Annotated in this window: 58 protein-coding genes (2 of these 58 running past the window's edge); 36 read left to right on the plus strand and 22 right to left on the minus strand. The window is 72.5% G+C overall.

The features are described from left to right. From ACH34Q_RS07310 to ACH34Q_RS07330, 5 genes are all read left to right on the plus strand, one after another. On the plus strand, positions 1–1,252 hold the 3' portion of the coding sequence (locus ACH34Q_RS07310) for an aldehyde dehydrogenase family protein (RefSeq protein WP_395981992.1). Its footprint begins 242 nt before the window's first position; 1,252 of the gene's 1,494 nt are visible here — the last part of the coding sequence; its start codon lies beyond the left edge, outside the window; its stop codon occupies positions 1,250–1,252. Beyond that, positions 1,249–2,394, plus strand: a complete 1,146-nt coding sequence (locus ACH34Q_RS07315) for an FAD-dependent oxidoreductase (RefSeq protein ID WP_395981993.1) — start codon at positions 1,249–1,251, stop codon at positions 2,392–2,394. Before ACH34Q_RS07310 ends, ACH34Q_RS07315 begins: the two co-directional genes overlap by 4 nt. Next, positions 2,394–3,818, plus strand: a complete 1,425-nt coding sequence (locus ACH34Q_RS07320) for an aldehyde dehydrogenase family protein (protein ID WP_395981994.1) — start codon at positions 2,394–2,396, stop codon at positions 3,816–3,818. Before ACH34Q_RS07315 ends, ACH34Q_RS07320 begins: the two co-directional genes overlap by 1 nt. Positions 3,819–3,949: 131 nt before the next feature. After that, complete coding sequence (locus tag ACH34Q_RS07325) at positions 3,950–4,930, plus strand: hypothetical protein (RefSeq protein WP_395981995.1); 981 nt, start codon at positions 3,950–3,952, stop codon at positions 4,928–4,930. A gap of 64 nt (positions 4,931–4,994) precedes the next feature. Next, positions 4,995–6,440, plus strand: a complete 1,446-nt coding sequence (locus ACH34Q_RS07330; protein ID WP_395981996.1) for an MFS transporter — start codon at positions 4,995–4,997, stop codon at positions 6,438–6,440. Positions 6,441–6,492: 52 nt separating this feature from the next. Here the strand turns inward: ACH34Q_RS07330 and ACH34Q_RS07335 are convergent, their stop codons facing one another. Next, a complete protein-coding gene (locus ACH34Q_RS07335) occupies positions 6,493–6,774 on the minus strand; it encodes a Dabb family protein (protein ID WP_395981997.1) in 282 nt (93 codons plus the stop codon). A 128-nt stretch (positions 6,775–6,902) separates the two neighbouring features. Here ACH34Q_RS07335 and ACH34Q_RS07340 point away from each other — a divergent pair, with 128 nt between their 5' ends. The 9 genes from ACH34Q_RS07340 to ACH34Q_RS07380 are packed head-to-tail and all read left to right on the plus strand — an operon-like array spanning position 6,903 to position 15,405. Then, on the plus strand, positions 6,903–8,576 hold the full coding sequence (locus ACH34Q_RS07340) for a carbon-nitrogen hydrolase family protein (RefSeq protein ID WP_395981998.1): 1,674 nt from the start codon (positions 6,903–6,905) through the stop codon (positions 8,574–8,576). 12 nt (positions 8,577–8,588) lie between these two features. After that, positions 8,589–9,392: an oxidoreductase gene (locus ACH34Q_RS07345; RefSeq protein WP_395981999.1), complete on the plus strand. Its 804-nt coding sequence runs from the start codon at positions 8,589–8,591 to the stop codon at positions 9,390–9,392. Beyond that, positions 9,389–10,318, plus strand: coding sequence for an alpha/beta hydrolase family protein (locus ACH34Q_RS07350; RefSeq protein WP_395982000.1), 930 nt, complete (start codon positions 9,389–9,391; stop codon positions 10,316–10,318). The genes ACH34Q_RS07345 and ACH34Q_RS07350 overlap by 4 nt, the downstream gene beginning before the upstream one ends. A gap of 8 nt (positions 10,319–10,326) precedes the next feature. Continuing rightward, positions 10,327–11,526: a Rieske 2Fe-2S domain-containing protein gene (locus ACH34Q_RS07355; protein ID WP_395982001.1), complete on the plus strand. Its 1,200-nt coding sequence runs from the start codon at positions 10,327–10,329 to the stop codon at positions 11,524–11,526. Further along, entirely contained in the window at positions 11,523–12,266 is a 744-nt protein-coding gene (locus ACH34Q_RS07360) for a hypothetical protein (RefSeq protein ID WP_395982002.1), read from the plus strand. The genes ACH34Q_RS07355 and ACH34Q_RS07360 overlap by 4 nt, the downstream gene beginning before the upstream one ends. Then, positions 12,259–13,206, plus strand: a complete 948-nt coding sequence (locus tag ACH34Q_RS07365) for a hypothetical protein (protein ID WP_395982003.1) — start codon at positions 12,259–12,261, stop codon at positions 13,204–13,206. Before ACH34Q_RS07360 ends, ACH34Q_RS07365 begins: the two co-directional genes overlap by 8 nt. Continuing rightward, on the plus strand, positions 13,203–14,030 hold the full coding sequence (locus ACH34Q_RS07370) for an SDR family oxidoreductase (protein ID WP_395982004.1): 828 nt from the start codon (positions 13,203–13,205) through the stop codon (positions 14,028–14,030). Before ACH34Q_RS07365 ends, ACH34Q_RS07370 begins: the two co-directional genes overlap by 4 nt. Continuing rightward, the gene (locus ACH34Q_RS07375; protein ID WP_395982005.1) at positions 14,027–14,665 is read left to right on the plus strand and encodes a hypothetical protein; all 639 of its coding nucleotides are present in this window, start codon (positions 14,027–14,029) and stop codon (positions 14,663–14,665) included. The genes ACH34Q_RS07370 and ACH34Q_RS07375 overlap by 4 nt, the downstream gene beginning before the upstream one ends. Then, on the plus strand, positions 14,662–15,405 hold the full coding sequence (locus ACH34Q_RS07380; protein WP_395982006.1) for an arylmalonate decarboxylase: 744 nt from the start codon (positions 14,662–14,664) through the stop codon (positions 15,403–15,405). Before ACH34Q_RS07375 ends, ACH34Q_RS07380 begins: the two co-directional genes overlap by 4 nt. A 26-nt stretch (positions 15,406–15,431) precedes the next feature. Here the strand turns inward: ACH34Q_RS07380 and ACH34Q_RS07385 are convergent, their stop codons facing one another. Continuing rightward, a complete protein-coding gene (locus tag ACH34Q_RS07385; protein ID WP_395982007.1) occupies positions 15,432–16,049 on the minus strand; it encodes a TetR/AcrR family transcriptional regulator in 618 nt (205 codons plus the stop codon). 79 nt (positions 16,050–16,128) lie between these two features. Here ACH34Q_RS07385 and ACH34Q_RS07390 point away from each other — a divergent pair, with 79 nt between their 5' ends. Next, entirely contained in the window at positions 16,129–16,536 is a 408-nt protein-coding gene (locus tag ACH34Q_RS07390) for a RidA family protein (protein WP_395982008.1), read from the plus strand. Positions 16,537–16,560: 24 nt separating this feature from the next. On the opposite strand, the gene ACH34Q_RS07395 is transcribed toward ACH34Q_RS07390, so the two are convergent. Continuing rightward, positions 16,561–17,085: a pyridoxamine 5'-phosphate oxidase family protein gene (locus ACH34Q_RS07395; protein ID WP_395982009.1), complete on the minus strand. Its 525-nt coding sequence runs from the start codon at positions 17,083–17,085 to the stop codon at positions 16,561–16,563. Positions 17,086–17,257: 172 nt separating this feature from the next. Between ACH34Q_RS07395 and ACH34Q_RS07400 the strand changes: the two genes are divergently transcribed. Continuing rightward, the gene (locus tag ACH34Q_RS07400) at positions 17,258–17,734 is read left to right on the plus strand and encodes a hypothetical protein (RefSeq protein WP_395982010.1); all 477 of its coding nucleotides are present in this window, start codon (positions 17,258–17,260) and stop codon (positions 17,732–17,734) included. Between the two features lie 17 nt (positions 17,735–17,751). Then, entirely contained in the window at positions 17,752–18,192 is a 441-nt protein-coding gene (locus ACH34Q_RS07405) for a hypothetical protein (RefSeq protein ID WP_395982011.1), read from the plus strand. Between the two features lie 18 nt (positions 18,193–18,210). Here ACH34Q_RS07405 and ACH34Q_RS07410 read toward each other — a convergent pair whose 3' ends face one another. Next, positions 18,211–18,507, minus strand: coding sequence for a MoaD/ThiS family protein (locus tag ACH34Q_RS07410; protein ID WP_395982012.1), 297 nt, complete (start codon positions 18,505–18,507; stop codon positions 18,211–18,213). After that, on the minus strand, positions 18,504–19,619 hold the full coding sequence (locus ACH34Q_RS07415) for a WD40/YVTN/BNR-like repeat-containing protein (protein WP_395982013.1): 1,116 nt from the start codon (positions 19,617–19,619) through the stop codon (positions 18,504–18,506). The genes ACH34Q_RS07410 and ACH34Q_RS07415 overlap by 4 nt, the downstream gene beginning before the upstream one ends. A 109-nt stretch (positions 19,620–19,728) precedes the next feature. Here ACH34Q_RS07415 and mftR point away from each other — a divergent pair, with 109 nt between their 5' ends. Further along, positions 19,729–20,373 (plus strand): mycofactocin system transcriptional regulator, encoded by a 645-nt coding sequence (mftR, locus tag ACH34Q_RS07420; protein WP_395982014.1) that lies wholly within the window; start codon positions 19,729–19,731, stop codon positions 20,371–20,373. Between the two features lie 12 nt (positions 20,374–20,385). Here the strand turns inward: mftR and mftG are convergent, their stop codons facing one another. Next, positions 20,386–21,945 (minus strand): mycofactocin system GMC family oxidoreductase MftG, encoded by a 1,560-nt coding sequence (mftG, locus tag ACH34Q_RS07425; protein ID WP_395982015.1) that lies wholly within the window; start codon positions 21,943–21,945, stop codon positions 20,386–20,388. Positions 21,946–22,055: 110 nt separating this feature from the next. On the opposite strand from mftG, the gene mftA reads away from it, so the two are divergent. The 8 genes from mftA to ACH34Q_RS07465 all read left to right on the plus strand — a co-directional run bounded on the left by mftA (position 22,056) and on the right by ACH34Q_RS07465 (position 28,731). Beyond that, entirely contained in the window at positions 22,056–22,178 is a 123-nt protein-coding gene (gene mftA, locus ACH34Q_RS07430) for a mycofactocin precursor MftA (protein ID WP_395982016.1), read from the plus strand. Between the two features lie 6 nt (positions 22,179–22,184). Then, positions 22,185–22,460 (plus strand): mycofactocin biosynthesis chaperone MftB, encoded by a 276-nt coding sequence (gene mftB / locus ACH34Q_RS07435; RefSeq protein WP_395982017.1) that lies wholly within the window; start codon positions 22,185–22,187, stop codon positions 22,458–22,460. Continuing rightward, positions 22,457–23,698, plus strand: coding sequence for a mycofactocin radical SAM maturase (gene mftC, locus ACH34Q_RS07440; RefSeq protein WP_395982018.1), 1,242 nt, complete (start codon positions 22,457–22,459; stop codon positions 23,696–23,698). The genes mftB and mftC overlap by 4 nt, the downstream gene beginning before the upstream one ends. Continuing rightward, a complete protein-coding gene (mftD, locus tag ACH34Q_RS07445; protein WP_395982019.1) occupies positions 23,698–24,900 on the plus strand; it encodes a pre-mycofactocin synthase MftD in 1,203 nt (400 codons plus the stop codon). The genes mftC and mftD overlap by 1 nt, the downstream gene beginning before the upstream one ends. A gap of 1 nt (position 24,901) precedes the next feature. After that, positions 24,902–25,663, plus strand: coding sequence for a mycofactocin biosynthesis peptidyl-dipeptidase MftE (mftE, locus tag ACH34Q_RS07450; protein ID WP_395982020.1), 762 nt, complete (start codon positions 24,902–24,904; stop codon positions 25,661–25,663). Then, a complete protein-coding gene (gene mftF, locus ACH34Q_RS07455) occupies positions 25,660–27,144 on the plus strand; it encodes a mycofactocin biosynthesis glycosyltransferase MftF (RefSeq protein ID WP_395982021.1) in 1,485 nt (494 codons plus the stop codon). Before mftE ends, mftF begins: the two co-directional genes overlap by 4 nt. Positions 27,145–27,262: 118 nt before the next feature. Then, positions 27,263–28,408 (plus strand): NDMA-dependent alcohol dehydrogenase, encoded by a 1,146-nt coding sequence (locus ACH34Q_RS07460; protein ID WP_395982022.1) that lies wholly within the window; start codon positions 27,263–27,265, stop codon positions 28,406–28,408. Positions 28,409–28,518: 110 nt separating this feature from the next. Beyond that, a complete protein-coding gene (locus ACH34Q_RS07465; RefSeq protein WP_395982023.1) occupies positions 28,519–28,731 on the plus strand; it encodes an EF-hand domain-containing protein in 213 nt (70 codons plus the stop codon). Between the two features lie 458 nt (positions 28,732–29,189). On the opposite strand, the gene ACH34Q_RS07470 is transcribed toward ACH34Q_RS07465, so the two are convergent. After that, complete coding sequence (locus ACH34Q_RS07470) at positions 29,190–29,672, minus strand: DUF1579 family protein (protein WP_395982024.1); 483 nt, start codon at positions 29,670–29,672, stop codon at positions 29,190–29,192. A gap of 200 nt (positions 29,673–29,872) precedes the next feature. Here ACH34Q_RS07470 and ACH34Q_RS07475 point away from each other — a divergent pair, with 200 nt between their 5' ends. Both ACH34Q_RS07475 and ACH34Q_RS07480 read left to right on the plus strand, forming a co-directional pair. After that, positions 29,873–30,502: a TetR family transcriptional regulator gene (locus ACH34Q_RS07475; protein ID WP_395982025.1), complete on the plus strand. Its 630-nt coding sequence runs from the start codon at positions 29,873–29,875 to the stop codon at positions 30,500–30,502. 75 nt (positions 30,503–30,577) lie between these two features. Continuing rightward, entirely contained in the window at positions 30,578–32,881 is a 2,304-nt protein-coding gene (locus ACH34Q_RS07480) for an arylsulfatase (RefSeq protein WP_395982026.1), read from the plus strand. A gap of 21 nt (positions 32,882–32,902) precedes the next feature. On the opposite strand, the gene ACH34Q_RS07485 is transcribed toward ACH34Q_RS07480, so the two are convergent. Beyond that, the gene (locus ACH34Q_RS07485) at positions 32,903–33,949 is read right to left on the minus strand and encodes an enoyl-CoA hydratase/isomerase family protein (protein WP_395982027.1); all 1,047 of its coding nucleotides are present in this window, start codon (positions 33,947–33,949) and stop codon (positions 32,903–32,905) included. Positions 33,950–34,001: 52 nt separating this feature from the next. Here ACH34Q_RS07485 and ACH34Q_RS07490 point away from each other — a divergent pair, with 52 nt between their 5' ends. Together ACH34Q_RS07490 and ACH34Q_RS07495 are read left to right on the plus strand one after the other, a co-directional pair. After that, positions 34,002–35,240, plus strand: coding sequence for a CoA transferase (locus ACH34Q_RS07490; RefSeq protein ID WP_395982028.1), 1,239 nt, complete (start codon positions 34,002–34,004; stop codon positions 35,238–35,240). Further along, the gene (locus ACH34Q_RS07495; RefSeq protein ID WP_395982029.1) at positions 35,237–36,649 is read left to right on the plus strand and encodes an amidohydrolase family protein; all 1,413 of its coding nucleotides are present in this window, start codon (positions 35,237–35,239) and stop codon (positions 36,647–36,649) included. Before ACH34Q_RS07490 ends, ACH34Q_RS07495 begins: the two co-directional genes overlap by 4 nt. Here ACH34Q_RS07495 and ACH34Q_RS07500 read toward each other — a convergent pair. From ACH34Q_RS07500 to ACH34Q_RS07515, 4 genes are all read right to left on the minus strand, one after another. Beyond that, on the minus strand, positions 36,636–37,280 hold the full coding sequence (locus ACH34Q_RS07500; RefSeq protein WP_395982030.1) for a TetR/AcrR family transcriptional regulator: 645 nt from the start codon (positions 37,278–37,280) through the stop codon (positions 36,636–36,638). The two genes, ACH34Q_RS07495 and ACH34Q_RS07500, sit on opposite strands and share 14 nt — an antisense overlap. A 173-nt stretch (positions 37,281–37,453) precedes the next feature. Next, complete coding sequence (locus tag ACH34Q_RS07505; protein ID WP_395982031.1) at positions 37,454–37,930, minus strand: hypothetical protein; 477 nt, start codon at positions 37,928–37,930, stop codon at positions 37,454–37,456. A gap of 11 nt (positions 37,931–37,941) precedes the next feature. Further along, the gene (locus tag ACH34Q_RS07510; RefSeq protein ID WP_395982032.1) at positions 37,942–38,550 is read right to left on the minus strand and encodes a TetR/AcrR family transcriptional regulator; all 609 of its coding nucleotides are present in this window, start codon (positions 38,548–38,550) and stop codon (positions 37,942–37,944) included. Positions 38,551–38,796: 246 nt separating this feature from the next. Then, complete coding sequence (locus tag ACH34Q_RS07515; protein ID WP_395982033.1) at positions 38,797–39,117, minus strand: hypothetical protein; 321 nt, start codon at positions 39,115–39,117, stop codon at positions 38,797–38,799. A 235-nt stretch (positions 39,118–39,352) separates the two neighbouring features. Between ACH34Q_RS07515 and ACH34Q_RS07520 the strand changes: the two genes are divergently transcribed. From ACH34Q_RS07520 to ACH34Q_RS07540, 5 genes are all read left to right on the plus strand, one after another. After that, entirely contained in the window at positions 39,353–40,633 is a 1,281-nt protein-coding gene (locus tag ACH34Q_RS07520; RefSeq protein ID WP_395982034.1) for an aromatic ring-hydroxylating dioxygenase subunit alpha, read from the plus strand. Next, a complete protein-coding gene (locus ACH34Q_RS07525) occupies positions 40,617–40,940 on the plus strand; it encodes a hypothetical protein (RefSeq protein ID WP_395982035.1) in 324 nt (107 codons plus the stop codon). Before ACH34Q_RS07520 ends, ACH34Q_RS07525 begins: the two co-directional genes overlap by 17 nt. Before the next feature lies 1 nt (position 40,941). Then, positions 40,942–42,150, plus strand: coding sequence for an amidohydrolase family protein (locus ACH34Q_RS07530; RefSeq protein WP_395982036.1), 1,209 nt, complete (start codon positions 40,942–40,944; stop codon positions 42,148–42,150). A 146-nt stretch (positions 42,151–42,296) separates the two neighbouring features. After that, the gene (locus ACH34Q_RS07535; protein ID WP_395982037.1) at positions 42,297–42,950 is read left to right on the plus strand and encodes a TetR/AcrR family transcriptional regulator; all 654 of its coding nucleotides are present in this window, start codon (positions 42,297–42,299) and stop codon (positions 42,948–42,950) included. Between the two features lie 50 nt (positions 42,951–43,000). Further along, positions 43,001–43,804 (plus strand): acyl-CoA thioesterase, encoded by an 804-nt coding sequence (locus ACH34Q_RS07540; RefSeq protein WP_395982038.1) that lies wholly within the window; start codon positions 43,001–43,003, stop codon positions 43,802–43,804. A gap of 3 nt (positions 43,805–43,807) precedes the next feature. Here ACH34Q_RS07540 and ACH34Q_RS07545 read toward each other — a convergent pair whose 3' ends face one another. Genes ACH34Q_RS07545 through ACH34Q_RS07555 form a run of 3 tightly spaced genes read right to left on the minus strand, consistent with a single transcriptional unit; the run spans position 43,808 to position 47,304 of the window. Then, positions 43,808–44,704, minus strand: coding sequence for an ArgK/MeaB family GTPase (locus tag ACH34Q_RS07545; RefSeq protein WP_395982039.1), 897 nt, complete (start codon positions 44,702–44,704; stop codon positions 43,808–43,810). A 16-nt stretch (positions 44,705–44,720) separates the two neighbouring features. Continuing rightward, entirely contained in the window at positions 44,721–45,863 is a 1,143-nt protein-coding gene (locus tag ACH34Q_RS07550; protein WP_395982040.1) for a thiolase family protein, read from the minus strand. Beyond that, positions 45,856–47,304: a class I adenylate-forming enzyme family protein gene (locus ACH34Q_RS07555; RefSeq protein ID WP_395982041.1), complete on the minus strand. Its 1,449-nt coding sequence runs from the start codon at positions 47,302–47,304 to the stop codon at positions 45,856–45,858. Before ACH34Q_RS07555 ends, ACH34Q_RS07550 begins: the two co-directional genes overlap by 8 nt. A 54-nt stretch (positions 47,305–47,358) precedes the next feature. On the opposite strand from ACH34Q_RS07555, the gene ACH34Q_RS07560 reads away from it, so the two are divergent. Continuing rightward, positions 47,359–48,123: an SDR family NAD(P)-dependent oxidoreductase gene (locus ACH34Q_RS07560; protein ID WP_395982042.1), complete on the plus strand. Its 765-nt coding sequence runs from the start codon at positions 47,359–47,361 to the stop codon at positions 48,121–48,123. A gap of 78 nt (positions 48,124–48,201) precedes the next feature. On the opposite strand, the gene ACH34Q_RS07565 is transcribed toward ACH34Q_RS07560, so the two are convergent. From ACH34Q_RS07565 to ACH34Q_RS07595, 7 genes are all read right to left on the minus strand, one after another. Then, a complete protein-coding gene (locus ACH34Q_RS07565) occupies positions 48,202–49,344 on the minus strand; it encodes a class I adenylate-forming enzyme family protein (RefSeq protein ID WP_395982043.1) in 1,143 nt (380 codons plus the stop codon). After that, positions 49,331–50,413 (minus strand): CaiB/BaiF CoA transferase family protein, encoded by a 1,083-nt coding sequence (locus ACH34Q_RS07570; protein WP_395982044.1) that lies wholly within the window; start codon positions 50,411–50,413, stop codon positions 49,331–49,333. The genes ACH34Q_RS07565 and ACH34Q_RS07570 overlap by 14 nt, the downstream gene beginning before the upstream one ends. Continuing rightward, complete coding sequence (locus ACH34Q_RS07575; RefSeq protein WP_395982045.1) at positions 50,410–51,366, minus strand: TIGR03564 family F420-dependent LLM class oxidoreductase; 957 nt, start codon at positions 51,364–51,366, stop codon at positions 50,410–50,412. Before ACH34Q_RS07575 ends, ACH34Q_RS07570 begins: the two co-directional genes overlap by 4 nt. A 60-nt stretch (positions 51,367–51,426) precedes the next feature. After that, the gene (locus tag ACH34Q_RS07580) at positions 51,427–51,885 is read right to left on the minus strand and encodes a cobalamin B12-binding domain-containing protein (protein WP_395982046.1); all 459 of its coding nucleotides are present in this window, start codon (positions 51,883–51,885) and stop codon (positions 51,427–51,429) included. A 1-nt stretch (position 51,886) separates the two neighbouring features. Further along, positions 51,887–53,464, minus strand: a complete 1,578-nt coding sequence (locus tag ACH34Q_RS07585) for a methylmalonyl-CoA mutase family protein (protein WP_395982047.1) — start codon at positions 53,462–53,464, stop codon at positions 51,887–51,889. Positions 53,465–53,622: 158 nt separating this feature from the next. Next, on the minus strand, positions 53,623–54,801 hold the full coding sequence (locus tag ACH34Q_RS07590; RefSeq protein ID WP_395982048.1) for an amidohydrolase family protein: 1,179 nt from the start codon (positions 54,799–54,801) through the stop codon (positions 53,623–53,625). Between the two features lie 36 nt (positions 54,802–54,837). Beyond that, positions 54,838–55,005, minus strand: partial view of an AMP-binding protein gene (locus ACH34Q_RS07595; protein ID WP_395982049.1) — the 3' portion only. It continues 1,371 nt past the right edge of the window; only the last 168 of its 1,539 coding nucleotides appear in the window; its start codon lies beyond the right edge, outside the window; it ends in the stop codon at positions 54,838–54,840.

Genomic DNA, 55,005 nt, shown 5'->3' on the forward strand with positions numbered 1-55,005 from the left:
CGCCGAGATCACCGCCCTGGAGGCCGCGGCCACCGGCGTCCCGATCCGGCAGGCGGCCCCCCTCGGCGTGATCGTGACCGGTGCGTTCCGGCTGGCCGCCGAGCAGTTGCGCGGCGGCGGCCTGGACGCGGCGTTCACCCGCGAGGACGGCCGGGCGGTCGAGGTGCGGCGGCTGCCGTGGGGTCCCGCCCTGTGCCTGGTCCCGTGGAACGCCCCGGCGCCGATGGCCGCGCACAAGGTCGCCAACGCGCTGGCGGCCGGGTGCCCGGCGATCCTCAAGCCCAGCGAGTACGCCCCGTACGGGAGCCAGCGGTTCGCCGAGGCCGTCGCGGGCGCGCTCGCGGAACGCGGCGTCCCCGACGGTGTCTTCCAGTTCGTCCACGGCGACGGGAGCACCGGCGCGCGGCTGACCGGCGATCCCCGGATCCGGGCCGTGTCGTTCACCGGCGGGGCCGCCGGCGGCGGGTCGGTGGCCGCCGCCTGCGCCGCCGGGATCAAGCCCGTCCAGCTGGAACTGGGCGGCAACAACCCGCTGGTCGTCATGCCGGACGCCGGCATCGGGCGCGCCGCACGCGCCGCCGTGGACCTGCTCACCACCCTGAACGGCCAGTGGTGCCGGGCCCTCGGCCGCCTGATCGTGCCGGCGGAGGCCCAGGACGCACTGCTGGAGGCGATCGGCGAGCGGCTCGCGGCCCTGCGCGCGGGCCCGCCCCTGGATCCGGAGACCGACCTCGGACCGCTGGTCCACTCCCGGCACCGCGCTCACGTCGCCGATCGCCGCGACGCGCTCGGCGGCCGGATCCTGGCCACCACCAAGGTCCCCGACCAGGGCAACTACCTGGCGCCCGCGCTGGTCACGGGGGTGGACCCGGCGGCCGCCATGGAGGAGATCTTCGGGCCGGTCGCGACCGTCCACCCGTACCGCACGCTCACCGAGGCCGTCGCGCTGGCCAACGGCACGGCGTACGGGCTGGAGGCGTACGTGACCGGTACCGACGAGGACGCGGCGCTGGCCGTCGCCCGCCGGATCCGCGCCGGCGAGGTCAAGGTCAACGGCTCCAGCGTGCTGAGCCTGCACCTGTTCGCGCCGCGCCCCGCGTGGGGGGCGTCCGGGCTGGGCGAGGAGGGCACCGCCGAGACGCTTCACTTCTTCACCAACCCGCGCGTCGTCGGCGTCGAGGACGGCTTCGCACTGCACTCCAGGGACAGGCTGCACTCCAGGGAAACGCCGCACTCCAGGGAAACGCCGTGACGCGGGTGCTGGTCGCCGGGGCGGGGCCGGTCGGGCTGACCGCCGCGCTGGCCCTGGCCCGGCGCGGCGTACCGGTCACGGTCCTGGAGGCGGGCCCGGACCTGGCGGCGGAGTCGCGCGCCTCCACGTTCCATCCGCCGTCCCTGGAGATGCTGGCCGATCTCGGCGTGCTCGACGCGCTGCTGGAGCGCGGCCTGGTCTCGCGGACCTTCCAGTACCGGGAGCGGCGCGGCGGGATCATCGCCGAGCTGGACCTGTCGGTGCTGGCGGGCGACACCCCGTACCCGTTCCGCGTGCAGTGCGAGCAGAGCAAGCTCACCCCGATCCTGCGGGACCGGCTGCTCGCGGCGGGCGGCGAGGTGCGCTTCGGCGCCGACGTCCGGTCGGTGCTGCCGCACGCGGGCGGGGTGGAGATCAGCACGGCGGACGGCGAACGGTTCCGCGGCGGCTGGCTGATCGGCGCGGACGGCGCGGGCTCGGCGGTACGACACGCCCTGGGAGTGCCGTTCGAGGGCATGACGTACCCGGAACGGTTCCTGGTCGCCTCGACCCGTACCGACGTCGCGGAGCTGCTGCCCGGCATCGCCGCTGTGAACTACGTCTTCGACCCGGACGAGTGGCTGGTGATGCTGCGCACGCCCGACCACTGGCGGGTGCTGTTCCCGACGCCGGAGGGCACCGGCGACGGCGACGAGCTCAAGCGGCTTCCGGACCGGCTCCGCGGCGTCGCCGACACCTCGTGGGACGTCGCGCACGCCACCCTCTACCGGGTGCACCAGCGGATCGCCGGAACGTTCCGGCACGGCCGGGTGCTGCTGGCCGGGGACGCTGCGCACGTCAACAACCCGCTCGGCGGAATGGGCATGAACAGCGGCATTCACGACGCCGTGCTGATGGCGGACGCGCTCGCCGCCGTCATCGAGGGCGGCCCCGACGAAGCGCTCGACGCCGTGGCGGAGGCGCGCCGCGAAACGGCGCGGACCTTCGTGCAGCGCGCGACGCACGCCAACTGGGAGCGGCTCCGTTCCGGCGATCCGGCCGAGTACCACGGCGAGCTGCGGAAGCTGGCCGGCGACCCGGTGGAGGCGCGGCGGTACCTGCTGCGCAGCTCCATGATCGCCTCACTGCGCGACGTGGCCTGATGCCGGCCGAGATCGTCCGGGAGAACCCGGCCCGGTCGGCGGAGATCGTGGGCCGCGTCCCCGTGGCGGACGCGGCCGAGGTGGACCGGGCCGTCCGCGCCGCCACCGAGCGGCAGCGCTCCTGGCGCGACGTGCCCGCCGAGGAGCGGGCCATGGTCCTGCGCCGGGCCGCCGACGCGATCGAGGCCATGCCGGGCACGGCGGTCCTGCTGGCCCGCGAGACCGGCAAGCCGCTGGCCGACTGTGCGGGCGAACTGCGGTTCTCCGTCGCGTACCTGCGCTGGGCCGCCGCGCACGCGCCCGCCGCGTACGCCGACCGCGAGACCGACGACGCGGCCGGACGGCTGGTACTGCGGCGCCGCCCGTACGGGGTTGTCGCGGCCATCACGCCGTGGAACGCGCCGATCGTCCTCGCCCTGCTCAAGGTCGGCCCGGCGCTCGCGGCGGGCAACACCGCCGTGGTCAAGCCGTCTCCGCTGGCACCGCTGACGATCACGAAGGTGCTGGCCGCGTTCCCGGCAGGGCTGGTGCACGTCGTACACGGTGGCGCCGAGGCGGGCCGCGCGCTGGTGGGACATTCGGCGGTCCACCGGGTCGCCTTCACCGGCGGTGCCGAGGCCGGCCGCGCCATCGGGGCGGCCGCCGCCAGGGCGCTCACACCGGCGGTGCTCGAGCTGGGCGGCAACGACCCGGTCGTGCTGCTGGACGACGCGGACCTGTCCGACGCGGCGATGGACCGGCTGGTGATGGCCTCCTTCGCCACCGCCGGGCAGGTCTGCATGGCGGCCAAGCGGCTGTACGCGCCACGCGCGCGGCTGGCCGAGATCCGCGAGGCGTACCTGGCTGCGGCGGAACGGGTGCTGGTGCTCGGCGACCCGCTCGCCGAGGGGACGACGGTCGGCCCGGTCGTCTCGGCGCCGGCCGCGGACCGGGTCCGGGCGCTGATCGCCGGCTCGGCGGAACGGGGCGGCACCGTCACCGAACTGGGCGCGGTACGTGTCGAGCTGGAACGGGGCCACTTCGTCCGGCCGGTACTGGTCATGGACGTGGCCGACGACGCCCCGGTGGTGGCCGAGGAGCAGTTCGGCCCCGTCGTGCCGCTGCTGGCCTATGACACCGAGGACGAGGCGGTGGCCCGTGCCAACGCGGGCGATCTCGGCCTCGGCGCCTCGGTCTGGTCGGCCGACGAGGAGCGCGCGTTCGCGTTCGCCCGCCGCTTCGAGGCGGGCTTCACCTTCGTCAACACCCACAACCGCACCGGAATGGCGCTGCACGCCCCGTTCGGCGGGGTGAAGCGCAGCGGCCACGGCCGCGAGTACGGCGTCGAGGGGCTGCTGGAGTACGTGCAGACGTGCGCCGTCCACGCCCCCGCCGCGTTCCGCGCGGGCGGCCGCGGAATGGCCGCGGGCGCCTACCCCGCGTGACGGCCCGCCCCAGCGTTACCGAATCGCGTTCCACACCTCTTGCCTTCCGTCCCCTGCCACCGCTTAATGGAGGCACCATTGGAAACGCCGTTTCCCTATAGGAAACAGCGTCGGTTGCCTTCGGAGGCAGCATGCGCGCCGTCCATGCCATCCGCACCCTCGCCACGGCCAGCGCCGCCGCACTCGCGGTCACCGCACTCGGCCCCATCGCCCCCGCCCAGGCCGCGGTCACCCGCGTCCAGACCACCGTCGAGATCCGCTGCGCGTTCACGATGCTGAACCAGAGCGCCGACTGGTACCTCCCGGCGGGCCAGCCGAAGGGGCTCGTCTGGCTCCAGCACGGCTTCGTCCGCGCCAACGACCACGTCGCGGACCTCGCCGGGAAGTACGCCTCGGCCGGCTACCTGGTCTTCGCGCCCACGCTGCCCTCGGCCCACTGGCTGGGCTGCACGCTGCAGAACATCGGCAACAACACCGAATTCCTCGGCAATGTCGCCGACCTGTTCGGGAAGATGGCCGACCCATCCGACAAGCTCGGGCGCAGCTTCGCCAGGGCTAAGGCGGACGCGGGCCGGCCGGAGCTCACCCTGCCCGACAAGCTCGTCTTCTCCGGGCACTCGGCCGGCGGCGAGGCCGTCACCTACGTCGCGGGCCGGATCCGCGCCGACCACCCGGCCGCGTGGTCGCGCGTGCGCGGCCTGGTCCTGCTGGACCCGGTGAAGTCGTTCATCGGCAGCAATCTCAACACCGGCCTGGACGCGATGCGCGGGACCGGGCGCACGGTCCGTACGATCTCCGCGCCCGACGGCACCTGCAACAACAGCGGCAGCGGGACCGACGCCGTCCAGGCCAAGGTGAGCGGGCCGTTCGTCGGCGTCCGCCTCACCGGCGGCGCGCACACCGACGCCGAGGGCGCCAGCACCGACACCGTGGGCACCGTCGCCTGCGGTACGCCCAAGGCCGCCAACATCGCGATCCTGCAGACGTTCGCGGGCGCCTGGGCCAAGGACGCCTTCGACGGCACCCAGACGCCCGCGTACCTGCCCGGCGGCTCCTACTACCAGGGCCTGCTGAACGGCGGCCAGATCGAGACGCTCGCCGGCGCCTCCTGACCGCGCCCCCCGACCGGGGGATTCCGCACCACTCGCAGCTGTTCCACTGAGAGAACGGGGCACGATGAGCGCCACGACCGAACCCTCACCGGCCCCGCTCCCCAGGATCACGGCGTACGCCGGGCGGCCGCCGGTCCCCGTCGATCCGGGGCGCGCCGCCCCGTTCGGCTGGTGGCCGGCGGCCTGCATCGCCCTGGTGGCGCTGATCGACCGGGTCGAGGCCAACCTGATGGCGGGGGCACTCCCCCGCATCCAGGAGGAGTTCGGCTTCTCCGACACCGCCGGCGGCGCCATCGCCACCGCCGCCGCCCTGGCCGGGGTGATCCTCCTCATCCCGGCCGGGCGGCTCGCGGACCGCACCCGGCGGACCTGGACCATCGCCGCCGTCGTGGCGATCTGGTCGGTCCTGACGCTGGGCAGCGGTCTGGTCCAGTCGTACGCGATGCTGTTCACGGTCCGGGTCTTCCTCGGCGGCGCCGGACTGCTCTACAACCCCTCGGGCTCCAGCCTCATCGCCGACTACTACCCGGGCCCAGGCCGGGCCCGCGCGTACGGGCTGGAGCGCTTCGCCTACTACTCCGGCCTGCCGCTGGGCATCATGGCGGGCGGCGCCCTGGCCCAGGCGTTCGGCTGGCGCATGATGTTCTTCCTGGTGGCCATACCAGGCGCCGTCATCGCGCTGCTCTGCCTGACCATCCGGGAGCCTGTACGCGGCCTGGGCGACCGCATCGAAGCCATGCGCGCCGACGCCGCGGGTGCCACGCCCGACGCTTCCCCGGACGCCGCACCAGCACCCGCACCGGCAACGGCACCGGCACCGGCAACGGCGGAAACCGCGGGACCTGCGGTAGCGGCGCCCAAGGAGCCGATGGCCGCGCAGCTGCGCACACTGCTGGCGATCCCCACGCTGCGTTCGGTGGTCCTGGGTCTGACGATGCTGTTCTTCGGGCTCGGCGGTCTCTTCTACTGGATGCCCAGCTACTACCAGCGCGCCTACGACCTGGCCGAAGGCCCGGCGGCGGCCATCGCCGGAGGCGTGGGACTGGCCGGGATGGTCCTCGGCACCCTGCTGGGCAGCCGGTACGGGGATCGGCGGCACGGACTGTCCCCCGGCTGGCGGGTCCACATCGGCGCGATCGGCCTGGCGGTCGGCACCGCGGGCCTGGCGGGGGCGGTGCTGATCCCGGCGCTGCCCGGGCAGATCGCGTTCTACTTCCTGGCCAACACCGGCTTCTCCATCGCGATCCCCAACCTCACGGCGGCCACCGCCGACGTCGTCAGCGCCGGCCGCCGGGGGATGGGGTTCGCGGTGCTCCAGTTCCTGATCACGCTGGGCGGCGCGGCGGGACCGCTCATGGTGGGCGCGGCCTCCGACCTGACCGGCTCGCTGCGCGGCGCGTTCACCGTCCTGCTGCTGCCGCTGCTGGCGGGCACCCTGGTCACCTTCGGCGGGCGGCGGCACTACGACGCCGACGCCGCCCACGCCCTCCCGCCCGCCACCCCCCGTTGACTCGTGGCGTGTTCGCCTCCACGGGCGGCGCCATGGGCGAACACGCCACGAGTCAACGTTCGTAGTCGACCACGGAACGTGCGGACAGGCGCGGGCGGAGCCAGCCGGCGACCTCCAGGTGAGCGGGATGCCCCTGGTAGCCGCGCAGCGCGTCCGCCGAGTCGTGGGTGGTGGTCATGCACAGGTCGAAGGACACCTCGGTGCGCAGGACGTCCAGCCCGACGGTGATGGAGCGGATCTCGGCGACCGTTCCGGCGAGGCCTTCCAGCAGTTCCTTGGCCTTGGGCGCGTCGGCGGGGTCGGTGAACTTCATCAGGACGACATGGGTGAGCATCCGCGGCCTCCGGGCTGGTCGGCGTGAAGTTTCCGCCCCGGGGATCTGGCGGGCGGGTGGACCGCGATTGTAGAGTTTGGAAACAGCGTTTCGCTAGTGGAACCACTCTTCGAGAGCCGGGAGGCCGCATGGGTCCGGTCCGGGTCGCCGCCGTCCAGTTCGCCGCCGGCCTGGACGTCGCCGGCAACCTCGCCACCTGCCTGCGGATGGCCGACCGGGCGGCGGCGGAGGGGGCACGGCTGATCGTGTTCCCGGAATTCTGCAACCGGCTGTCCTGGTACGAGGACCGCGGCGCCGCCCGCCGCGCCGCCTGCACCCTGGACGGCCCGTTCCTGACCGCGATCGCCGCCAAGGCCGCCGAGCACCGCGTCCATCTCAAGATCAACGTGACGCTGGCCCGCGGCGGCCGGGTCACCGTCGCCGGGCTCCTGTACGGCCCGGACGGCGCGCTGCTCGGCCGGTCCGACAAGCTCACCCTGATGGGCGCCGAGGGCGACCACCTCGATCCCGGCACCACGGCGGGTCCCGTCATCGCCACCCCGCACGGCCGCCTCGGCCTGTACTCCTGCATGGAGGGCGTCACCAGCGACGTCCCCCGGGACCTGGCGGTACGCGGTGCGCAGGTACTGCTCAACAGCCTCAACTCCTTCGCCACCGACGAGGCGAGCCTGCACGTCCCGGTCCGGGCCGCCGAGAACAGGGTGTGGGTGGTGGCGGCCAACAAGGTCGGCCCGCTGCTGCCCACCGCCCTGCTGCCCGCGATCGCCGAGCGGCTCGGCGTCCCGCCCGGCCTGCTGGACGGCGCGGGCGAGAGCCAGATCGTGGCGCCCGACGGGACGGTGGTGGCCAAGGGTCCGCGCACCGGCGAGGCGGTCGTCGTCGCCGACATCGATCCCGCGCTCGCCGACGGCAAGGCCCGCCCGGACGGCACCGACCTGTTCGCCGCCCGCAGGCCGGGGCTGTACGCCCCGATCGTGCGGCCGCCGCTTCCCCGTACCGCCGCGCCCGGTGCGGGGAAGCTGGCGGTCGCCGCCGTTCGCTCCCCCGAACTGGTCGGCGAGGCCGCGAGGGCGGGCGCCGAGCTGATCGTCCTGCCGGAGCTGGCGTTCGGCGCGGATGCCGACCCGGCGGCCGTCGTCGAGACCCTGGCCCGCGCGGTCGAAGGCACCTCCGCGCACGTGGTGACGAGCGTTCGGACGGGTGCCGCGCACACCGCGTACCTGGTGAACGCGGACGGCCTCGCGGGCGCCCAGCCCCAGCTGCACGCCAGCGCCCGGCACGCCTCCTGGGCCACCGAGTACGGCGAGCACCTGGAGATCTTCACGCTCGAATGGGGACGCCTCGCGCTGGTCGTCGGCGACGACGCGCTCTACCCCGAGACGTTCCGGCTCGCCGCGATCGCCGAGGCCGACGTCGTGGCGGTGCCGTTCACGCCGCGAGAGGAGTGGGAGACCGCGCTCGGCCTGCCCGAGCGCGCCGCCGAGAACCGGCTGAACGTCATCGCCTCCGGTCCGGACGACGGCCTCATCCTGGACCTGCCCGCCGACTTCACCCTCTGGACGTCCTGGGACGGGCCGTTCGAGGGCCGCATCAGCCACCCCCTGGTCACCCGCGCATCCCGTCCCGTCACGGTGGCGGCCGTCCACCCTGCCCAGGCCGTCAACCGGCTCGTCTCCAAGAACACCGACCTGGTCGGCGGGCGTCCCGCGCACGCGCTCGCCGCGCTGGCCCACGACGCGCCTGACGACGAAGCACCCGACGACGAAGCACCGGCCGACGGAACACCGGCCGTCACGCACTGAGCGGAGCCCCCTTTGAAGGAAACCCTGCAGCACGTCGAGCAGATGCTGGACGAGTCACCCGTCATCGACGTGACCGAGACCTTCCAGCGCTTCGCGTCCATCCTGACCGGGCTGAAGGCGAGGATCGACGCGCGGTTCGAGCTGTCCCGCGACCCGTCCACCGAGGCCCTGGAGTCGTACGGGAACCCGCCCGAGAGCCCCGGCGGGCGGCTGGCGGCCTACAGCGGGCCCGAGGTCGACTGGATGGTGCACTCCTGGCTCGGCAATCCGACGGCGGGGTTCGCCAACCTGCACCTGACCGTGTGGCTCGGCCCGCACATCCGGGTCCCGCACCTCGGCATCGCGCTCCTGGTGTGGCCGGAGGGCTGGTTCTACGTCGACTCCGTCCCGCGCGCCAACCTGCTCGCCGACGGCGCGTACTACGACGCCTACTACGAGCCCCTCAACGAGGGGTGGCTGACCGTACGGGAGGAGAACCCGGAGCTGGAGTGGTTCACCAGCCGGGCCGGCTTCATCCGGGCGAGCCTGTCGCCCACCGCGCACTGCCACTCCTTCCCCCGTTCGGACAAGAACATCGACCTGGTCGAGCGGCTGCTGAACGAGCACGTGGACCGCTGGCTCGGCTGGGTCGACGAGGCCGCGCCCGTCCCCGAGGAGGAACGGGCCGGACTGGCCGCCGCCGACCTCGCCACCCGGCGCAACATCGCCGAGCGCGACCCCGCGAACGTGATGGGCGTCCGCTACTTCGGCCAGGAGACCACCGACCGCCTCGTCCGCGCCCTGTGGGGCGGCGACCGAGAGCTGCCGCGCCCATGAGCGTCCGCTCCCTGTGGTGGTCGGCCGCCACCGGTGACTCGCCGCCGTTCGGTATCGCCCACCTGAAGGTCTACTATCCGGCCCGCGCCGAGGGCACCGACGCCGAGCGGCTGACCGGGGTGTTCCCGCCCGATCCGGCGGGTGCCCCGTACCCGGTGGTGCTGTTCTGCTCCGGCGTGAACGTCGAGCAGGCCGCCTACCGGCCACTGGCCGCCGACATCGCCGCCGCCGGTTTCGTCGTGGTGACGTTCGACCGGGTGGCCGAGCTGTTCGGCGGGCAGTACGGCCTCACACCCGGCGTGGACCTGGACGCGGCCCGGCCCGATGCGTACGGGACCCGCCCCACCTGCCCGGCCATCCCCGCCGTACTGGACGCGCTGGACGGGATCGACCTGCTCAAGGGCATGCTCGACCTGGACCGGGTCGCGCTCGGCGGGCACTCGGCCGGCGGCACCGTGGTACTCCAGTCGGCCCGGTTCGTCCCGGGCGTGCGGGCCTGCTTCGCCTACGGCACCCACACCATGGTCGCCACCATGCTGGGCTGGCCCGCCGGTACCGTCCTGCCCGCCCAGGTCGACTGCCCGGTACTGCTGGGCGTCGGTACCCGGGACGGCGTGATCGCGGGCAGCTCGGACCGGTACGGCGAGCCGAGCCCGTCCGACCCGGTCAGCCGTACGTTCACCGAGGCGCTGGACGGACCGGGCGACCTGCTCGCCGTGGTGAAGGGCGCCAACCACTTCGCCGTCGCCGACCCGGTCGACCCGACCGCCGCCCGCGCCTTCCTCGATCTGGACCCCGAGACCGACCCCGCCGCGGGCCGCCGTGCCTTCACGGACCTGGTCGTGACGTTCCTGCGCGCCCACGTGCGCGGCGAGGACGTGACCCCGAGCGCCGACCCGGCGCTCATCGACCTGCGGCGCCGATAGGAGCCCCCATGCTCAAGAACTTCTGGTACGCGGTCGAGTTCGCGCACGCGGTCACCCGTGCCCCGAAAAGGGTGACGTGCCTCGGCCAGGACTTCGTCCTCTACCGCAAGCGCGACGGGACCGTGGTCTGCCTCTCCGACCTGTGCGTGCACCGGGGCGCCGCACTGTCGGCGGGCTCGCTGCACGGCGACCGGATCGCCTGCCCGTACCACGGCTGGCAGTACGAGCCGGACGGCGCCTGCGCGAAGATCCCGGCCAATCCGGAGGGGCGCGGCATCCCGAAGAAGGCCCGCGTCGACTCCTATCCGGTCCGCGAGCAGGCGGGGATGATCTGGGCGTTCCTCGGCGACCTGCCGGAGGACGAGCGGCCGCCGATCCCGGAGTTCCCCGAGCACGAGGACCCCGCGTTCGCCACCGTGTACGTCGAGATGGTCATCGAGGCCAACTACGAGCGGACGTTCGAGAACGTGGTGGACGCCGCGCACACGCCGTTCGTGCACGGCACCCGGTTCGGGAACCCGGACAAGCCACAGATCCCCGACTACGACATCACCGAGGACGACTGGTCGGCGGTGGCCGACATCCGGCTCAGCCCGCCGCCCGCCCGGGGCCTGTGGAAGCGGCTCTACAAGGAGCGGCCCGCGGAGGTCGTGGTCACCAACGGCTGGTACCTGCCGAACATCGTCAAGCTGCACGTCCGGCTGCCGTTCGGCGACATGATCCTCTACGACCACAACATCCCGCTGAGCCGGGACCGCACCCTCGTCAAGATCGTCGGGTACCGCAACTTCTTCACCGGCAAGTGGGCCGACCGCGACGCCCGCAAGCGGATCCGCAGCATCCTGCTGCAGGACAAGCCCGTGGTGGAGAGCCAGCGCCCCGAACTGCTGCCCTACGACCTGCCCGACGAGCTGCACCTGCGCAGCGACGCCCTCCAGGTCGCCTACCGGCGGCGCCGCCAGAAGCTCATGGCCGACGGCTGGTGGGTCGGCGACGACGACGCGGCGGTCGCCGGCGGGCGGGCCGGGAACGCCGCCGTCATCCCCTCCCCGGCCCGCCGGGAGCACCCCGAACTGGCACGGGCCTGGCAGCACCGCGCCCGCGGCGCCGCCCCTGATCTCGGGCCCGCGTCCGAACCCGTCCCGGACCCCGATCCCGGCCCCGCCCCCGCACCCCACGAACGGATCACCGAAGGAGAGAGCGCGTGAGCGTGTCGCGGCCCAAGGCCCTGTGCGATCGGACACTCGCGGCGCTGGCCGGCATCGAGGAGCTGACCGCCGTCCGCACGAAGGACCTGATCGGCGCCATGTCCCCCGGAAGGTCCCCGGTCGGCACGCTGGAGGTCCTGCGCGGCGACCGGATCGCCAAGGTCGTCCGCATCGGCCTCACCGTCGAGGCGATCGGCATGGACAGCCACATGGTCTTCGCCTTCACCGGCGCGGACTCGGCCGTCCCGCACTTCACCCTCGACTCGGTCATGACCGGCGGGTACCTGGCGTACCACATCGACCTCGTGCCGCGCGCCGACCTCGGCGCGCACCTGGAGTACGTCAACGCGGTGTTCCAGCCGCTGACCCCGGCCTTCGAGGAGGTGCGGGAGCGGTTCGGGCCGTCCACGGCCGCGATCGGGCCCCGCCAGTACGCGATGATGTCGCCCTGGATGCTCGTGAACCGGGCGACCGAGGAGCAGTTCGACCAGATCGGCGCGTACCTCGACCGCTACTTCGAGCACTGGCGCGAAGTGCTGGTGAAGGGCGTGCCCGACGACGTCCTCGGGACGCTGTCCGACACCGACCTCGCCGCGCGCGACGCCCGCAACCGCGCCGCCCTTTTCAGCCCGGAGGTCGACCCCGTCTGGGCGAACGTCGCCCGCCTGCTCGGCGACGAGCAGGCCGAGGAACTCCGCGCCGAACTGCTCACCAACGAGACGGAGACCTCCCATGGCTGAGCCGAGCGAGTGGCAGACCCGGATCGCCGGCGAGTGGCACGGCCGCCCGTCGCTGTTCGACGCCACCGGCACTTGGCAGGGGTACGAGGACATCCGCCGCTCCTCGGTGTTCGATGACGGCACCACCACGTACTACATGGACGGCGGCCTGGAGGGCGGCGGCCCGATGGCCGGGCGGTTCCGGCTGGGGGCGCCGTTCGCGTTCGGCGTGGTCGACTCCGACAGCGACCGGCTCTACACCGGGCCCGACTTCCACGGTTCGGGGCAGCCGTACGGCGGGTTCGTGGACGCGAACTACTACGGGCCGGGCTGGCAGGTGGACCTCAACACCTGGAACCACGTGCTGCCCGACGGCGAGACCCAGGTGTACTCGTCCACCCTCTACCAGGGGTGGGCCCTGGTGGGCTGCTTCAACGGCGTCTACAAGCGCAGCACCGACTACGACACCAACGCCGGGACCAAGGCCGAGATCGAGCGGTTCCTGGACGGCGAGACCCGGAACGGGCCGGTCCCGTACATCCTCCCGACCAAGCGTCGCGGCGCGTACAGCGGAACGTGCGAGCTGTGGGGCGCCGACCAGAAACCGGCCGGCGAGGTCGCCGTGTCGATCGAGCTGGAGCCCATCGACCTGCTGCGCACCCGCCGGCACGTCACCTGGTCCGGCGCGATCGACCGGAGCCACACGGTGGACGCCCGGCGGGACGGGTTCCGCTCCTTCTACGAGGGGCCGGACGCCTGGGGCAACTCCCAGGCGTTCGGGCGCGCCGACTACCCCGTCCTGCACTTCGGCGACGCGTGGAAGTCCAAGGGCCGCGAATTCATGATCGACGCGACGCCGGGGATGTCCGCGGGCGAAACGCTCGCGGTCGTGTACGAGCTGTTCAAGGGCAACGTCCTGACCGGCGTCCTGCACGGCGTACTGACCTGGCAGGCGGCATGACCGGCGCCGGCGCGACGGGCAGCGGGCCCGCCGTCGTCATCACCGGCGGCACCCGGGGCATCGGGCTCGGGCTGGCCAGGGAGTTCCTGGCCAGAGGTGCCCGGGTGGCGATCTGCGGCCGGTCGCAGGAGTCGGTCGGCAAGGCGCTGGCCGAGCTGGGCGACGGCGTGGTCGGGGCCGTCTGCGACGTGGCCGACCGCGACCAGGTGCAGGCGCTCTGGGACGAGGCGGCCGGGGCGTTCGGCCGGATCGACCACTGGATCAACAACGCCGGGGTCTCCACCGCCCGGCGCCCGCTCACCGAACTGCCGCCGGACCAGTTGGAGACGGTCGTGTCGGCCAACCTCCTCGGCGTCCTGCACGGCAGCGCCGTCGCGGTACGGGGCATGGCGGCCCAGGGCGGCGGCACCGTGTGGAACATGGCCGGGCTCGGCAGCGACGGGCGGACCGTACCGGGGCTCATCGCGTACGGGGCCACCAAGCGCGGCACCGACTACCTCACCACCGGCCTGGCCAAGGAGGTCAAGGGCGGACCGGTGAAGGTGGCGCACCTGTCCCCCGGCATGGTCGTCACCGACCTGCTGATCCAGGACTACTCCCCCGAGGAGCTGGCGAAGGCCAGGAAGGTCTTCAACATCCTCGCCGACCGGGTGGAGACCGTGACGCCCTGGCTGGCGGCCAGGGTCCTGGCCGGTACCCGCAACGGCGGCACCGTCGCCTGGCTCACCACGCCCAAGATCATGGGACGGTTCGCGCTGGCCAGGTTCCGCAAGCGCGACCTGTTCGGGGACCGCGAGCCGGTCGGGAACACGGAGGCCTCATGACGGACTACCCGATCGCGCTGGCCGTCGAGGACTTCGTTCCGGTGGCGCTGACCGCCACCGGCGTACTGCTGCTCCGGCGCCGGCACCCCCTGGTGCCCGTCGCGGCCGGCCTGCTGCTGGCGGGCGGGTTCGCGAAGGCCGGCTGGAAACTGATCGTCGCGCTCGACGGCCCCGACCTGCCCTGGCTGTACCACGCGCTGTTCCCGCTGCTGGCCCTCGGTTTCTCGGTGCTCGCGTACGCGCTGTCCCGGGACCTGCGCCGCCCTCCGCACGCCGCCGTTCTCGCCGTACCGCTGCTGGCGGCGCTCGCGGCCACGGCCGCCGTGCGCGACACCTGGCCCGCCATGGTGTGGACGATCATCGCCGTGACCTTCGTGGCCGTACTGCTCGTACGGGCCGCCCGCAAGGAGGGCGACACGCTCGCGGCGGTCCTGTTCGGGCTCTGGCTGACGGGCCAGTACCTGCTCGGCCCGATGGCGGCCAAGGCGGAGCAGTCCATCGCCCTGCAGTGGGTGGAGCAGTCCTGCAACACCATCGCGCAGGGAGCGTTTGCGTTCGCCGCCTGGCGGCTCGCCAGGACGGGCCGCGCCAGCGAACCCGAGAAGACCAAGGAGACCGGGGAGAAGGTCACATGACGGACGCTCTCGGCTGGCGGCGCAAGTTCGGGGTGATCGCGCCGTCCACCAACACGATCGTGGAGCCGGACTTCTCCCGGATGGGCGTCGCGGGCGTGACGTCCCACTTCTCGCGGATCCACATCCGCGACCAGAACATGGCCGGCGACGCGGGCATGCAGCGGCTGCTGGAGCAGATCCGCGACGAGATCGGCGCGGCCTGCGAGCGGGTGCTGACCTGCGAGCCGGACTACATGGTGATGGGCATGTCCGCCGAGACGTTCTGGGGCGGCGTGGCCGGCAACAAGGAGTTCGTCAAGCAGATCCACGACATCACCGGGCTGCGGGTCGCGACCGGCGCGGAGGCGTGCGAGCGCGCGCTGCGCCTGTACGGCGCGCGCCGCGTCGGGATCGTCACCCCGTACCAGCCGGTCGGCGACGAGAACGTCCGGCGGTTCTTCACCGAGCTGGGCTTCGACGTCGACCGGATCATCGGCCTCCGCTGCCCGACCGCGGTGTCGATCGCGCACGTACCCGAGGAGGAGCTGCGGGAGGCGCTGCGCGAGCTGGCCCGGGGCGATGTGGACGCGCTCATCCAGTGCGGTACGAACCTGTCGATGGTGCGGCTGGCCGACGAGGCCGAGCGCTGGATGGGCCTGCCGGTCATCGCGATCAACGCCGCCACCTGGTGGATGGCCCTGCGCGACAACGGCATCCGCGACCACGTGTACGGCGCGGGCGCGCTCCTGCGCGAGCACTGATCCGGAAGGTGCGCCCGGCGGCCGCGCTATCCGCCGGACAGGAGCTTCCAGCCGTGCTCGACCGACCTGCCGCACCGGTCGGGATCGTCCCCCTTGCTGACGAACAGCGCCGTCAGCAGGGGGACGCCGTGGTCCAGTGCCTGCTTCGGCAAGGGACCGGTGGCGACCAGCGAGGCCAGTCCGTGGCCGATGGTCCAGCTCTGGGTCGCCAGTTCCAGCGGGTCGGCGCCGGAGTGGAAGCGGCCGGCGTCCCTGGCTCGTTCGGCGGCGCGGACCAGGTAGCGCAGGGTCTCGTCCGCGGCCTCTGAATCCTCGAGGTCGAAGGTCGCGTCGAACATGACCCGGTACAGGTCGGGATTGTCCAGGGCGTTGCGCAGGTAGGCGGCGCCCAGCGCGGCCAGGTCCCGGACCGGGTCCGCGGACGGTGCCACCGTCGCGAGTCCGGCCGCCAAACGGGTGAAGCCTTCCTGCCGCAGGGCCTTCCACACGCCGTCCATGCCGCCGAAGTAGGTGTAGACGGCCATCGTCGACACGCCCGTCCCGGCGACCAGCGAGCGGAGGGTGATGGGCGCGCGGGTGCGGAGCATCTGCCCGGCGCGCTCGATCAGGAGGGTACGCACCGCGGGATCCTTCGTCCTCGCCATGGCGCCACAATACATAGCATTGCTATGGTTTCATAGAACGCGAGCCACCAGGCTCCGACGACGACGAGGAGGCGGCGGCATGGCCATCACCCTGGTGAACCCCGACGGACTGCCCAAGCCCGAGGTGTACCGGCAACTGTCGATCGCCACCGGGTCGAAGCTGGTGTTCCTCGCCGGCCAGGTCGCCCGCGACGCCGACGGGAACAAGGTCGGCGAGGGCGACTTCGCCGCCCAGGTCGAGCAGAGCTACCTCAACATCGGCACCGCCCTGGCCGGGATCGGCGGCTCCTTCGACGACGTGGCGAAGCTGACCGTCTACGTCGTCGACTGGACCCCCGACAAGATGCCCCTGCTGGGCGAGGGGGTCGCCCGCGCGGCCGCGAAGCTGGGCGTCGACCCGGTCAAGCCGATCACGCTGCTCGGCGTCGCCGCGCTGGGCGAGCCCGATCTCATGGTCGAGGTCGAGGCCACCGCGGTCATCGACTGAACGCGAAGCGACCCCCGGCCCGGCTCAGCGGGCGAAGCTCCAGCGCGTGGCGCCGTGCGGTTCCGCGGTGCCCACCCCGATGGCGGTATGGAAGGTGAACCGGTAGAGGTGCCAGGGCGGGGGTCCCGCGCTCGGCGCGCTGAACGGGGCGGTGAGCGCGTCGCCGTCCACCTCCACGGGCCACCCGCCGTCCCGGTAGCCGGCCGCGACACGGGCCAGTACGTCCGGTTCGACGGTCCGGGCGGCCTCGCCCTCCAGGACGAGGTCGACGCCGGTCAGGCGGAGGGAGATCGTGCACGCCGGGTTCGCCGCCAGGTTGCGGGCCTTGCGGGTGCCGGGACCGCTGGTGAAGTAGAGGTCGCCGTCGTACCAGTAGGCGCCGACGCCGGCCGAGTGCGGGCGCCCGTCCGGCCGGACCGTCCCCAGGAACAACGGCGTCTCGACCTGGACCAGCTCCGCCACCAGCCGGTCGTGGGCCCTGCTCCACGGCAGCGGCCCGGAGTCGTAGATGTCGAGGTCGACGGCCTCGACGGGATCGCGATCGGTCATGGCTCCACCCTTCCCTCGGATGCGCTGTCGATAGCGGTGTGTCGATGGGTGGACCGGCGAGGAGTCACCGAATCACCGCTCGCGGGTCCGCGATCTCCGGCCTGGGGCGGGAGCAAGGAGGCTTTGGGAGAAAATCACGGCAATACAGACGGTAAGCGCGTACAGTCCTGCTGTGACCGCTCCCCGCAGGTACGCCTTCGTCGCAGCAGGCGCGCTGGCCGCCTCGCTCACCGCGGCCGGTTGTTCAGGGTCAGGCTCCACCACCGCTTCGGCGTCGCCCTCGACAACGCGGTCCGCCGCCGCGCCCACGCCGTCCCCTTCCAGCACGTCGGCGTTCTGCCTCGACCTCTCGACATTCCAGGTCGGGGTGCTCTCCTACCGAGGCGACGCGGGCAGGGCGATCCAGGGCCGGCCCTTGGACTTCACCGAAATGCGCAGGAAGGCCGCCCTCATCGCTTCCTGGGGCAAGCGGATGCGGGCCGACGCGCCGCCGGACATCGCCGAGGACTTCCAGACCGTCCTCGACGCGGTCGCCACCTCGGCGCGCAAGCTCAAGCCGGGCGGCAGCGCACGCGCCGTGGTCGATCCCCTGTACGGGAAATCCAACCGCGGCGCCTTCGACGCCGTGAGCAAGTACGAGTGCCGCTGATGCAGAGAACGGAAACCATGGCCCGCATCCCTTTCCACGTTGCCGCGCTCCTTCCCGTCTTCCTGCTCATGGCGTGCAGGGGTGCCGAATCGGCCGCACCCGAGCCCGCGACGACGACGCCCGCGAGAACGCCCGCCACCAGTGCGGCCCCCGTTCCCTCCCCGTCGCCCAGCCAGGCCCCGCCGGCCGTCGGCACCGCCGCGGACAAGCGGGATCTGGACGCCTGCCGGGACGCCGAGTGCGAAGTCGTCGTCAAGAAGGGCGACCGGCTGCGCTTCGACGGCGAGCGCGAGCCGCTGAGGATCCTCAGTGCCGGCGAGACCTTCACGGCCACCTCCCCGTCCGGCTTCACCGCCTCCGTCACCGGCGGCGGAACCGTCCAGTCCGGCTCCGTCCACATCGAGGTCGGCGACTCCGAAGGGGGCCGTACGGCCATCAGGATCTCCCCGCTCGACTGAACGAAGACCGCCGGGGCCTCAGCCGCCGGCCATGGCTCCCACCACGATGAACGGTTCCTTGCCCGCGGCGACCGGCTCGGGGAGCGCGGTGCCGGGGGGCTCGTGGGAGAGGTCCTCCTCGCAGGCGTAGTAGCGCACGAACGCGCGGCGCCGTCCGGTGGCGTGGTCGCGGATCGTCCCGCGCAGCACCGGATGGCGGGTCTCCAGCGCGTCCAGGACCGAGCACAGCGTGACCGGCTCGGGGACGTCCAGTTCCACCTCGCCATGGACGCGGGCCAGCACGCGCAGGTGCGCGGGCAGTACGACGCGGATCATGGCAGGGTCTGGACTTCGACCGACAGGACGGCCGGCAGGTCACGGACGATGGGCACCCAGTTGTCCCCGGCGTCGGCCGACACGTACACCTGGCCGCCCGTCGTGCCGAAGTAGACGCCGCACGAGTCGAGCGAGTCGACGGCCATGGCGTCCCGGAGCACGTTGACGTAGCAGTCGCGCTGGGGCAGGCCCTTGGTCAGCGGCTCCCACTCGTTTCCGCCACCGCGGCTGCGGTACACGCGCAGCCGCCCCTCCGGCGGGTAGTGCTCGGAGTCGCTCTTGATCGGGACGACGTAGACGGTGTCCGGCTCGTGCGTGTGGACCGTGATCGGGAACCCGAAGTCGCTCGGCAGGTCGCCGCTGATCTCGTACCAGGTCGCGCCGGCGTCGTCGCTGCGCATCACGTCCCAGTGCTTCTGCATGAACAGCACCTCGGGCCGCGCCGGGTGCATCGCGATGCGGTGCACGCAGTGGCCGACCTCGGCGTCGGCGTCGGGGATGCCCTCCGACCGCAGGCCGCGGTTGATCGCCTGCCAGGTCTTGCCCGCGTCGTCGGTACGGAACACGCCCGCCGCGGAGATCGCCGCGTACATCCGGCCCGCGTCGACGGGGTCCCGCACGATCGTGTGCAGGCACATCCCGCCGGCGCCCGGCTGCCAGGACGGTCCCGAGCCGTGCTCGCGCAGGCCGGGCAGTTCCTGCCAGGACGCCCCGCCGTCGACCGAGCGGAACAGGGCGGCATCCTCGACGCCGGCGTGGACGGTGTCCGGATCCGACCGCGACGGTTCCAGGTGCCAGACCCGCTTGAACTCCCACGGCCGCTGCGTCCCGTCGTACCACTGGTGAGTACCGGGCACGCCCTCGTACGCGAACTCGTTGCCCATCGGCCGCCACGTCGCGCCGCCGTCGTCGGAGCGCTGGATCAGCTGCCCGAACCAGCCCGTCGACTGCGACGCGTACAGCCGGGACGGATCGGCGGGCGAACCCGCGAGGTGGTAGATCTCCCAGCCGCCGAAGTGCGGCCCGCTGACCTCCCAGTGCTCGCGCCCGCCGTCCGAGGTCAGAATGAACGCGCCCTTGCGTGTACCGACCAGGACCCGTACTCCGGTCATGGCTGCTCCCATCGATGGCTGCTCGGCATGGACTCACCATTGATACCGACCGCCACCGGCGTGGAAACTCATCGCTTCCGCGTCGCGGGCGCATGGCAGGCTGGTGCCCGTGACCACCGACAGCGGACGGCGGGGCGGCGCCCCGGCCATGGGGAGGCCGCGCGTGACGTCGCGGGCCGCCCTGGAACGGCTGGCCTTCGCGCTGTTCGCCCGGCAGGGGTTCGACGCGACCACCGTCGACGACATCGCCGCGGCGGCGGGGATCGGCCGGCGGACGTTCTTCCGCTACTTCGCCTCCAAGAACGATCTGGTCTGGGGCGACTTCGAGGACCACCTGCAGATGCTGCGCAGGCTGCTGAACGAGACCGATCCGGCCGTACCTCCGGTGGAGGCCATCCGCCGGGCGGTCGTGGAGTTCAACCGGTTCGATCCGGAGGAGGTGCCCTGGCACCGGCAGCGCATGCGGCTCATCCTGGAGGTCCCGACCCTGCAGGCGGACGCGACCCTGCGCTACGCGTCCTGGCGTGCGATCGTCACCGAGTTCGTGGCCGCGCGCCTGGGCCTGCCGGTCTCGGCGATGGTCCCCCGGCTGGCCGGCAACGTCGTCCTGGCCGCCGCGGTCAGCGCCTATGAGCACTGGCTGTCCTGCGCGGACGGGACGCCGCTGGGCGAGTTGCTGGACGAGGCGTTCCGCCAGGTGGCGGCCGGGCTGACGGCGGCGCTGGACCCTGCGGGAGCCGCCTCCCCGCCGTGACCTCCGGCTTGCTCAGCCGGTTTCCCGCCGGATGGCGTGGGCGAGGAGTTCGCCGATGAGGACGGCCGTGGCGGCGGGGCCGCGCATCGGCGCGGTGGGAAGGAGGGACGTGTCGGCGACGCGGAGCCCGCTGAGGCCGTGCACCCTGCCGTGGGGGTCGACGGCGGCGGAGGGGTCGGCGGCCGGGCCCATCGGCACGGTGCCGCAGGTGTGCTGGGACGTGCCGAGACCGGCGCGGATCCACTGGTCGAGCAGGTGGTCGTCGTCCAGCGTCCTGGCATCCGGCCCGACCAGGCCGGCGGACACCTCACCGAAGGCCGCCGCCGCCACCACGGCCGCGGTGGCCCGGACCGCCGCACGCATCCTGTGCCTGTCCGCCTCGGTCCGCAGGTATCCGTAGTCGATCTCCGGCGGCACGTCGGGGTCGGCCGACACGGTCCGCAGCCCACCGGCCCGGACGGGAGTCTGTACCGACGCCAGGAAGGCCAGGGGCGCGCCGGGGGCCGCCGTCGTGCCGGTGATCAGCCCGGCCATCGGCACGAGGGACTGGAGGATCTCCAGGTCACCCGCCTCGCCGCCTGGCGAGGGCAGGTGCAGTGCCCCGCCGAGCCAGGAACCGGACGGCTCGTCCATCGGCCGCCGGAGCGTCCACTCCAGGACGACCTGGGGGTGGTCGCTGAGCGCGGCCCCGACGGCGGGAAGGTCGAGTACGACGGGAATGCCCAGCCCGTCGAGGGCGGTCGCCGGTCCGATGCCCGACAGGTGGAGCAGGTGCGGTGTGGAGAGGGCGCCGGCGCACAGGACGATCTCGCCCGCTTCGAGAACCGTTCGGTGCCCGTCGCGCTCGACCACGACTCCCGTCGCGCGACCGCGCCTGACGGTCACCGACCGCACCTGGCAGCCGCCGAGCAGGGTGAGGTTGGGACGGTCGAGCGCGCCGAGCAGGTAGGCGAGCCCGGTGTTGGCCCGCCGCCCTTCCGCCACGTTCGAGGGCACCGGGCCGAACCCTGGCGGGTCCTGGGCGTTCTTGTCCGGCTCCTCCTGGTGACCGAGTTCGCGGGCGGCCGCTTGGAACGCGGCGGCGGCCGGATGCCGGAGATCGGTGCGGCGAACCGGGAGCGGGCCGCGGGCGCCGTGCAGTGGGGTGGCCCCGTGGTCGAGGTCGGTCTCCATGGCGCGCAGGAAGGGCAGCACCCGCTCGTACGACCAGAGATCGTCGCCCGCCCCGGCCGCCCAGCGGTCGAAGTCCTCGCGCCGGGCCCGGACGAAGTAGCCGCCGTTCACGGTGGTGGAGCCGCCGAGGACGCGCCCTCGGGCGGCCATGTACGGCATGCCGGGCATGAGGCGGGTGGGGAACGTCCGTACGGCGGAGTGTCCCGTCTGCGCACCCGGGACGAGGCGCGCGTCGAGCAGGTCCTCGGGGAACTCCGCGCGGGTACGCGGCACCGCCCCGGCCTCCAGGACGAGGACCTCGCGGCCGGGATCCTCGCTGAGCCGGGCCGCCAGGACGGCCCCGCTGCCACCGGCCCCCACCACGAGGACGTCGGGACGCCGCACGCGGTACGCACTCACCCCGGACGCCGACAAATCACCCTCCCGCGCCTTCCTTTTTGACACTCGATGCACTTAGTATCGCGGCAAATGGTGATTCGGGCCACACCGGCCCCGGCCAAGGAGGATCCATGGACACCGGTACCCCCCAGGACCAGGCGCAGGACCAGACCGACGACCGGGCCGCGGAGCTCGCCGACGCCGAGTCACTGATCGAGGAAGTCTCGATCGACGGCATGTGCGGCGTCTACTAGACCGCCGTGTCCGGACTCGAATTGGACCGTGCCTGGGACCTGCACCCGCAGGTCTCGGTACGGCCGGAACCCTTCGGCGCGCTGCTCTACCACTTCGGGACCCGCAAGCTGTCGTTCCTCAAGGACCGCCGGCTGCTGGCGGTCGTCCAGGGCCTCAAGGACGCGCCCACCGCCCGTGCCGCGTGCACGACGGCCGGGGTCCCCGCCCCTGACCTGGACCGGTACGGCGCGGCGCTCGCCGCCCTCGTCAGGTCGTCCATGCTCGTCGAAAGGACCCCATGAGCATCACCGCACCGCCGGCGGCCGGGACGCGGCTGGTCGATCTGTTCGAGTCCGGGCTCGACGCGCCGATCTGCCTGACCTGGGAGCTCACCTACGCCTGCAACCTGGCCTGCGCGCACTGCCTGTCCAGCTCGGGACGGCGCGACCCGCGCGAGCTGAGCACCGCCGAGGCCAAGGCCGTCATCGACGAGCTGGAGGCCATGCAGGTCTTCTACGTCAACATCGGCGGCGGCGAGCCCACCGTGCGCCCGGACTTCTGGGAGCTGCTCGACTACGCCACCGCGCACAGCGTGGGCGTGAAGTTCTCCACCAACGGCGTCCGGATCACCCCGGAGGCCGCGCGGCGGCTGGCCGCCAACGACTACGTCGACGTGCAGATCTCGCTGGACGGCGCGACCGCCGAGGTCAACGACGCGCTGCGCGGGCCCGGCTCGTACGACACCGCGGTACGCGCCATGAAGAACCTCTCCGACGCCGGAATGAAGAACTTCAAGCTGTCGGTGGTGTGCACCCGGCACAACATCCCGCAGCTGGACGACTTCAAGGCGCTCGCCGACACCTACGGCGCCCAGCTGCGGCTGACGCGGCTGCGCCCGTCGGGCCGGGGCGCCGACGTGTGGGACGAGCTGCACCCCACGAACGGCCAGCAGCGCGAGCTGTACGACTGGCTGGTCGCGCACGGCGACTCCGTGCTGACCGGGGACTCGTTCTTTCACCTGTCGGCCTACGGGCAGGCGCTGCCGGGCCTGAACCTGTGCGGCGCCGGGCGGGTGGTGTGCCTGATCGATCCGGTCGGTGACGTGTACGCCTGCCCGTTCGCGATCCATGACGAGTTCCTGGCGGGCAACATCCGGGAGCCGGGCGGGTTCGCCGGCGTGTGGCGCGAGTCGGAGCTGTTCCGCAGCCTGCGCGAGCCGCAGAACGGCGGGGCGTGCACGTCCTGCTCGTTCTACGACACCTGCAAGGGCGGCTGCATGGCCGCCAAGTTCTTCACCGGCCTGCCGCTGGACGGCCCCGACCCCGAGTGCGTCCAGGGGTACGGCGAGACGCTGCTGGCCCAGCGGCCCGAGGACCGGGCGGGCATTCCCACGCCGGCGGCCGACCATTCCCGCCGTACCGTCCCGGCACGCAAGGCACCGGTCCTGCTGCAGCTCTCGCGCCGCCGGGACCTGGACCGGCCTCCGGTGAGCGCGTGCGCCGAGGACCCGCTGGCGGGCTTTTCCAAGGAGACATCCTGATGCCGAGAAATCCCTGGTTCGAGACCGTCGCAGAGGCGCAGCGCAGAGCCAAGCGGCGGCTGCCGGGCATGGTGTACGGGGCGCTGGTCGCCGGCTCCGAGCGCGGCCGGACGATCGAGAGCAACACCGGCGCGTTCGGCGAGCTCGGCTTCGCCCCCCGCGTCGCCGGTCACCACGCCCAGCGGGACCTGTCGACCACGGTGATGGGCGTGGAGACGTCGCTGCCGGTGCTCATCTCCCCCACCGGCGTGCAGGCCGTGGACCCCGAGGGCGAGGTGGCCGTGGCGCGCGCCGCCGCCAACCGCGGCGTCATCATGGGGCTGAGCTCGTTCGCGAGCAAGCCGGTGGAGGAGGTCGCGGAGGCCAACCCCAACACGTTCTTCCAGATGTACTGGAGCGGCGACCGCGACGCGATGGTCCAGCGCATGGACCGCGCCCGCAAGGCGGGTGCCAAGGCGCTCATCGCCACGCTCGACTGGTCGTTCTCCAACGGCCGCGACTGGGGCAGCCCGATGATCCCCGAGCGGATCGACCTCAAGACCGCGGTGAAGCTGGCGCCCGGCGTCCTGCCGAACCCCGGCTGGCTGTGGCGCTTCGCCAAGACCCGCCGCATCCCCGACCTGACCGCCCCCAACCTCACGTCCCCGGGCGGGACGGCGCCCACGTTCTTCGGTGCCTATGGCGAGTGGATGCAGACGCCGCCTCCGAGCTGGGACGACGTGGAGTGGCTGCGCAAGGAGTGGGACGGCCCGTTCATGCTCAAGGGCGTCACGCGGGTCGACGACGCCAGGAAGGCCGTCGATGCGGGAGTCACCGCACTGTCGGTCTCCAACCACGGCGGCAACAACCTCGACACCACGCCCGCGACCATCCGCGTGCTCCCGTCCATCGCCGAGGCCGTCGGCGACCAGATCGAGGTCCTCCTGGACGGCGGCGTACGGCGCGGCGGGGACGTGGCCAAGGCCCTCGCTCTCGGCGCGCGCGCCGTCCTCATCGGCCGCGCGTACCTGTGGGGCCTGGCGGCCAACGGGCAGGCCGGTGTGGAGAACGTCCTGGACATCATGCGCGGCGGCCTCGACTCCGCCGTCCTGGGCCTCGGCCACACCAGCGTCCACGACCTGTCTCCGGAAGACCTCGTCATCCCGCCCGGCTTCCGGCTGACCCTGGGCGGCGGCGCGGTGCCCGACGTACCGGCGAGCTGACGTGCACGTGGAGGGGGGCGGCGACCTGGCGGGAGCGGTCTGGCCGGACGTCCAGGCGGCTCCGCTGGTGCTGGTACCGGTCGGCTCGACCGAGCAGCACGGGCCGCACCTTCCCCTCTCCACCGACACCGTGATCGCCCAGGCCGTCACCGAACGCGCCGCCGCCCTGCTGACCGAGGTGCCGCTGCTGAACGGGGCGCCGCTGGTGGCACCGGCGATCGCGTACGGGGCCAGCGGCGAGCACGCGGGCTTCCCCGGCACGATCTCGATCGGCCACGAGGCGCTGCAGGTGGTGATCGTGGAGACCGTACGCTCGCTGGCGCTGTGGGCCGGGCGGATCGTCTTCGTCAACGGGCACGGCGGCAACGTCCCCACGCTCGACGCCGCCGTGCACCGGCTGCGCACCGAGGGGCACGACACCGCCTGGACCGGCTGCGCGGCGCCCGGCGGCGACGCGCACGCGGGCTTCACCGAGACCTCGGTCATGCTGCATCTGGCCCCGCACCTCGTACGGCCGTTCGACGCGGTCACCGGCGACACCCGGCCGCTCACCGAACTGATGCCCGACCTGATCGCCCATGGCGTCCGCGCCGTCTCGCCGTCCGGTGTCCTCGGCGATCCGTCCGGAGCCTCCGCCGCCAAGGGCCGCGAGATCCTGAAGGCCATGGCGGCGTCCGCCGCCCTCCGGATCGGCGGCGGGCGGGTGGACGCCCGTGGCCGCCTTCTCGCTCCCGGCGTCCCGTCACCAGGAGCGCGGGCATGAGCGGCTCTGGCGGTACGCCGTCACGGGCCTCAGATGGCGCGGATGACCGGCGTTCCTTCGCACTTCCTCCCGACTTCCCCATCGCGCTGGACCGGGGGACGTCCCTCTGGTCGGGCGGGCGCGTCGCCACCGGCGGCTCGCCCTGGAAGCTCGTACGCTTCGGCGCGGCCGCCCAGCCCTACCTGGCGGCGCTGCGCCGCGCGGGCCCGCGCGGCCTGGCCGACTCCTCCTCCATCGGGCGGGCCCTGGCCCGCCGGCTCCTCGACCACGGCCTGGCGAACCCGGTTCCGGCCGCGCGCCCCGGCTCCCATGACGTGACGGTCGTGATCCCGGCGTTCGGACGTGCCGACGAACTCGACGGCACCCTGGCAGCGATCAAGGGCCTGCCGGCCATCGTCGTGGACGACGGCTCCCCGGACCCCGAACCGCTTCGCCGTACGGCCGCCGCACACGGCGCGCGGCTGATCCGGCATCCCCGCAACCGGGGACCCGCCGCCGCGCGCAACACCGGGCTGCGGCTCGTGGAAACACCGTTCGTGGCGTTCGTGGATTCCGACTGCCGCCCCGTGGACGGCTGGCTGGACGCCCTCATCCCGCATTTCGACGATCCCCGCGTCGAGGCCGTGGCACCGCGAATCGTGCCGCGCCCTGGCGAGTCCCGGTTGCTGGCCCGGTACGAGGCGGCGCGATCCGCGCTCGACATGGGAACCCGCCCGGCACTGGTCCGTCCCGGCGCGAAGCTCGGCTTCGTCCCCACCGCGACCCTCGTCGTCCGTACCTCGGCGATGCGGGACCTCACGTTCGACGAGGACATGCGGCTGGGCGAGGACGTCGACTTCGTCTGGCGGCTGGCCGACCGGGGCGGGCACGTCCGCTACCGGCCGGAGGCCCAGGTCACCCACACCCCGCGCCTGGATCCCCGAGCCTGGGCCCGGCGGCGGCACGAGTACGGCACCTCGGCGACCGCGCTGGCACGGCGCCACCCGGGACGGCTCGCTCCCGCCCGCCCCTCGGCCTGGAACCTCGCCGGTCTGGCCTTTCTGGCCTACGGCCGCCCGCTCCCCGCGCTCGCCTGCACGACCGTCGCGGGCGGCCTGCTCGCCCGTGCGCTGAACGGTACGCCCGGACGCTGGACGCTCAGCGGCGCGATCGTCGGCAAGGGCACCGTGGCCGACGCCGCCGCCATCGGCCACGCCCTGCGCCGCGAATGGTGGCCGCTGGGCCTGGCCTGCCTGGCGGCGAGCGGCCGGAACCGCCTCGCCCGCGCCGCGGCCGCCGCCATGCTCGCCCCCATCGCGCTGGAATGGATCACCGAGCGTCCCGCCCTCGACCCGTTCCGCTACACGGCGGTCAGGCTCGCGGAGGACGTCGCCTACGGGTCCGGGGTCACCGCCTCCGCGTGGCGGCACGGCTCGTTCCAGGCCCTCCTGCCGGACGTGCGCTTTCCGCTTCCGAAGGGCCGCAACAAAGGCGGCCGATAACGGACAGAAGCCATAGATTTCCGAATCATGTTCTAGTAAAAAGAAGGAAATTGGAACGTATCCGCTGTGAACCGCCACATCGTGGCCGGCCACGCGGCTCAAGCCCGAGGGGGCGCCCATGCAGACTCGAGCGGCGATCTTGTGGGAAGCCGGTACCGACTGGAGCGTCGAGGACATCGAACTCGACGACCCCAAGGCAGGAGAGATCAAGGTCAAGCTGGCGGCGTCGGGGCTCTGCCACTCCGACGAGCACATGGTCACGGGTGACATGGTCCTCGACCCCGAGATCGCGGCGCTGCTCCAGCTGGAGCAGTTCCCGGTCATCGGCGGCCATGAGGGCGCGGGCGAGGTCGTCGAGGTCGGCCCCGGCGTCACGACGCTGAAGGAGGGCGACCACGTCGTCCTGGGGTTCATCCCGTCCTGCGGCCGCTGCCCCTCGTGCGCGATGGGCCGCCAGCACCTCTGCGACCTGGGCGCCTTCCTGCTCGCCGGACGCCAGGTCAGCGACTTCACCGCGCGGCACCACTCCAAGAGCGGCAAGGACCTCGGGATCATGTGCTGTACGGGCACGTTCTCGCCGTACACCGTGGTCAACGAGGCGACCTGCGTCAAGATCGACGACTGGCTGCCGCTGGACAAGGCCGCCCTGGTCGGCTGCGGCGTCACCACCGGCTGGGGCTCGGCCGTCAACGCCGCCGACGTGCAGCCGGGCGAGACCGTCGTCGTGATCGGCCTGGGCGGCATCGGCATGAACGCGGTGCAGGGCGCGGCCATGGCCGGCGCCCGGCACGTCGTGGCCGTCGACACGGTCGAGTGGAAGCGGGAGAAGTCCGCGGTCTTCGGCTCCACCCACACCGCCGCCTCGATCGAGGAGGCAGCCGCCATGGTCAGCGAGATGACCTGGGGAGCCCAGGCCGACAAGGCGATCCTCACCACCGGCGTCGCCACCGGCGACCTCATCGGCCCGATGATGGGGATGGTCACCAAGGGCGGCCGCGCCGTCGTCACCGCGGTCGCGCCGATCGCCCAGGAGGACGTCAAGCTCAACCTCTTCGACCTGGCCATGCAGCGCAAGGAGCTGGTCGGCTCCATCTTCGGCAACGCCAACCCCCGCCGCGACATCCCGCGCCTGCTGCGCCTCTACGACGAGGGCAAGCTCAAGCTGGACGAGCTGGTCACCTCCACCTACGCCCTCGACGACGTCAACAAGGGCTACCAGGACATGCGCGACGGCAAGAACATCCGCGGCATGATCAAGTACTGATCCGGCACCGCACGCGGCCGGGCGGGACAGGACATCCCGCCCGGCCGCCTTGCGTCATCCCCGACGGCCCTGTCTACCCTGTCCGGGAACCGAGGACAGGAGTGGGATCCATGGGCAGGCACGAGAATCCCGACACCGATCACATGGCCGAGTTCCGCTCGTTCGACACCGACGGCTCCGGCTACCTCAGCCGGGACGAGCTCATCGCGGCCCTCGCGGCTTCCGGCGATCCCCGCTCCATCGAGGAGATCGACGCCTACATCGCCACCGCCGACAAGAACGCCGACGGCGAGATCTCCTACCAGGAGTTCCTCACCGGCTGACACCGGCGCTGACGGCCGCGGCCGTCAGGGGGCCGCCTGCGGTCGCCCGGTCTCCGGGAACGTCCATCGGCTGAGGGCATCACCGGTGGTGGCGTGGGCGGGGATGAGACGGTCGATGTTGGTGACGGCCAGCAGGCGCTGCAGCCGCTCTGGGCGACCGCGCCCTTGCCGCACACGTCGCCCAGGAAGAACGCCCACCGGTCGTGTCCCTGCCGACCACCAGCGCCTCGTCCCGCAGGATGGCCGAGGAGCACAGGCCCGGGTCGCGGCCGGGCGGGGAGAGTGGCGCGGACGCGAGCGTCCCGGTCCGGCCGGAGCCGGAGATTCGGCGAGGGACGGCGAGAAGGCGGCTCCCGTCGCGGGAGCCGCCTTCTTCGTGTGTCGCCCTGTGGTCAGGCGGCCCAGTGGTCAGGCGGCCCGGTGGTCAGACGCGCCCGGTGGTCAGGCGGGTCCTGCGGTCAGGCGGACTTGGTGAGGTCGTAGGTCATCATCGGCGCCCAGGTGTCCTCACCGATCGGGACATCGGAGTCGACCGTGACCGACCCGTCGGCGTTGGGCGTCCGGGTGATCCGCGCCGGCCCGGTCACCACCAGAGCATCCCCGCTGAAGTTGCCGTGGTACTTGCTGGCGGTGTCGTCGTAGGGACCCAGGCTGTTGAAGAAGTGCGTACGGTACCGGCCGCCGGCCGGGTCGTAGTCCAGCATCTCGTACCCGGAGTCCAGCACCGTGATCCCGCCGACCTCGAACGAACTCGTCCAGCGGTGCACCAGGAAGAACCCGCCCTCCATCCACTCGAACGACTCGTGCCCCACGATCTCGGTCGCCGGCCCCATCGGCCCCTCGATCGTGGACCCCTTCAGCTTCCACTCCCCCACCAGGAAGTCCAGCTTCTTCAGCGCGGGGTCGGGGGTCGGCATCTCGAACTCGGGCGTCTCGGACATGATGTGATCCTTCCGTCCGCCCCCTTGAGGGCGTTTCCGTCGTTTCCGTTGCCCCAAGCATGCGCTCGGACCCCCCACCCCCACATCCGTGGCGACCACCTGCCCACCACGTGCCCACCACGTGCCCACCACGTGCGCGGTGCCGCCTCCACTCGCCCGGCCCCTTGACGCGTTAATACAGGTGTTTTAATGTCGGGTCCGTGAGCGCCAAGGAGGATCTGGTCCCGGCCGCGGAGCGGCTGTTCGCGGTCCATGGCGTGGACGGCGTATCGCTGCGGCAGGTCAGCACGGAGGCCGGGCAGCGGAACGTCGCCGCGGCGCAGTATCACTTCGGGGACAAGCGGGGACTCATCCAGGCGATCTTCCGGTCCCGGTTCGAGCGGATCGACGCGCGGCGGCGGGAACGGCTCGCGGCCGTCCGCGAGGCGGGGCTCGAACGGGACGTGCGCGCCCTGGTGGAGGTCCTGGTCCGGCCGCTGGCCGAGCAGGCGGCATCGCCGGGAAGCCACTACGTCCGGTTCCTGAACCGGACGTGCGACCTCGAAGGCCGAGCCGTCGTGCCGCTGTCCTTCGTCGGCCCGCTGCACAGCGCGGTCGAGGCCGGGGAGATGCTCTACCACGCGCTGGAGTACGCCCGGCGGCCCGAATTCGTCCTGCGGAGCGAGCTGGCCGGGCGGTTGATCGTCGTCGGGCTGGCGGATCTGGAGCAGCGGCTCGCGGCGCTGGACTGGTCCGCCGAACGCGGCGCGCCCGACCCCGAAGCGTACGCCGACGGGCTGGTGGACGCGGTGGTCGGGATGCTGACGGCACCGGTCTCCATGCGCCCTTGACGAGCGCGATCGAGCCGCGGCGCGTTCCCGGGACGCGCCGCCGATCAGACAATCCACCCTGAGGGAGAGCGCCCCATGTCCGAGCCACGCCGCCGTCCGCGCATAGCGACCGCGACCGCCGATGAATCGTCGTACCCGCGCGATCCGAAGCCGCGCGAAGGCGCGCCCGATGTCCTGGTCATCGTGCTGGACGACCTCGGTTTCGCGCAGATCGGCGCCTACGGGTCCGATATCGCGACACCGAACATGGACCGCTTGGCCGCGGGAGGACTGCGCTACAACCGCTTCCATGTCACGGCGCTGTGCTCGCCGACGCGGGCGAGCCTGCTCACCGGCCGCAACCACCATTCGGTGGGGCTGGGTTTCCTGGTCGACATCCCGATCGCCTACCGGGGTTACAACGCGCGGCTGCCGAAGTCGGCGGCGACGCTGCCGCGCGTGCTGAAGGACGCGGGCTACTCGACGATGGCCGTCGGAAAATGGCATCTGACGCCGCGGTGGGAGCGGTCGGCGTCCGGGCCGTTCGACCGATGGCCGCTCGGGTACGGGTTCGAGCGGTTCTACGGGTTCCTGCAGGGCGACGCGAACCACTGGGCGCCCGAGCTGGTGAGCGACAACCACCACATCGAGCCGCCGGCGCCCGGGGACGGCTACCACCTGAGCGAGGACCTGGCCGACACCGCGATGCGGATGATCCTCGACCAGAAGCAGGCGACGCCGGGCAAGCCGTACTTCATGTACCTGCCGTTCGGGGCGATGCACTCGCCGCACCATGTCGCGCCCGAGTGGGTGGAGCCGTACCGGGGCCGCTTCGACCAGGGGTGGGAGCGGTGGCGGGAGGAGACGTTCGCGCGGCAGGTCGCGGCGGGGGTCGTCCCGGAGGGCACGCGGCTGCCCGAGCGGCCGCCGTGGGTCCAGGACTGGGACGCGCTGGACGGCGACGACCGGCGGATGTTCGCGCGCATGCAGGAGGTGTTCGCCGGGTTCCTCGCCCACACCGACGCCCAGATCGGCCGGGTGCTCGATTTCCTGGAACGCACCGGACGCCTGGACAACACGCTGGTACTGCTCATGTCCGACAACGGCGCCAGCGCGGAGGGCGGGCAGCTCGGCACGCTCAACGAGCACCGGTTCTCGTCCCGGATGGGCGACAGCAGCGAGCGCAACCTCACGGAGCTGGACAACTGGGGCGGGCCCGACACGTACCCGCACTACGCGTGGGGCTGGGCGTGGGCGGGCAACACGCCGCTGCGGCTGTGGAAGCGGTACACCTGGCTGGGCGGTACGCGCGCGCCGCTGATCGTGCACTGGCCGGACGGAATCGCCGCGCGAGGCGAGATCCGCGGCCAGCTCGCGCACGCGGTGGACCTGATGCCGACGATCCTCGAAGCGTGCGGCGTCGAGGCCCCCGAGACCGTGGACGGGGTCGCGCAGCAGGAGATGGACGGGCGGTCGCTGACCGGGACGTTCGCCGACGCGGAGGCGCCGGCACCGCGGACGACGCAGTACTTCGAGATGCTCGGCTCGCGGTCGATCATCCACGGTGAGTGGAAGGCGACGACCGACCATGTGTCGCGCGGCGTCCTGGACGAGGAGCGGCTGCTGCTCGGCAGCCGGGACTTCGAGACCGACCGGTGGTCGCTGTTCCATCTGGCCGAGGATTTCGCCGAGGAGCGCGATCTCGAAGTCCCGGCCGCCGAGTACCCGGAGAAGGTGGCCGAGCTGGAGGACCTGTGGTTCGCGGAGGCCGAGCGCAACCACGTGCTGCCGCTGAACGACACGATGCAGGAGCGGGCGGCGGCCCTGATCATGCCGGTGTACGGGATCCCCGCGCGCGGGACCTATCTGCCCGGCGGCGGGCCCGTCCATGACGAGTCGCTGCCGTGGCTGGCCGGCGGGTTCACGCTCACCGCGGACATCGAGGTACCGGAGGGCGGCGCGGACGGCGTGCTGGCGGCGCTGGGCGATCTGACCGGCGGCTTCGTGCTCCGCGCCGCCGGCGGCCGGCTCAGCTTCACCTGCTCGCGCGGCGGCGAGGCCGACCGGGTGACGGCGGACGGGCCGCTGCCGCCGGGGCGGCGAACGGTCGGCGTGCGGTTCCGTCCCGGCTCCGATCCCGCCGGCTCCGGCGGCCGCCTGAGCCTGCTGGACGGCGGCGAGGAGATCGCCTCGGTGCCGCTGGGCGGGCCGTGGCCGGTGTCGTTCCAGCACGGCGGTACGGGCCTGCGGGTCGGGTACGACCGGGGCCTGCCGGTGGACAAGGACTACCGGCCGCCGCACCGCTGGAACGGCGTCCTGCACGAGCTGGTCATCGACACGGCGGCCGTCCGCGAGCCGGATCTGGAGGCCGAGCTGCGCACGGCGCTGCACAGCGACTGATCCCGCACCCGGGTACCGCGGTCAATGATCCACCAGGTGCCAGTCCCGGGCGGTGGCCGCGTCGATGGGCGTTCCCGCCAGCGCCAGGTACAGCGTGCGCCAGCGGCCGATCCGGCGCGGGATGCTCACCGTGCCGCCCGCTCCCGGGATGAGGCCCATGGAGATCTCGGGCAGCCTGAACGTGGCGTCCGGCCGGGCGATCAGCGTTCCGGCGAACGCGGGGATCTCGATGCCCGCGCCGACGCAGGCGCCGTGCACGCGGACCTCGATCCGGTCGGCGAGCCGGTGGACGAGCCTGCCCGCGCCGCCGCGCGTGCGGACCAGATGCGCGGTGACCAGGTCGGGCGTGGTGCCGAACTCGTCGAGATCGCCCCCGGCGCAGAACGCGGGCCCGGCTCCGTCCAGGACGACGCGGCCGATCCCGTCGTCGATGAGCGCGATCTGCAGCGCGTCCACCAGCGCGTCGCGGAGCCGGCGGCCGTAGGCGTTGCGGCGTTCCGGACGGTTGAGGGTGATGTGCAGGCGGTCGTCACCGGCACGTTCGACCAGGACCGGGTCGTCGGCTTCGGGCGGCGGCGGGCGCGGGCCACGTGCGGTGAGCCAGCGCGCGAACTCCGGGCCGCCGAGCAGGGTGGAGTAGGCGTACGACTCCACGTCCAGCGCGGCCTGAACGGGAAGTGCCTGGGACGTCCGGAGCACGTCGCGCAGCACGAGCGAGGCCTGGGGATTGCGCGTCACGGCGGCGTGCAGGTCCTGCAGCGCCGTCCCGGTGTCCGCGACGCCGACCGACTCCCGCCCGAGCCCGCCGGGGGTGGTGAGGGTGAGGTCGAGTGCGTCCAGTAGAGCCGGGTGCGGCGTACGGGCGGCCGGGGCGTCGGACACCCCGATCAGCAGCCGGTCGGCGGCACGGGCGTGGCCGATCGCCCGCTCGGCGGCGTGGCCGTCCACGGCACCGTCCAGGTCGACGACGATCAGCGGATCGTGCACCGAGCCGTCCGCGCCGAACAGCGGGCCGCCGGTGGCACCGTCCGCGAGATCGGCCGTGGAGACGCGCAGCGGTCCGCTCATCGGTGTCCTTCCGCGATCATCGCCTGTCCGGGGCGGAGTGTATCGTCGGGCCATGCCGACGCAGGTGAGCGGCCTTCCGGCCGGTGACGCCCGGGCCGCGTGGGCCGCGTCCGGCGTGGTCGCCCTCACCGGTCGCCCGGATGGGCCACCGCTGGTGCCGCCCGGTCGCGGTGCCCTCATCGCACGGTCCCTGGCGGAACGGTTCGCCGCTCACACGGGCGTACGTGTCGACGGTGCTCGTCTACTCTCCGAGCGTGCCGCGTTCCTGGGCTTGGGCCGCAGGGGTGAGGTCTCGGCGGGCGGCGCGTGCCGGCTGCTGCCTACCGCCGACGGATGGGCGGCGGTGTCGTGCGCGCGTCCCGACGACCCCGCCCTGCTCGGTGCCTTGGCCTGCGCCGAGGTCGGCGATGACCCATGGCCCGCGGTGTCGGCGTGGCTGCGCGAGCACACCGGCGCCGAGCTCGCCGAACGTGCCGAACTGCTCGGGATCGCCGCCGGTCCGGTCGCGCCGCGCACCGCTCCCTCACCGCCTGAGCCGCTCGAGCCGCGCCCTCTCGAAAGGGCGCTGGTGGTCGATTTCAGCGCGCTGTGGGCGGGCCCGCTCTGCGCGCACCTGCTCGGTATGGCGGGGGCGCGGATCGTCAAGGTCGAGATCCCGAGCCGGCCGGACGGCGCGCGCCGGGGCGATCCGGGGTTCTACCGGCTGCTGCACGCGGGCCACCGCTCGGTGGTGCTCGACCCGGGGACGCGCGAGGGGCGACGGGCGCTGGCGGCGCTCGTGGACAGAGCCGACATCGTCATCGAAGCGTCCCGGCCACGTGCCCTGAGGCGGTTCGGGCTGGACGCCGAGGCCGCCGTCGCCGCCGGTACGACCTGGGTCTCGATCACCGCCTACGGGCGCGCCCAGGACCGGATCGGCTTCGGCGACGATGTCGCGGCGGCCACCGGCCTGGTCTGCCGCGATCCGGCCGGGACACCGCTGTTCTGCGGCGACGCGATCGCCGACCCGCTCGCCGGCCTCACCGCCGCCGCGCTCGCCTCCACCGCGCCGCCCGGCGGTGGCGGCGTGCTCTGGGACGTGGCGATGTCGGACGTCGTCGCGTCCACCCTTGAATCCGGCGCGTCGCCGTCCCCCTCGGCCGTACGGGACGGCGGCGGCTGGACGGTGGAGACCGGCGACGGCCCCGTCCCCGTCGCGCTTCCGGCCCGGCGCGAGCCCACCGGAGAGGCGGCGGCGATGGGCGCGGACACTGCTCTTGTCCTGCGCGAACTGGGGATCCCCGTCCCGTGACCGGGCTGCTGCTGCGCGACGCCGAGATCGACGGCCGCTTTCGCGCCGATGTCCGCGTCAGGGACGGCCGGATCACCGAGATCGGTGCGCTGACCCGTGAACCCGGCGAGAGTGTCCTGGAGTGCGGCGGCGGCGCGCTGCTCCCGGGGCTGTGCGATCACCACCTGCACTTGCACGCCCTCGCGGCCCGGAGCCGTTCGGCCATGTGCGGGCCTCCGGCGGTGAACGACCCGTCCGAGCTGGCCCGCGCCCTCCAGCACGCGGCACCGGACGCGCACGGCTGGATCCGGGGGGTCGGGTACGCCGAAACCGTCGCCGGCGATCTCGACGCCGCCACCCTCGACCGGCTCGGACCGCACCGTCCCGTGCGCGTCCAGCACCGCAGCGGCGCACTGTGGACGTTCAACACCGCCGCCCTGGCCGCGACCGGGGTCGCCACCGCCGACCATCCCGGCATCGAACGCGACGACGAGGGCCGACCGACCGGACGGCTGTGGAGAGCCGACGACTGGTTGCGCACGCGGCTTCCCCCTTCGGTGCCGACGCCCCTGGACGGTGTGGCGCGCACCCTGACGGGGTTCGGGATCACCGCCGTCACCGATGCCACACCCGACCTCGGCCCCGAGGCGCTCGCCGCGTTCGATCAGGCCGTACGGGACGGGACGCTCCCCCAGCGCCTGCACCTCCTCGGGACGCCCTTGGACGCCGCCCCGTCCGCGCGGGCCCGCGTCACCACCGGCCCGTACAAGATCGTGATCGCCGACTCGGGGCTGCCCTCGCTCGGCGACCTGACCGGACGGATCGCCGCCGCCCACCGCCACGGCCGTCCCGTGGCCGTGCACTGCGTCACCCGCGAGGCCCTGTTCCTGCTGCTCGCCGCGTTCGACGAGGCCGGGACGGTCCCCGGCGACCGGCTGGAGCACGCCGCGCTCATCCCGGCCGAGACCATCGAGGACGTCGCCCGGCGGGAGCTGCGCGTGGTCACCCAGCCCGGTTTCCTCGCCGACCGGGGCGACGACTACCTTCGCGACGTCCCCGTCGAGGACCATCCGGACCTCTACCGGTGCGGCGGCCTCCTGGACGCGGGGATCGGCATCGGTCTCTCCAGCGACGCGCCCTACGGCCCGCTCGATCCCTGGCAGGTGATGGACGCGGCGGTCCAGCGGCGGACCCGGTCGGGCGCCGTCGCCGGCCCGTCCGAACGGATCACTCCGCTCGCCGCACTCCGGGCCTACCTCACCGACCCGCGAGATCCGGGAGGCCCCGTGCGGCAGGTGCGCTCCGGCGTGCCCGCCGATCTGGTCCTGCTGCACACCCCGCTCGCCGAAGCCCTGCGCCGGCTCGACGCCGACCAGGTCCGCTCGGTCCTGATCGAGGGACGCGTCATGTCCGGTGTCACCTCGGCGTGAAGGTCTCCCGGACGAAGGCCAGGAACTCCTCGGCGTTGAGTCCCTCGGGCTCGTCGCCGACCATCGGGTCCATCAGGGTGAAGCCGTCGATGAGCGCGCAGCACAGCCGCGCCAGGGCCGGTGGATCGCCGGGACGGATCGTTCCCGCGCGCTGCCCGTCCGCGATCACGCCCGCCAGCAGGTCCACGATCTCGCGGTGGAAGTCCTGGTAGGCCTCGGGGACGTCGGCGGCGGCCAGGCCCCCGATCTTGGTCATCCGGGCCTGCAGCCGCCCCCAGGCCGGGTACTTGCGCCTGAGTTCGAGCTCCGCCTTCACCATCGCGGCCAGGCGCTCGCCGGCCGGCGTCCCCGCCGCCGCGAGCCGGTCCATCTCCGCCCGCTGCCCGGAGCCGCGCCGCATCAGGACCGCCAGGTAGAGGGCGTCCTTGCTGTCGAAGAAGGAGTAGATCGATCCGACCGAGAACTCGCACCGCTCGGCGACGTCCTTGAGGCTCGTCCCGTAGTAGCCGCGCTCCGCGAAGAGCTCCTCGGCGGTCTCGAGCATCTGCTCCCTGCTCAGCTCGATCCGCTGCTGCCGGCGCACCTCGCGGGGACTGGGCCGCTTCACACCGGCCGCCTCCTGCTTTGTCACGCGCTCCCCAAGAACCAGAGATCAGTCGATTGAACCATGGCTCAGTCTACGGCATGCGTGTTCCAGAAACGGGAGGCGCGAGGGATCATCGCCAAATGGCAGCGCCGGCGAGGCACCGAGCCTATGCCCGTGCACCTCGCCGGCGATCCGGCCGTACCGCTGTACGGGTCAGGTCAGGCGCTCTTGGAGGCGAGGAGGAGCTCGCCCGTCCGGAACGTCTCGGTGGCCGCGCCGGAGTCGGCCGGAGCGGCGGCCGTGGCCGCCAGGGCCTGGGCCTTGAACGCCCGCGCGGCCATGCTCAGCCGGTGCTGCGTCGCGGCCACCTCGCCGTCGGGACGCGCCGGCCACCGGCCGCCCCAGAGCCTGAGATCGGCCTCTCCGGTCCTGACGATCCTCAGGGCCCGCCGCCGGATCACCGGATCGGACTCGTACAGGTCCGCCGCGAGCGCGATGGCCTGGGGACGGGGGCTCCGGACGCGCGAGGCCAGCGCGGGCTCCAGGTCGAGGGCGCGGGCCCCGAGGATGCGCAGCGGCCGGGAGTCGACGTGGTCGGCGGTGAGGACCGTGACGTCCCAGCCGGCCATCACCTGGTCGAACAGCCATCCGCCCGCCGCCTGCACCATCTCGGCCAGGCTCGGCGCGACCACCACCAGCCGGGGCCTCAGGGTGTGTCGGGGCAGCGAGCGAGCTGCCGGGCGAGCGACCCGGTGTACTCCGTGAACACCTCGGTGAGGGGAATCGAAGGGTCGAGCAGCCATGATGTCTCTATCCCGTTGAGAAAGGCGACGATCTCCACGGCCTTGACGGCCGGATCCAGGTCGGTGCGGTACCGCCCGGCACGCTGGCCGCGCCGGATGCCGTCGGCGACGGCGTCGAGCGCGGACCGGTATCTGCTGAGAAAGCGATCGTGCAGTGGAGCGTCGGGGGCGAGATTCTCCATCAGGAGAACGGAGAACAGGCCGACCAGATCGGGTGCCCTGCGGTAGCGCTCGGCGACGACCGTGAGCTGTTCGAGCAGGTCGCCCGTCAGGTCCGCGTGGGCCAGGTCGTAAGCGTCCCGGGCATCGATCGCCGCATGCAGCAACTGCTCCTTGGACTCGAAATGATGGAGCAGGCCCGCCGGGCTGACCCCGGCCTCTCGGGCGATCTGGCCGAGGGTGATCCCCCGCCAGCCGTTCAGCCTCAGCAGCCGCTGCGCGGCGGCCAGGATCCGCTGCCGCCGGTCCTCTCCCTTCGCGTGCAGAGCGGCGTACGGCTGCTGAACGGACATCGCCTCCCCTTCCAGGACCTACTGAACATACATTAAGTAGGTCTCGGGGCTGTGACAAGGGTCACGTGCCCGTCATCTGAGATCGGCGGCTCATCGGCCCGTCCGGACCGGCGGCCGGCGTTCGGCGAACGCCCGGGCGCCCTCCGGCCGGTTCAGGGTCACCACCAGAACGTTGCCCGCCGTTCGGTCAGGACCGGATCGGCGTCGGTCTCCATGCGGTCTCCCTCGGTTCCAAACGGACCACCATCAGTCGGACGCGGGGAGCGGCTTGGCCGCCTTGCGGGTCATCCGGGCGCCGTCGCAGGTCAGCTCGCCCGTTCCGGAGGAGACGCAGAGCAGTTCGAGCGCTCCGGTGGCGTCCACGTACCGCTTGCCGACGAGCGTGGCGGGCTCGCCCTCGCCGGACGCCTGCGGCCGGGGCGCGGAGGCCGCGGGGACCATGGGGACTCCCCCGCAGGCGATCTCCGGTACCCCGCCGGCCGGGGCGCGGACGACGACCACCCGGGTGGCGCAGGCGGTGCTGGCGAGCTGGTCACCGGGGCGCGGGGACGGCGCGGGTTCGGTCATGGCGGTGGTCCCTTCCGAGAGCGGGACGGGCACCCGCCTCTCATTGATGGAAATTATCTTCTCACTGAGGGAGAATCAACTGCACGGAGTTGGCGACGGAGAGTCGCCGACCCGCCCCTCGCCGGGATCGCGGGCCGGGGCGACCGGGCTCCGGCACCGGCCGTTGACGTCACGACGACGCTCGTGAGAACCTTCCACTCATTAGCGAGAATATGATTCTCATACATGAGAAGGGATGAGGCAGACCGTGCCCCACTTCGCGAAACCCGCCGCGGGGAGCTGGACCCAGCAGTACCCCGAGCTGGGCACCGGCCCCGTCGACTACACCGACTCGATCGATCCCGCCTACTACGAGGCCGAACGGGAGGCCATCTTCAAGCGGACCTGGCTGAACGTCGGCCGGGTCGAGCAGGTGCCGAAGACCGGCAGCTACATCACCAAGGAACTGCCGGTCGCCGGCACCTCACTGATCATCGTCCGGGGCAAGGACAAGCGGGTCCGCGCCTTCCACAACATCTGCCGGCACCGCGGCAACAAGCTGGTGTGGAACGACTACCCCGCCGAAGAGGTCAAGGGGACCTGCCGCCAGTTCACCTGCAAGTACCACGCCTGGCGCTACGACCTCGAAGGCGACCTCACCTTCATCCAGCAGGAGGAGGAGTTCTTCGACGTCGACAAGGCCGACTACGGGCTCAAGGCCGTGCGCTGCGAGATCTGGGAAGGCTTCATCTTCGTCAACCTCGACGCCGACGCCGAGCCCCTCACCCATTACCTCGGTGACATGGCGAAGGGACTGGAGGGCTATCCCTTCCACGAGATGACCGAGGTCTACACCTACAAGGCCGAGATCGGCAGCAACTGGAAGCTGTTCATCGACGCCTTCGCGGAGTTCTACCACGCCCCCGTCCTGCACCAGAAGCAGGCCGTCAAGGACGAGGCCGACAAGCTCATCGGCTACGGCTTCGAGGCCCTGCACTACGAGCTGCACACGCCGCACTCCATGATCTCGTCCTGGGGCGGCATGGCCCCGCCCAAGGACCCCGGCATGGTCAAGCCCATCGAGCGGGTCCTGCGCAGCGGCCTGTTCGGCCCGTGGGACCGTCCCGAGATCGAGGGCCTCGACCCGCTCCCGCCGGGCATCAACCCGTCCCGGCACCGCTCCTGGGGGACCGACTCCTTCGAGTTCTTCCCCAATTTCACGCTGCTCTTCTGGGCGCCCGGCTGGTACCTCACCTACCACTACTGGCCCACCGCGGTGGACCGGCACATCTTCGAGGCCAACCTCTATTTCGTCCCGCCGAAGAACACCCGCGAACGGCTCGCCCAGGAACTCGCCGCCGTCACGTTCAAGGAATACGGCCTGCAGGACGCCAACACCCTCGAAGCGACGCAGACCATGCTCGCCTCCCGGGTCGTCAGCCATTTCCCGCTCAACGACCAGGAAATCCTGCTCCGGCACCTCCACAAGACCGTCGCCGACCGCATCGAGGAACACGCCAATGCCACTGCCCGCTGAATTCGCCGACCTCGAACCGTACGCGGCCTGGGCACTGCCGGCCGAGAGCGAGCGGTACGCCAAGCGCATGGCCTCGTCCATGGCCGAGATGCAGGCCTTCTACGACGCGGCGTTCCCGCGCCTGGAGGACGCGATCGCGTACTGCGACGGCTTTCCCTGGGGCGACCTGCCCGACGACGCCCGGACCCTGCTGCATCTGATGATGGGCCTGGTCATGGTGTCGTTCCCGGTCGAGGTGTGGAAGCAGGCCCGCGTCCCCGACAGCGGCGCGGCCTACCTCGACCTGGTCACGGAACCGGTGGTCTGAGGTGCTGACGCTCAGGGCGGCCGGGCTCCTCGACATCGACACGGGACGGATCGTCCGGCCCGGGATCCTGCGCGTGGACGGCGACCGGATCGCCGGTGTCGGCGGCCCGCCGGAGGGCGAGGTCCTGGACCTCGGCGACGTGGTCCTGCTGCCCGGCCTGATGGACATGGAGGTCAACCTGCTGATGGGCGGGCGCGGCGAGACCGCCGCGTACTCGCCCGTCCAGGACGACCCCCCGCTGCGTATGCTCCGCGCGGTGGGCAACGCGCGCCGCACGCTGCGGGCCGGCTTCACGACCGTGCGCAACCTGGGCCTGTTCGTGAAGACGGGCGGCTACCTGCTGGACGTCGCGCTCGCCAAGGCGATCGACGCCGGCTGGATCGACGGTCCCCGGATCGTGCCGGCCGGGCACGCGATCACCCCGACCGGCGGCCATCTCGACCCGACGATGTTCGCGGCGTTCGCGCCCGGCGTGCTGCCGCTGTCGGTCGAGGAGGGCATCGCCAACGGGGTCGACGAGGTGCGCCGGGCCGTCCGCTACCAGATCAAGCACGGCGCGCAGCTGATCAAGGTGTGCGTCTCGGGCGGGGTCATGTCGCACACCGGCCTGCCCGGGGCCCAGCACTACTCCGACGAGGAACTGCGCGCGATCGTGGACGAGGCGCACCGGCGCGGCCTGCGGGTGGCGGCGCACACGCACGGCGCCGACGCGGTGCGCGCCGCCGTCGAGGCGGGCATCGACTGCATCGAGCACGGCTTCCTCATCGACGACGCCGCGATCGAGCTGATGCTCAAGCACGAGACGTTCCTCGTGCCGACCACGTACCTGGCCGACGGGATGGACGTCTCCAAGGCCGCGCCCGAGCTCCAGGCCAAGGCCGCCGAGATGTTCCCGCGCGCCCGCGCGTCGGTACGGGCGGCCATCGAGGCCGGAGTGAAGATCGCGGTCGGTACCGACGCCCCGGCGATCCCGCACGGCCGCAACGCCAACGAGCTGGTCGCGCTGGCGAGCCGCGGGATGAGCCCGCTGGCGGTGCTGCGGGCGGCCACCCTCACGGCCGCCGAGCTCATCGACGTCACCGACCGGGGACGGCTCGCCGAGGGACTGCTCGCCGACGTCATCGCCGTTCCGGGCGACCCGCTGAAGGACATCGCCGTCACGCAGGACGTGCGGTTCGTCATGAAGGGCGGCAAGGTCTTCGTCGGGTGACACCCGGCCTGATGCCGAAACAACGTTCTTGTCAGAGCAATGTAAGGATCTCGCCTGGGTGCCGTCAGATGATCGTCAGAGCCAGAGGATCACTACCAGTACCGTGCAGTAAGGTTCTTCCTATGGCGCAGAAGACGGATCAGCCCATGAGCACCACCAGCGAAGAGCCGGCCTGGAAGCAGCGTGCGGTGGAGCGATCCACCAGGGCCGCGAAGCTCCGGGCCGAGCAGCGGGTGGAGCGGTTCCTCGACGCGGCCCAGGCGATCATCATGGAGAAGGGCACCACCGACTTCACCGTGCAGGAGGTCGTCGACCGCTCCCGGCAGTCGCTGCGCAGCTTCTACCAGCACTTCGACGGCAAGCACGAGTTGCTGCTCGCCCTGTTCGAGGACGCCCTGCAGCGCGCGACCGAGCAGATCCGCGCCGCCGCCTCCGGCCGTCCGGACCCGCTGGACCGGCTCAAGGTCGCCGTCCAGCTGCTGTTCGAGCTGTCCCGCCCCGATCCCGACGCGCAGCGCCCGCTGTTCACCGACTTCGCCCCGCAGCTGCTGCTCTCGCATCCCGCCGAGGTGAAGGCCGCGCACGCGCCGCTGCTCGCGCTGTTCACCGAGCTGATGGCCCAGGCCGAGGACGCCGGCCGACTGCGGGGCAGCATCAAGCCCCGCCGCGCGGCGGCCCTGGTGATGCAGACGATCATGTTCATCGCCCAGTCCAACGACGTCTCCGAGGACGGCACCGCGCACCCCATCACGGCCGACGAGGCGTGGGACTTCTGCGCCATCGGAGTCACCCGTACCTGATCCGAGAATCCTATTCTCATAACGCGATAACTTCCTTTACACTGATCGGCATGCCCTCCGCGACCGATCTGTGGCCCGACCTCCTCGACTGCCTCGACCTGCGGGCCGTACCGGCCGGCTTCGAGGGACGCAACCAGCGGCTGAGCTACCACCGGCTGTTCGGCGGGCAGCTCCTGGCCCAGTTCGTCCGGGCGGCCTCGCTGAGCCGCCCGGACAAGACGATCAAGTCGCTGCATGTCCTGTTCCCGCGGGCCGGAGTGTCCGAGGAACCCGTCCGGTACGAGGTGGAGCGCCATCACGAAGGCGGCACCTTCGCGACGCTGGGCATCGTCGCCCGGCAGTCCAAGGGCGTCGTGGCGACGGCCTCGGTCTCGCTGCACGCGGCCGAGGACGGCCTCGACCACCAGTCCGCCGCCAAGGTCCCCGCCGTCCTCGGGGCCGAGCATCGCGTGGAGCTCGACCTGCTGCCCTGGGAGACCCGATCGACGGCCGACCTGGACTCCACCCGGCCCGAGCCGCCCGAGCTCGATCTGTGGATGCGCACCCCCGCGGCCGACCCGGAGCTGGCACCCGCGCTGGCCGCCTACGCGACCGATCTGACCCTCATCGGCACGGCGCTGCGCCCGCTCGACGGGGTCTGCCAGCGGGACTCCGGCACGGCGTTCGCCTCCGCCGTCACCTCGCACACGCTGTGGTTCCACCGGCCGTTCCGAACCGACGACTGGCTGCTGCTCCGCCAGCACAGCCCGCTGCTGGCCCACGGCCGCTGCTTCGGCCGGGGCGACGTCCTCACCGCGGACGGCTCCCTCGTCGCCTCGTACGCCCAGGAGGCTCTGCTGCGCTTCCAGGCGTGAGGGTCACCCTTCCGGAGTACCGCGCAGGAGAAGGCCGGCCGCCGTGTACGCGTCGCGGCGGCCGGCCGCGACATCGGCGGCCAGGCTCGCCAGGTCGGGATGGGCGCGCAGCCTGGTCTGCGCCAGGGACAGGATCTGGGCGTGCGCGCGGGCCGTCCGCCGGGCGGGCGTGTCGGCGCGCCGGTGGGCGTCGATCGCCTCGATCAGCAGCGGCAGCCCGTCGCCCTTCGACGCGGACAGGGTGAGGATCGGGACGTCGGTCTCGGGACGCAGGTCGCGGACGGTCTGGTGGGCGCCGTCCCGGTCCGCCTTGTTCACGACCAGCAGGTCGGCGACCTCCAGCAGGCCCGCCTTGGCGGCCTGGACGGCGTCGCCCGCGCCGGGGGTCAGGATGACGACGGTGGGGTCGGCGACGGCGGCGATCTCGATCTCGGACTGGCCGACCCCGACCGTCTCCAGCAGGATCAGGTCATAGGACAGGGCGGCCAGCACCCGGACGGCCGCGGGGACGGCGGCGGCGAGGCCGCCCAGATGGCCGCGGGCCGCCAGCGAGCGGATGAGGACGCCGGGATCGGTCGTGTGCGCGGCCATCCTGATCCGGTCGCCGAGCAGCGCGCCGCCGCTGTAGGGCGAGGACGGGTCGACCGCGAGCACCGCCACCCGCAGGCCGCGCTCGCGGTACGCCCCGACGAGCGCCGCGACGGTCGTCGACTTGCCCGCGCCCGGCGGGCCCGTCACGCCGACGACCCGTACGGGCTCCGTGCCGGGCCCCTGAGCGGAGTCCCGGTCGAGGACCGCGAGCACCTCGTCGCGGCGCGCCCCCTCGACCCGGGTCAGCAGCCGCCCGGCGGCGCGCAGGGATCCCGTGCGCGCCGCGGCGACCAGCTCCGGAACGTTCATCGGGCGAGCCGCCGGGTCACGGAGCCGGGACCTCGATGACCGTGGCCGACCCCATCCCGCCGCCGGCGCACATCGCGGCGACGCCGATGCCGCCGCCGCGCCGGCGCAGCTCGTGCACCAGCGTGACGATCATCCGGGCGCCGGTGGCGGCGACCGGGTGGCCGAGCGAGCAGCCGCTGCCGCTCACGTTCACCCGCTCGGGGTCGAGGTCGAGCAGCTTGACGGTGGCGACGCACATCGCGGCGAACGCCTCGTTGATCTCGAACAGGTCGACGTCGGAGGCCGACAGCCCCGCGCGGCCCAGCGCCTTGGGGATCGCCTTCACCGGGGCCAGCCCGGTCTCGGCGGGGTCGACGCCGACCGAGGCCCACGACCGCACGGTGGCCAGGGCGGGCAGCCCGAGCCGGTCGCTCGCGACGACGAGCGCCGCCGCCGCGTCGTTGGCACCGCAGGCGTTGCCCGCGGTGATGCTGAACCCCTCGATCTCCGGGTGGATCGGCTTCAGCGCGGCCAGCTTCTCCAGCGACGTGCCGCGGCGCGGGTGCTCGTCCACGGCGAACAGCCCGTGCGGGGTCTCGATCGGGACGATCTCCGCGTCGAAGCGGCCCTCGTCGATGGCGCGCACGGCGTTGCGGTGCGAGCGCAACGCCCAGGCGTCCATCTCGGTACGGGTCACGCCCGCCTTGACGGCCGCGTTCCAGCCCACGGTGATCGACATGTCCAGGTTGGGGGCATCGGGCCGGTCCGGATGGGTGGGCGGGTACCACGGGTCGGCCCACTCGCCGTCGATCCGGAACCGCGACCTCGGCGCGGTGGAAGCGGAGTTGACGCCGCCGGCGATGACGAGTCCGTCCATGCCCGCGCGCACGCTCGCGGCCGCGCTCTGGACGGCGGCCTGGCCGGCGGCGCAGTGCCGGTTGTGGGCCAGCCCGGGGACCGAGGTGAGCCCGGCGGTCAGCGCGGCGTGCCGGGCCAGGACGCCGCCGCCGTAGAGGCCCTCGCCGAGGACCACGTCGTCGACCGTGTCCGGGTCGAGCCCGGCCGCCACGGCGGTGACCATGTGATGGGCCAGGTCGTAGGCGGTGGTGTCGCGCAGCGTCCCCTTGAAGGCGGTCCCGATGGGGGTACGCAGGGCGGACACGATGACGGCTTCAGGCATGGGTGTTCTCCAGGTCGGCCAGCAGGACGCGGCGCAGCAGTTTTCCGGTGTCGGTCTTCGGCAGCTCGGCGCGGAACACGACGGTGTCGGGGGTCTTGGAGGAGCGCAGCCGCTCCCTGACCCACCGCCGGATCTCCGCCGGGTCCCCGTCGCCGACGAGGACGGCGACGAGCCGCTGCCCCCACTCGGGGTCGGGCAGGCCGAGCACCGCCGCCTCGGTGATCCCGGGATGGGCGAGCAGGACGTCCTCGATCTCCGCCGGGGCGATGTTCTCGCCGCCCCGGATGATGGTGTCGTCGGCGCGCCCCTCGATGAACAGGTAGCCGCCGGAGTCGAGCCGTCCCCGGTCCCGGGTGGCGAACCAGCCGCCGCCGTCCAGCACGCTCCGTCCGCCGTACTCGCCGGAGATCTGGTCGCCCCGGACGAACACCAGGCCGGTCTCACCCGCGCCGGCCGGGCCGCCGTCCTCCGCGCGGATCTCGAACTCGACCCCGGGCAGCGCCCGGCCGACCGAGCCGAGCCGGTCGCGTACCTCCGGGTCGCTCGCCTCCAGCGCCTCGCGGTGGTCCTCCGGACCCAGGACGGCGACCGAGGAGGCCGTCTCCGTCAGCCCGTAGGCGTTGACGAACCCCGTCCCCGGAAAGATGCGCAGCGCACGTTCCAGGACGGGCCGCGGCGTCCGGGCACCGCCGTACGCGAGGCTGCGCAGCGTCGGCGTCCCGGCGTCGTCGTCGGGCACATGGGCGACGATCCGTGCCAGCATCGTCGGTACGACCAGCGCGTGCGTGATCCCCTCCCGCCGGACGGTGTCCAGCCACTCCCCCGCGTCGAACGCCGGCATGTAGACGACCCGGCGCCCGGTGTAGAGGTTCGTCAGGAGGTTGGCCAGCCCGGCGATGTGGTACGGCGGGACCGCCACCAGCGCCGCGTCCTCTTCCTCCGCCGACGCGAACTCCAGCGTGTTGAGGATGTACGCCAGCAGGTGCCGGTGGCGCAGCACAGCGGCCTTGGGCGCGGCCGTCGTACCGCTCGTGTAGAGCAGGACCGCGACCGAATCCTGGTCCTGCGGGGTGTCGGGCCCGGGATCGGACGGGTCCGCGCCGTCCGGCGCCGGCTCGGGGTCGAGGAGGGCGTCGAGGTCGGGGGCGCGGAGGACGAGGGCACCGGGATGGCGGTCCAGCAGGTCGCTCAGCTGCCGCTCGCCGAGCCGGTAGTTGAGGGGGACGAACGGGACGCCCGCCAGGGCCGACCCGAACAGGGCCACCGGGTAGGCGAGGTGGTTGGCGCCGAGATAGAGGACGGCCGGCCGCCGCATGAACCGTCGGGCCGCCGCATGTGCCAGGCGCAGCAGCTCGGAAGCGGTCAGCGAACGGCCACCCGCCGTCACCACCACCCGGTCACCGGCCGAGACCGTCATTTCGAGGATCATGGCGATATTCATGAGAATGCTATTCTTCCTTAGCAAGAGTCATGCTTGCAAGAGAGGATAACGTTGATGGAGATCAGTGGAAGCTCTGCGGTCGTGGTCGGCGGCGCCGGCGGGCTCGGCGAGGCCACCGTCCGCCGCCTGCACGCGGCCGGGGCGCACGTGGTGGTCGCCGACCTCGCCGACGAGAAGGGCAAGGCGCTGGAGCAGGAGCTGGGCGTCCGCTACGTCCGGACCGACGCCACCGGCGAGGGCGACGTCGAGGCGGCGATGGCCGCGGCGGCCGAGGCCGGGCCGCTGCGGATCTCGGTCGACGCCCACGGCGGCCCGGCGACCGGCGGCCGCCTCATCGGCAAGGACGGCTCCCCGCTGGACCTGGCCGGCTTCCGGCAGACCATCGAGGTCTACCTGACCGGCGTCTTCAACGTGATGCGCCTGGCCGCCGCCGCCATCGCCCGGCAGGAGCCCGCCGAGGGCGGCGAGCGGGGCGTCATCGTCAACACCGCCTCGATCGCGGCCTACGAGGGCCAGATCGGGCAGCTTCCCTACGCCGCCGCCAAGGGCGGGGTGGTGAGCATGACGCTCGTCGCCGCCCGCGACCTGTCCCCCGTCGGCATCCGCGTCGTCACGATCGCCCCCGGCACGTTCCTGACCCCCGCGTACGGGAAGGCGGGCGACCAACTGGAGGCCTACTGGGGCCCCCAGGTGCCGTACCCCAAGCGGATGGGCCAGTCCCCCGAGTACGCGGCCCTCGTCCAGCACATCTGCGAGAACGGCTACCTCAACGGCGAGGTCGTCCGCCTGGACGGCGCGCTCAGGTTCCCGCCGAAGTGAGCCGCCCGCCGCGGTGGCGGCGGGCCGAGAGGCGGAGCGGGTCCCGGGAAGGCGCTCCCGGGACCCGCTCCTTGTTCCTCAGTCGCCAGACGCCTGTCCATGACGTTCCTGGCCATGACGCTCTTGTCCATGACGCTCTTTGAGTATTCGGCGCAGCACCTTGCCGGAGGGCAGCCGGGGGATCTCGGCCACGAACACCACGCGGCGCGGCTTCTTGTACGAGGCCAGCCGGTCCCCGACCAGCGCGACCAGATCCGCCGGATCGACCGTTCCGTGCGTGGCGACGGCCGCGACGATCGCCTCCCCGTCGGCCGGGTCGGGGATCCCGAACACGGCGCAGTCGGCGACGGCCGGATGGCCGTGCAGGACGCCCTCGACCTCGGCGGGCGCGACCTGGAACCCCCTGACCTTGATCATTTCCTTGGACCGGTCGGTGAGCCGCAGCAGGCCGTCCGCGTCGATGTTCCCGACGTCGCCGGTCCGGTACCAGCCGTCGTCGAACGCGTCCGCCGTCGCCTCGGCCGGCAGGTACCCGGCCATCAGCGACTCCGCGCGCGCCTCCACGGTGATCCGGTCGGCCTCGATGTGGTGCAGCATCAGGTCCAGGTCGAACCGGCGGTACAGCCGCAGCCAGGCGCCCGCCTCCAGTGCCGTGACGATGTTGAGCAGGCCGAGGATGTGCGAGGGCGGCGTGGTGATCTGCATCCGGTCGGCGGCGGTCAGTCCCAGCGCGTCCCGCCAGTGCCGGACCGCGGCGCCGAACGACGCGTGCGTGTGCCGCACGGCCTTCGGCAACCCGGTCGTCCCCGAGCTGAACACCAGCACGGCGTCCCGTTCCGGATCGGGCTCCGGGGCGGGCCCGGGCTCGCCGTCGGGCGGCTCGTCCAGGTGCAGCATCGGCATCAGCCCGGCCAGCACCGGATGGTCGCCGACGGCGTGCGCCGGCTCCGTGATCGCCAGGGCGTGCTCGACCTCGCCGCGCTTCCACGCCGGGCTGAGCAGGACGACCGCCGCGCCCAGCCGCCAGATCGCCTGCACCGCCACGACGAACTCGGGCCGGTTCGAGGCCATGAGCGCCACCCGGTCGCCGGCCCGTACGCCGCGCCGCGCCAGCGTCCCGGCCAGCCCGCCGGCCAGGGCCTCCAGCCGCGCCACACTGAACTCGCGATCCTCGAAGACGAGCACGATCCGCCGCTCGCCGGGCGGGTCAGGGGACGGCATTGAGAGGCTCCCCGCTCTGGGGTGGGAAGGGGAGGCCGCCGTGCTCGCCGAGGCGCGGCGACGGCCGGTAGTCGGGAACGTACCCGGCGACCCGTATCGGGCTCGCGACCTGCCGGAACCCACCGGCCGTCACGATCATTTCCGGATTGGCCTCCAGCGCCTCCGGCAGCGTCCGTACGGCCGCCGCCGGAACGCCCAGCGGACGGAGCCGCTCCTCCCAGGCCCGGGCGGAATCGCGAGCGAGCGCATCCGTCACGGCGGCCAGGACCTCCTCGCGCCGCTCGGCGCGTTCGGCCATCGTCGGGTAGCCCTCGATCCCGGCCTCGGCGGCGAAGGACTTCCAGAACGTATCGTGCGTGACGAACAGCGCCAGCCATCCCCCGGCCGTCGGGAACAGCTGGGCGGGGACGTAGTAGGAGTGCGCGCCGTTGGGCAGGCGCTGTGGCTCGACGCCGTCGTTGAGGTACGCGGCGGCCCGGTAGTTCAGCTGGGACAGCAGCACGTCCCGCAGCGCCACCTCCACCTGGCCGCCGCGCCCGGAGACGATCTGGGCGAGCAGGCCGAGCGCGGCGGTCAGCCCGGCGGAGTTGTCGGCGGAGGAGTACCCGGGCAGGGTCGGCGGCCCGGCGGGATCGCCGGTGAGCGCGGCGACGCCGGTGGCCGCCTGGACCACGTAGTCGAAGGCCGGATCGTCGCCCGCCGCCAGCCCGAAGCCGGTGAGCGCGACGCAGACGATCCGCTCGTTCCACCGGCGCAGGGCCTCGTAGGTGAGCCCGAGCCGGTGGATCGCCGACGGCTTCATGTTGACCAGCAGCGCGTGCGCGGACGCGACCAGGTCGCCGAGGCGGGCCTGGCCCGCGGCGGAGGTCAGGTCGAGGCGGACGCTGCGCTTGCCCCGGTTGAGGCTGGCGAAGTAGGTGTCGCCCACCTGCCGGGAGATGTCCCCGCCCGGTGGTTCGATCTTGGTCACCTCGGCGCCGAGGTCGGCGAGCATCATCGTCGCGTACGGCCCGGCCAGCATGTGGCCGACCTCCAGGACGCGGACGCCCGCCAGCGGCCCGGCGGTCATCTGAGATCCGCCGCGAGCCCGGCGAGCATGTCCCGGGTCCGGCGCTTGGAGGCGACCAGCTCGTCCCGGCCCTCGCCGATCGGCAGCAGCCGTACCGACAGGTCGGTGACGCCCGCGTCGGCGAACCGCCGGAACCGGGCCGCGATGGCCGCCTCGTCGCCCGCCGCGCACAGGTCGCCGATGTCCCTGGCGTCGCCGTAGTCCAGCAGGCGCTGGTAGTTGGGCGAGACCTCCGCCTCGCCGAGGATGCGGTTGGCGCGCTCGCGCGCCGCCCCGACCTCCGAAGGCCGGCACAGGCAGACCGGGATGCCCGCCACGACGCGGGGGGCCGGCCGCCCGGCGCCTTCGGCCGCCTTGGTGATGCGGGGGACGACATGGTCGGCGACCGCGCGCTCGTCCGCCATCCACAGGACGGTCCCGTCGGCCCGTTCGCCCGCGAGCGCCAGCATGACCGGGCCGAGCGCGGCGATCAGGACCGGCAGCGGCGCCACCGGGCCCAGGCCGAGCGGGTTGTGCACCGTGAACGTCGCGTTCTCGACGTCGACCGGCCCGGGCCCGCGCAGCGCGGCGTCCAGGACGTCCAGGTAGTCGCGGGTGAAGCCGGCCGGGCGCTCGTAGGGCAGCCCCAGCATGTCCCGCACGATCCAGTGGTGCGACGGCCCGACGCCCAGCGCCAGCCGCCCGCCGGACGCGGCCTGCGCGGACAGCGCCTGCCGCGCCAGCGCGATCGGGTGCTGCGCCTGCAGCGGTACGACCGCGGTCCCGAGCTCGATCCGTTCCGTCCGCGCGCCCATCAGGGCCACGGCGATCAGCGCGTCGAAGTCCGTGGGGATCTGCGGGACCCACGCGGTGTCCAGCCCCGCGCCCTCGGCCCACAGCACGTCCTCGACCATCCGCGCGGCCTTCCGCGCGGAGTCGCCCCGTTCCGGCCCGATCATCACACCGACCCGCACAGTGCCCTCCAGGTTCTCGTTCTCATGCGTCCTCGGTCTCCGCGCGCCGTACGGCGCGGATCAGGGTGGGGCGGGAGCGGCGGTCAGCGCGCGCACCTCGGCCACCAGGACGTCCAGGGCGGTGCCGGTCGGGAAGACCGCGGCGGCACCTGCGGCCCTGAGCCGGGGGACATCGGCCCCGGGGATGGTGCCGCCGACGATGACGGCGATGTCGGCCGCGTCCGCGGCCCTGAGCGCGTCGATGGTGCGGGTGGTCAGGGCGAGGTGCGCGCCGGACAGGATGCTGAGGCCGACGACGGCGACGTCCTCCTGCAGGGCGATCGCCACGATGTCCTCGACCCGCTGGCGGATGCCGGTGAACACGACCTCGAAGCCCGCGTCCCGCAGCGCCCGCGCCACGATCTTGGCACCGCGATCATGCCCGTCCAGGCCCGGCTTGGCTACGAGTACTCGCGTCGGATCCGAAGGCGAACCGGGGGGTGTGGGGGGTCGCCCCTCCACAGAAGGCACAGTCGGCATTTCAGAACACCACCGGTTGCTGGAACTCGCCCCAGACCGCCTTGAGGGCGGCGACCATCTCGCCGACCGTGCAGTAGGCGTCGGCGCAGTCGATCAAGGGGGCCATGAGATTGTCGATGCCCTCCGCGGCACGGGCCAGGTCGGCGAGGCGGGCGCGGACGGCCGCCGGGTCGCGCTCGGCCTTGACCCTCGCGAGCCGCTTCAGCTGCCGTTCGCGTCCCCCGGCGTCCAGCTCGTAGGTCGCCAGTTCGGGTGCCGGCTCGTCGGCGACGAAGCGGTTGACGCCGACGACCGGCCGGATACCCGCCTCGATCTCCTGGTGGGCCTGGTACGCCTCGTCGGCGATGAGGCCCTGCAGGTAGCCGTCCTCGATGGCCCGGACCATGCCGCCGTGCCGGTCCAGGTCGTCCATGATCTCGACGATGGCGGCCTCGGTGGCGTCGGTGAGCGCCTCGACGAAGTACGAGCCGCCGAGCGGGTCGGCGACGCGGGCGATGCCGGTCTCGTGGGCGAGGATCTGCTGGGTACGGAGCGCGAGCGTCGCCGACTCCTCGCTGGGCAGCGCGAACGGCTCGTCCCAGGCGGCGGTGAACATCGACTGGACGCCGCCCAGCGCCGAGGCCATCGCCTCGTAGGCCACCCGGACGATGTTGTTCTGGGCCTGGGGGGCGTACAGGGAGGCGCCGCCGGCCACGCAGCCGAAGCGGAACATCGACGCCTTGTCGGTGGTCGCGCCGTAGCGTTCGCGGACGATCGTCGCCCAGCGCCGCCGCCCGGCCCGGTACTTGGCGATCTCCTCGAAGAAGTCGCCGTGCGTGTAGAAGAAGAACGAGATCTGCGGGGCGAACTGCTCGACCGTCATCCGGCCGCGTTCCAGCACGGTGTCGCAGTAGGTGACCCCGTCGGCGAGGGTGAAGGCCATCTCCTGCACCGCGTTGGCGCCGGCGTCGCGGAAGTGCGCGCCGGCCACCGAGATCGCGTTGAACTTCGGTACCTCCGCCGCGCAGAACTCGATGGTGTCGGCGATCAGCCGCAGCGACGGTTCGGGCGGCCAGATCCAGGTGCCGCGCGAGGCGTACTCCTTGAGGATGTCGTTCTGGATCGTCCCGGTGAGCTTCGCGCGGGGCACGCCCTGGCGTTCGGCGGCGGCCACGTAGAACGCCAGCAGGATCGCGGCCGTGCCGTTGATGGTGAAGCTGGTGCTGATCGCGTCGAGCGGGATGCCGTCGAACAGCACCTCGGCGTCGGCGAGGGTGTCGACCGCGACGCCGACCCGGCCGACCTCCTCGCTCACCTCGGGGTCGTCGGAGTCATAGCCGCACTGCGTGGGCAGGTCGAGCGCCACCGACAGGCCGGTGCCGCCCTGGTCCAGCAGGTAGCGGTAGCGGCGGTTGGACTCCTCGGCGGTACCGAACCCGGAGTACTGGCGGAAGGTCCACAGCCGTCCCCGGTAGCCGGAGGCGTAGTTGCCGCGGGTGAAGGGGAAGCGACCCGGTTCGGGCGGCTCGGCAACCCGGTCGGCCGGTCCGTAGACCGGCCGGACGGGGATGCCGGACGAGGTCTGAGCGAAGTCGTTCATTGCTGAATACGTTACTTCCAGAAAATGAGAATGCCAATATCGCAGGTGAGAGCGCTACCGTCAGTGAGCGCCCTGCCGGCTGAGAGCCGACTTCAGGTCGATGACCGGCACTCCGGGCGGGACCGCGCTCAGCACCATCCTGGGGATGGACTCCCAGGTCATACCGACATGAGGCGGGCCAGATTGCCACCCATGATCTTGGCCTGGTCGGCCAGGCTCAGCGTGCCCAGCGCGTCGACGTAGGAGACCGGGTCGGCCAGCCCCTCGGGGTGCGGGTAGTCCGAGCCGAACAGCACCCGGTCGACGCCGATGAGGTCGGAGAGCTCGGCCATGTCCTCCTCCCAGAACGGGCTGACGTGCAGGGTGCGCTTGACCGCCTCGACCGGGTCCTCGCCGAACGCCTCCGGTGCCTTCTTGTACACGTCGGCCAGCTCGGTGAGCAGCGGCTGGACCCAGGTGGAGCCGTTCTCGATGACGGCGACCTTCAGTTCGGGGAACCGGGTCAGCAGGCCGTGGCAGACCATCGACCCCACCGCGTCGGTGACCGGCCGCCACTGGCCCAGCATCCGGAAGGCGTTGGTCTTGAACGGCAGCATCTCCGCGCCGCTGCCCTCCCAGTCGTTGGTGTACCGGCTGTAGCCGCTGTCGGAGGAGTGCATCCCGACCACGACGCCCTCGTCCACCACCCGCTTCCAGAACGGGTCGAACTCCGGCAGCGCGAACGAGCGCGGGCCCCGGTACCCGGGGACCGGCGCGGGCCGGACCAGGATCGTCTTCGCGCCGCGCTCCAGGCACCAGTCGAGCTCGGCGATCGCCTTGTCGACCACGGGAAGGCTGATGACCGGGGTGGTGAAGATGCGGTCCTTGTAGTTGAAGGACCACTCCTCGTGCAGCCACTGGTTGAGCGCGTGCACGACCACGTGGATGAGGTCCGGGTCGTCCCGCATCCGCTCCTCGATCAGGCTGGCCAGCGTCGGGAACATCAGCGCCCGCTGGATCCCCAGCTCGTCCATCAGCTCCAGCCGCGGCCCCGGCTCGCGGAAGGCGGGGATCGAGCGCATCGGCTCGCCGAAGATCTCCCGCCTGCTCTTGCCCTCGGGGTTACCCTCCCGGAAGTAGTCCTCCATCGCCCCGGGACGGGCGACCACGTCGAAGGTCGGGTTGGGGATGTACTCGCTGATCTGCCCCCGGATCGCGATCTTCGTACGGCCGCGCACCTGCACGTACTGGACCACGTTCTCGTAGCCCTTGGGCAGGTGCCTGGTCAGCGCGTCCTCGGTCTCGTACAGGTGGTTGTCCGCGTCGAAGAGCGGATAGGGCAGCTCGCGTGACGGCATCGAGACTCTCCTTCGCTGTTTCTGAGAATACTATTCTCAAGTTTGCTGTGCTGCAATATCACGTCGGAGAACGAACTTCTGAACCTTGCCGCTCGCGGTGCGCGGGAAGTCGTCCACGGCGGACAGCTCCTCGGGCCACTTCTGCCGGGCCAGGCCCGCCCGTTCCAGGTGGGTCCGCATCGCCTCGATGCCGGGCGCGGGATC

The organism is Actinomadura sp. 9N407, assembly GCF_044326315.1.
GTDB lineage: Bacteria > Actinomycetota > Actinomycetes > Streptosporangiales > Streptosporangiaceae > Spirillospora.

Bases quoted from the DNA above. Each gene is read 5' to 3' on its own strand.
- ACH34Q_RS07585 (WP_395982047.1), bottom strand. From the start codon at position 53,464: ATGAACGACTTCGCTCAGACCTCGTCCGGCATCCCCGTCCGGCCGGTC.
- ACH34Q_RS07395 (WP_395982009.1), bottom strand. From the start codon at position 17,085: ATGACCGATCGCGATCCCGTCGAGGCCGTCGACCTCGACATCTACGAC.
- ACH34Q_RS07370 (WP_395982004.1), top strand. From the start codon at position 13,203: ATGACCGGCGCCGGCGCGACGGGCAGCGGGCCCGCCGTCGTCATCACC.
- ACH34Q_RS07515 (WP_395982033.1), bottom strand. From the start codon at position 39,117: ATGACCGAACCCGCGCCGTCCCCGCGCCCCGGTGACCAGCTCGCCAGC.
- ACH34Q_RS07540 (WP_395982038.1), top strand. From the start codon at position 43,001: ATGCCCTCCGCGACCGATCTGTGGCCCGACCTCCTCGACTGCCTCGAC.
- ACH34Q_RS07385 (WP_395982007.1), bottom strand. From the start codon at position 16,049: ATGGCGAGGACGAAGGATCCCGCGGTGCGTACCCTCCTGATCGAGCGC.
- mftD (WP_395982019.1), top strand. From the start codon at position 23,698: ATGCCGAGAAATCCCTGGTTCGAGACCGTCGCAGAGGCGCAGCGCAGA.
- ACH34Q_RS07525 (WP_395982035.1), top strand. From the start codon at position 40,617: ATGCCACTGCCCGCTGAATTCGCCGACCTCGAACCGTACGCGGCCTGG.
- ACH34Q_RS07335 (WP_395981997.1), bottom strand. From the start codon at position 6,774: ATGCTCACCCATGTCGTCCTGATGAAGTTCACCGACCCCGCCGACGCG.
- ACH34Q_RS07390 (WP_395982008.1), top strand. From the start codon at position 16,129: ATGGCCATCACCCTGGTGAACCCCGACGGACTGCCCAAGCCCGAGGTG.
- ACH34Q_RS07465 (WP_395982023.1), top strand. From the start codon at position 28,519: ATGGGCAGGCACGAGAATCCCGACACCGATCACATGGCCGAGTTCCGC.
- ACH34Q_RS07570 (WP_395982044.1), bottom strand. From the start codon at position 50,413: ATGACCGCCGGGCCGCTGGCGGGCGTCCGCGTCCTGGAGGTCGGCCAC.
- ACH34Q_RS07350 (WP_395982000.1), top strand. From the start codon at position 9,389: ATGAGCGTCCGCTCCCTGTGGTGGTCGGCCGCCACCGGTGACTCGCCG.
- ACH34Q_RS07330 (WP_395981996.1), top strand. From the start codon at position 4,995: ATGAGCGCCACGACCGAACCCTCACCGGCCCCGCTCCCCAGGATCACG.
- ACH34Q_RS07320 (WP_395981994.1), top strand. From the start codon at position 2,394: ATGCCGGCCGAGATCGTCCGGGAGAACCCGGCCCGGTCGGCGGAGATC.
- mftF (WP_395982021.1), top strand. From the start codon at position 25,660: ATGAGCGGCTCTGGCGGTACGCCGTCACGGGCCTCAGATGGCGCGGAT.
- ACH34Q_RS07325 (WP_395981995.1), top strand. From the start codon at position 3,950: ATGCGCGCCGTCCATGCCATCCGCACCCTCGCCACGGCCAGCGCCGCC.
- ACH34Q_RS07470 (WP_395982024.1), bottom strand. From the start codon at position 29,672: ATGTCCGAGACGCCCGAGTTCGAGATGCCGACCCCCGACCCCGCGCTG.
- mftC (WP_395982018.1), top strand. From the start codon at position 22,457: ATGAGCATCACCGCACCGCCGGCGGCCGGGACGCGGCTGGTCGATCTG.
- ACH34Q_RS07355 (WP_395982001.1), top strand. From the start codon at position 10,327: ATGCTCAAGAACTTCTGGTACGCGGTCGAGTTCGCGCACGCGGTCACC.
- ACH34Q_RS07380 (WP_395982006.1), top strand. From the start codon at position 14,662: ATGACGGACGCTCTCGGCTGGCGGCGCAAGTTCGGGGTGATCGCGCCG.
- ACH34Q_RS07520 (WP_395982034.1), top strand. From the start codon at position 39,353: ATGAGGCAGACCGTGCCCCACTTCGCGAAACCCGCCGCGGGGAGCTGG.
- ACH34Q_RS07410 (WP_395982012.1), bottom strand. From the start codon at position 18,507: ATGATCCGCGTCGTACTGCCCGCGCACCTGCGCGTGCTGGCCCGCGTC.
- ACH34Q_RS07565 (WP_395982043.1), bottom strand. From the start codon at position 49,344: ATGCCGTCCCCTGACCCGCCCGGCGAGCGGCGGATCGTGCTCGTCTTC.
- ACH34Q_RS07490 (WP_395982028.1), top strand. From the start codon at position 34,002: ATGCCGACGCAGGTGAGCGGCCTTCCGGCCGGTGACGCCCGGGCCGCG.
- ACH34Q_RS07535 (WP_395982037.1), top strand. From the start codon at position 42,297: ATGAGCACCACCAGCGAAGAGCCGGCCTGGAAGCAGCGTGCGGTGGAG.
- ACH34Q_RS07460 (WP_395982022.1), top strand. From the start codon at position 27,263: ATGCAGACTCGAGCGGCGATCTTGTGGGAAGCCGGTACCGACTGGAGC.
- ACH34Q_RS07480 (WP_395982026.1), top strand. From the start codon at position 30,578: ATGTCCGAGCCACGCCGCCGTCCGCGCATAGCGACCGCGACCGCCGAT.
- ACH34Q_RS07580 (WP_395982046.1), bottom strand. From the start codon at position 51,885: ATGCCGACTGTGCCTTCTGTGGAGGGGCGACCCCCCACACCCCCCGGT.
- ACH34Q_RS07510 (WP_395982032.1), bottom strand. From the start codon at position 38,550: ATGTCCGTTCAGCAGCCGTACGCCGCTCTGCACGCGAAGGGAGAGGAC.
- ACH34Q_RS07340 (WP_395981998.1), top strand. From the start codon at position 6,903: ATGGGTCCGGTCCGGGTCGCCGCCGTCCAGTTCGCCGCCGGCCTGGAC.
- ACH34Q_RS07550 (WP_395982040.1), bottom strand. From the start codon at position 45,863: ATGCCTGAAGCCGTCATCGTGTCCGCCCTGCGTACCCCCATCGGGACC.
- mftA (WP_395982016.1), top strand. From the start codon at position 22,056: ATGGACACCGGTACCCCCCAGGACCAGGCGCAGGACCAGACCGACGAC.
- ACH34Q_RS07560 (WP_395982042.1), top strand. From the start codon at position 47,359: ATGGAGATCAGTGGAAGCTCTGCGGTCGTGGTCGGCGGCGCCGGCGGG.
- ACH34Q_RS07415 (WP_395982013.1), bottom strand. From the start codon at position 19,619: ATGACCGGAGTACGGGTCCTGGTCGGTACACGCAAGGGCGCGTTCATT.
- ACH34Q_RS07555 (WP_395982041.1), bottom strand. From the start codon at position 47,304: ATGAATATCGCCATGATCCTCGAAATGACGGTCTCGGCCGGTGACCGG.
- ACH34Q_RS07485 (WP_395982027.1), bottom strand. From the start codon at position 33,949: ATGAGCGGACCGCTGCGCGTCTCCACGGCCGATCTCGCGGACGGTGCC.
- ACH34Q_RS07375 (WP_395982005.1), top strand. From the start codon at position 14,027: ATGACGGACTACCCGATCGCGCTGGCCGTCGAGGACTTCGTTCCGGTG.
- ACH34Q_RS07365 (WP_395982003.1), top strand. From the start codon at position 12,259: ATGGCTGAGCCGAGCGAGTGGCAGACCCGGATCGCCGGCGAGTGGCAC.
- ACH34Q_RS07545 (WP_395982039.1), bottom strand. From the start codon at position 44,704: ATGAACGTTCCGGAGCTGGTCGCCGCGGCGCGCACGGGATCCCTGCGC.
- ACH34Q_RS07590 (WP_395982048.1), bottom strand. From the start codon at position 54,801: ATGCCGTCACGCGAGCTGCCCTATCCGCTCTTCGACGCGGACAACCAC.
- ACH34Q_RS07405 (WP_395982011.1), top strand. From the start codon at position 17,752: ATGGCCCGCATCCCTTTCCACGTTGCCGCGCTCCTTCCCGTCTTCCTG.